Source organism: Streptomyces adustus, assembly GCF_009377175.1.
In the GTDB taxonomy this organism is placed as follows: domain Bacteria; phylum Actinomycetota; class Actinomycetes; order Streptomycetales; family Streptomycetaceae; genus Streptomyces; species Streptomyces adustus.
On sequence record NZ_VJZD01000048.1, the window covers coordinates 1 to 46,451 of the forward strand.

Here is a 46,451-nt window from a genome sequence, read left to right on the forward strand (position 1 = left end):
GGCGGCGACGGGCGCGGCGGGGTCCGGGACGGGCGCGACGACGGGCGCGTCCTCGGGGTCGGCCGACTGCGGGGCCTGCGGTGTCTCGGGCACGGCGGAGTCGGCGGCCGGTGCGCCCTGCGGCGCGGCCACGGCCTCGGTGCCGGGCTCGATCCCGGCGGTCTCCGGCGCCATGGCGTCGGCGGGCGCGGTCGGCTGCGCGGCGACCTGCTCCGGCACGACCTGCTGCGGTACGGACTCTTCCTGTACGGCCTGCTGCGGTACGGACTCTTCCGGTGCGGCCTGCTGCGGTACGACAGGCGCAGGTTCGGGAGTCTGCGGGGTCTCCTGCTGCGCGGTCGTCGCCTCGGCGGTCACCGCTTCCGCGACCTGCTCGGCGACGGGCGCGTCGGACTGCGCGGCGACCTGGCTCGCGTCCTCCGCGGTGGCGGCCGCTACGGGTCCCTCGGGCTCCGCCGACGCGGCGGCACCGGCGTCGGCCTGGCCGGGGTCCACGACGGACTCGGGGTCGGGGACCGGACCCTGCTCCGACACCTCGGCCGCGTCGGGGACCCGGCCCGCGTCCTCGACCGCCTCCATGCCCGGAACCTGACCCTCGTCACCGGCGGACCCGGCCTGCGGACCGTGCGTCGGCGAGGGCACCACTCCCGTGCCCGAACCGTGCTCCTCGGCCACGGGCTCCGCCGGCGTCGGCTCCGGGCCGGTCGCGGGCAGCGCTTCGGGCCCGGCGGCCGGGCCCGGCTGCGCGGCCACGGTGCCGGGGACCTCGGCCTGTGCCGTGACGACGCCCGCCTCGGTGGCGATCCGGGCCATCACGGCCTCGGCCGCGCCGACCGGCTCGGACTGCTGTGCCACGACCGGCTGTGCCACGACCGGCTGTTGCGCAGGGGCCGCCACCGGCTGCCCCACCTGTGCCACGACCGGGGGTTCGACGAGGGCGGCGACCGGGTGCTCCACGACCGGGGCAGCCGTCGCGGCGGGGGTCGCGACCATGCCCACCGGAGGCTGGACCGTGCCCTGGGCGATCCAGGGGCCACTGCCCGGCACCGGCATCTCGCGCACCGGCGGCACGTCGAGGTACTCGGGGCCGATCGTCGCGGGGCCCGGGTGCCGTACGGGCGCGCCCGCCGGGCCACGGTCGGCGAGGGAGCGGACCGGGCTGGCGGAGGCGTCCGGGATGGGCGGGCCGAGGTGCAGCGGCCTGCGGGGCTGGACCTGGACGGGCGGCGTCGGGTTGGGCAGACGGACACCGCCGAGGTCGACCGAACCGGTGTCCCGGCCGGACAGTTCGTGCGGACCCGGCTCGTGGAGGGTCTCGACGACCGGCTCCGGCGCCGGCGGAGCCACTTCGTTGCCCCAGGCGCTCTGGGCGCCCGGCAGCAGCAGGTCTTCGTCCTCGGCGGTGGTCTCGGAGAGGTAGGCGTACCCGCCCGGCGCGGAGACGCCAGGCTGCTCCACCATGCCTGAGTTCTCCGGCAGCCCCTCGCCCGGGATCTGGCCGGTGTCGGTCATGCGTACCCCTCGCCCATCGGTTAGTGCCTCTACGACCAGCTCACCGGGAACGGCGCACCGACCGCCCCCGTAGTGAAGAACGAGCGTGCGTGCCCAGCGGCACGAACGAGCCGACCGCAAAAAGCGACAAAGCCATTAGGTGGCATTGTCCCGGCCGTTCCGCCATCGCGACAGGTTGATCCGCGACAGCCCGCTGTGGACTGCGCCACGTTGCGCGTCCTCCGGTTTTTGCCGTACCACACCCACCCCAAAACGGATGGGTTTTTCCGGACATTGACGAACGAATGTACGGGTCCCCCGGTGCGGTACAACGATCGGCCAGCCTACCGCGCGCGGTACGACAACAGGATCACGGGTCACGATCGGGCAGGTCCGCCCACGACCCGCATCCGGCACGATCGCGTCGCGCGCTCACCGCGTCCGCGGCGCGGTCACCGGCTCTCAGCGGGGCGCTTCGCGCTGCGGCAGTTCGCCGGTGAGCAGGAACGCCACGCTCCGCTCCCGCTCCGTCCAGACCCGGGTGTCGAGGTCGACCGACTGGAGGAGGGCGCACTCGACCCGGTAGCCGTGTTCGGTCAGGTCCCGGCCGATGACCTCGGCGGCGTCGCGGTTCGCCGCGTGCGTGACGATCCGCTGCGGGCGGCGGTCGGCGACCGCGGTGACGACGGCGACTCCCCCGAACCCGACGCGGACCACGTCGGGTTCGGGCAGGCGCTCCAGGACGTGCGGCGCAGTGCCGTGGACGATCTGGAGCTGCACCCCGTGGCGGCGGGCGGCGGCGTCGGTGCGGGCGCAGGCCCGCAGGTCGTGGTCGACGGCGAGGACGGCGGCCCCGGCCCGCGCGGCCTCGACGGCGAAGGCGCCGCTGCCGCAGCCGATGTCCCACACGAGGTCGCCGACCCGGGGGCCGAGCCGGGCGAGCTGGGCGGCCCGCAGCAGCTGGGTCTCGCCCTCGCCGAGCGGTCCGTCGTAGGCCTCGGCGGGCAGGGTCCAGCCGCGCGGTCCGGCGGCCGGGTCACGGCCGGCGATCCAGCCGCCGCCGTCGCCGCCCCGGCCGACGGGTCCGCCGATGACGATGACGACGTTCGGGTCGCGCCAGGTGTGGTCGGCGGCCTTGTCGGAGGTGACGACGACGACCCGCTCGCGCTCGGTGCCGAGCTCCTCGCAGATCACGAAGGTGCGGTGGACGCCCTCCAGCAGCAGCCCGAGTTCCGCGGGACCGGCGCCTGGCGAGGTGAGGACCGCGACCTTGGCGTGCGCCCGGCACACGTTCACCGCGCGGCGCAGGGTGCGGCGGTGGGCGACGACCACCTGGGCGTCGTCCCAGGGCATCCCGGCCCGGGCGAACGCGGCGGCCACGGAGGAGACGGCGGGGACGACCTCGACCTCCAGCCCGAATTCGGGTGCGCGCAGATTCCGTACGACGCCGAAGAAACCGGGGTCGCCGTCGGCGAGCACCACCGCCGTGCCGCGATGGCCGGCGATCCGGCGGGCGGCGAGGTCGACGCTGCCCAGCCGGATGCGTTCGGCGCCGGGCGGGATCTCGGGCAGTGCCAGGTGGTGCGCGGCGCCGGCGACCAGCGTGGCGGCGCCGAGGGCCGCGCGTGCCGCGGCGGTCGGCGGCGAGCCGTCCCAGCCGATCACCGTGACCCGGTCGGCCATCGTCGTCAGTCTCCAGGGGTCTCGCGCAGGTGGTCGGGGGCGGCCCGAAGGGCCTTTCGTGAGACTACCCGGTGGCGGGGCGCCGGTTCAGTTCCAGTCGGTGTAGGCGCTGTACGACGTGAAGCTGCCGCTGTCGGACAGTTGCTCGCCCGCGCCCTCCAGGTCCTCCGGCAGCAGGCTCCAGACGATGAAGTCGGTGCGCGTGTCGGCCCAGGTGCCGTCCTCGGCCCGGATGCGCGCTATGCAGGCGTTGCGCAGGACGCCCTCGCTGATACAGCCGATCTTCTGGGCGACCTGCTGCGAGGCCGTGTTGTCGGCGGCCGTGCGCAGTTCGATGCGCTCGAACTTCTGGTCCGTGAACAGCCACTGGGCGGTGCCGAGCGCCGCCTCGGAGGCGTAGCCCTCGCCGCGCGCCCACGAGGCGACGATGTACGACAGTTCGGTGGAGCGGACGCGCCAGTTGGTCTTGCCGAGCTGGATGACGCCGACCAGCCGCTGGGTGAGGAACTCGGTGACGGCGAGGTCCAGTCCGCGTCCCGCGGTGCGTTCGGCGGGGGCGTGACCGGTGATCCACCTGCGGGCGTCGTCCTGGGTGAACGGCTGGGGCACGCTCGTCCAGGCCGCGACCTGTTCGTCGTTCATCATCTCGGCCATGGCGGCGATGTCGTCCTCGTCGAGGGGACGCAGCACCAACCGCTCCGTGCTGATGGAGATGTTGGGGAAGGTGCTCGTCATGCGCCGCTCCATAACCTTCGAGTCGTCAGGTGCTGCTGAACTGCCCAGCATGCAGCATGAAAGCAGTGAACCGCACCACCGGGTCGACTCCCTTGCGGGAGCCGGTCCGGTGGTGCGGCGAGCCGCTCGCGCGGCGGGCTGATCGGCGGGCCGTCAGAACCTAGAAGGAGGCGATGACCGAGCCGTTGTACTTGTCCTCGATGAACTTCTTGACCTCGGCGGAGTTCAGGAGCTTGGCGAGCTTCTGGACGCGCGGGTCCTTCTCGTCGCCCTTCTTGACGGCGAGGACGTTGACGTACTGGTTGCCCTTCGCGGACTCCAGGACGAGGGCTTCCTTGGCGGGCTTGAGACCGGCCGAGAGCGCGTAGTTGCCGTTGACGACCGCGGCGTCGACGTCGTCCAGGGAGCGCGCCGTCTGGGCGGCCTCGACCTCCTTGAACGTCAGGCCCTTGGGGTTCTTGTCGATGCTCTGCGGGGTCTCCTGGCCCTTGCCGCCGTCCTTGAAGGTGATCAGCCCGTTGGCGGCGAGGAGCTTGAGGGCGCGGGACTCGTTGTCGGCGTCGTTCGGGACGGCGACGGTCGCGCCGTTCTTGAGGGCGTCGACGCTCTTCACCTTGTGGGAGTAGAGGCCGAGCGGCTCCAGGTGGACGTCGGCGACGGACACGAGGTGGGTGCCGCGCTTGGCGTTGAAGTCGGCGAGGTAGGGCTTGCTCTGGAAGTAGTTGGCGTCCACCGAGCCGTCCTCGGTCGCCGTGTTCGGCGTGACGTAGTCGGTGACCTCCTTGACCTGGAGGTCGAGGCCGGCCTTCTTCGCCAGGTTGTCCTTGATGTAGTCGAGGATCTCGGCGTGCGGGGTGGGGGTCGCGGCGACGACCAGCGGCCCGCTGTAGTCGGAGGCGCCGGAGTCCTTGCCGGAGCCGCAGGCGCTGAGCCCGAGGGTGAGGGCTCCGGTGGCGAGGACGGCGGAGGTGATCTTGGTGGCGTTACGCACGAAAAGTGCCTTTCCTTAAGGGTGGAGCAACCCCGCGGTGGGTGCTGCGGGGAGATCTGGGGGAAGTCGATGGGGACCTGGGACGGGTTCCGGTCGGGTCAGCCCGTCTCGCCCGGCGCGGCGGCGGGCTTGAGCAGCCGCAGCCTCGGGGCGGGGCCGGAGCGGCCGCCGCGGCTGTGCAGCGAGCGGGCCGCGTAGTCGCCGGCGAACTGGATGGCCGAGATGACCACCGCGAGGATGGCGACGATGATCCACATCATCTCGGACTCGAAGCGCAGGTAGCCGTAGCGGATGGCGAGGTCGCCCAGTCCGCCGGCGCCGACGGTGCCGGCCATCGCGGAGTAGCCGATGAGGGCCACGACCGTGGTGGTCGCCGAGGAGATCAGCGAGGGCAGCGACTCGGGTACGAGCACCTTGCGCACGATCGTCCAGGTGTTGCCGCCCATCGACTGCACGGCCTCGACGAGCCCGCCGTCCACCTCGCGGACGGCCGTCTCGACCAGGCGGGCGAAGAACGGGATGGCGCCGATGGCGAGCGGCACGATGGCGGCCTCGCGCCCGAGGGTGGTGCCGGTGATCCAGCGGGTGAAGCTCATCAGCGCGACCATCAGGATGATGAACGGCATCGAGCGGACGACGTTCACGACCTGCCCGATGACCTTGTTCGCGACGACGTTCTGGAGCAGGCCCTCGCGGTCCGTCAGCACCAGCAGGAGCCCGAGCGGCAGGCCGCCGACGATCGCGATGAGGGTGGACCAGCCGACCATGTAGAGCGTGTTCCAACACTCCTGGGACAGCAGGGGCTGCATCTCGGACCAGGTCACTTGGCATCTTCCTTCAGCAGCGCGGGCGCCTGGGCCCGGTTGTCGACCACGTCGATCTGGAGGCCCTGTTCGCGCAGGAAGCCGATGGGCACGACGTTGTCCTCGAAGCGGCCGGGCAGTTCGATGCGCATCCGGCCGACCTGGAGGCCGCCGACGGTGTCGATCGCGGCACCGAGGATGGACACGTCGACGTTGTAGGTGCGCGCGAGCTGGGAGATGACCGGCTGGGTGGCGCTCTCGCCGTGGAAGGTGACGTCGACGACCGTGCGGTCGGCGCCGGCGGCCTCGCCCGTGACCGGGAAGAGGGCCGTGGCCAGTTCGGAGCCCGGCGTGGCGAGCAGGTCGGTGACCGTGCCCGACTCGACGATCCGGCCGTTCTCCATGAGGGCGGCCGAGTCGCAGACCGACTTCACGACGTCCATCTCGTGGGTGATGAGCAGGACCGTGAGCCCCAGCTGCCGGTTGAGGTCGCGCAGCAGCTGGAGGATCGAGCGGGTGGTCTCCGGGTCGAGGGCGCTGGTGGCCTCGTCGGAGAGCAGCACCTTCGGGTCGCCGGCCAGGGCGCGGGCGATGCCGACGCGCTGCTTCTGGCCGCCGGAGAGCTGCGCCGGGTAGGCCCCCGCCTTGTCGGCGAGACCGACGAGGTCGAGCAGCTCCAGCGCCTTGCGGGAACGTTCCTTCCCGGACTTCCCGAGGATTTCGAGCGGCAGCTCGACGTTGTCCTGGACGGTCCGCGAGGACAGCAGGTTGAAGTGCTGGAAGACCATGCCGATCCGGCTGCGCGCCCGGCGCAGTTCCTTGCTCGCGCGCGGTCCGCGTCCGGCGAGGGCCGTGAGGTCCTGCCCGGCGACGGTGACCGTGCCGGCGGTGGGGCGTTCCAGCAGGTTGACGCAGCGGATGAGCGAGGACTTGCCGGCGCCGGACTGGCCGATGACGCCGTACACCTCGCCTTCGCGGACGTGCAGATCGACGCCGTCGAGGGCGGTGACCTCACGGCCGCGGGAGCGGTAGACCTTGGTCAGGCCCGAGGTGGTGATCACTGGGGTTTCCGTCACTGTCGAGTGCGCGGGCATGGAAATGCCCGGGGCACGGGTGCGTTCGTTCAGGGACGCGGCAGGTTCTCGCGGTGGCAGCGGTGGAACCGGGGAGAACATGTGCGCGGGGGCGGCGTCGGTCACCGGCGACAGAAGTCGCGCGGATACGCCACGGCGTCTCGCTTCGGGGCGCGAGGCTCAGGTGGTGCGGGGGCCCTCTAGAAGGCGCACATTCGACACATACAACGAGCACCGGGCGTCATGGTCGCCTCGGTCGCAAGGATGCGGCTGCTCGTCGTGGTCATGCGGTCAGTTAACCAGACATACGGTCCTGACAGGACAGAGGTGTCCGACATGCGGACACCTCTGTCCAGCGACGGGCTCGCGTCAGCGGCGGACGGAGATCTCCACGCCGCCCTCGGTGACCAGTGCCGACAAGGCCGAGAGGTCCTTCACGACGAGGTCCGCGTCGAGTTCGTGGGCCTGGTGGGTTGTGGCCAAGGCCACGGTGGTCATCCCGGCGGCGCGGCCGGAGGCCAGCCCCGCGGGGGCGTCCTCGAAGACGACGCAGTCGGCCGGGTCGACGCCCAGGCGGCGGGCCGCGAGCAGATACGGCTCGGGGTCGGGCTTGCCGCGCGTGACGTCGTCCGCGGCGACGAGCGTCTTGGGTCGGATGCCGACGGCGTCGAGCCGGGCCTCGGCCAGGCGCAGCGTGGCGGAGGTCACGACGGCCCACCGGTCGGCGGGCAGCGAGTCGAGGAAGTCACGGGTGCCGGGCAGCAGTTCCACGCCCCCGTTCGGTACGTCCTCGACCTCCAGGAGTTCGATCCGCGCGACGGCCTCCGGCACGACGGCGGCGGGCAGCAGGTCGGCGGCTATCTCCACGGCGGTCCGCCCGTGCAGGGCGATCGACGCGAAGGCCTCGGCGTCGATCCCGTACTCCTCGACCCACCTGGTCCAGCAGCGCCGTACGGAGGCGAGGGTGGAGACGAGGGTGCCGTCGTTGTCGAACAGGAGGGCTTTGGCGTGGATCGTCATGCCCCAGACCCTACGATGCCCCCGAAACCCGCCCGACCCGGCCGAACCCGACAGGACCCGGGCGGACCAGGTCACGGCCGGGCCCGCGCGCGGCGGTCCATTTGCGCCGTAATAGGGTCTCCGCATGCTTGATGCCCTGACGCTGGCGACCGGTGTCGCCGCGCTGCTGCTCGCCGCCTGGTGCGGCTGGGCGGCCTACCGTGACCAGCCGACCAAGGACTGGCACTTCATCGGGATGGCCGTGGTCTCGCTGCTGGCGCTGGTCCAGCTGGTGGTGGGCATCGTGCAGCTGGCTCGGGGCGAGAAGGCCGAGCAGGGTACGACGATCTTCGTGGCGTATCTGCTGGGCGCGTTCGCCTGCATCCCGGCCGCGGGGTTCATGTCGCTGGCCGAGCGCACCCGGTGGGGTTCGGTGACGGTCGCGGCCGGCGGTGTCGTCCTCGCCGTCCTGGAGGTGCGGCTCTATGACATCTGGGGAGGCTGAGATGACCGCGGTGAACGACAAGCCCGCGCGGCTCATCGGCGGGCCGGGCATTCTGCTGGTCTGGCTGTACGGCGTGATGGTCGTCGGCGCGGTGTCGCGGTCCGTCTACCAGATCGCCACCGAGTTCGACCGGGCGCCGCTGGCGTACTCGCTGTCGGCGGTGGCGGGCGTGGTGTACGGATTCATCACGTACTCGCTGGTGCGCGGCGGGGAGAAGGCCCGCAGGGCCGCGCTGGCCTGCTGCGCCGCCGAGCTCGCGGGTGTCCTGATCGTCGGGACCTGGACCCTGGTCGACCCCTCCGCGTTCCCGGACGCGACGGTGTGGTCGAAGTACGGCATGGGGTACGTCTTCATCCCCGTGCTGCTGCCGCTGTCGGCCCTGTACTGGCTCCGCAAGGCGCAGCAGCGGAACTGAGCGCCCGTCCGGGGTCCGGTGCGCCGCACCGGACCCGGCGAGCGCCGGACGAGGATCGCGGCCGAGCGGCTAGGCCGTCGTCGCGTACGTCCCGGCCGGCTTCTCCAGGATGATCATCGGTACGCCGTCGTCGCCGCCCTTGGACGTGCCCACCGTCTCGTAGCCGACCCGGCGGTACAGGCGCAGATTGCTCTCGCTGCGGTGGCCGGTGAACAGGCGGAACGTCTTGGCGCCGCGCTCCTCGGCGAGGGCCGACTCGGCCGCGCGCAGCAGCCGGGCGCCGATGCCGTGGCCCTGGAGGCGGGGGTGGACACAGAGCTTGCCGATGGCGGCCGCGCCGTCCTCGGCGATCCGGCCGCGCACCGAACCGACGACCTCGTCGCCCAGCCGTGCCACGTAGACGCAGTCGGAGGCGACCTCGGCGCGGACCGAGTCGAGGGTCTGGACGAGCGGGTCGATGCGGTAGTTGCCGTACAGCGCCGCCTCGCTCTGGAAGCACAGGTACTGCAACCTGAAGATCTGCTCCACGTCCTGCTCGGTCGCCACCGAGATGGTCACGCTCATGCCCATGTGCGCACGCCTCCCGCTCACCTGATCACCGGTTGTTCCTCACTCCTATCCCCGCACTCCGCGAGCCGCAACCTCCGGCGCAAGCAAACGCCGAAGACAACCAAGACATTTGGCACGTTCCGGCCCCAGACTCCCCTGTGAGATACCCAACTCCCCCGCGATCTCCCGGTAGGTCGGGTCCTGCGGCGAGAGCAGTGCCTCCAGCAGGCGGGGGCAGCGGCCGGGCAGTCGGCGTACCGCGTCGCGCAGGGCGCGGCGGCGGGCGGCGCCGAGGGCGAGCTGTTCGGGGCCGCGGCCGGGATCGGCGACGGGCTCGGTGTCGTACGGCCGTTCACGGCGGGTCCGGCGGCGCGAGCGGCGCGCCTCGGCGCGGACGGTCCTGCGCAGCCAGGCGGGCGGGTCGTGCGGCGGTGCGCCGGCCGCGAGGCGTTCCAGGAGGCGCAGCCAGACCTCCTGTTCCAGGTCCCCGGCCTCGCTCCCCGAGCCCTGCGCCTCGGCCAGGGCCTCGGCGGCGAGCAACGGGCGCAGGGCGGTGAGCATCTCGTGCGTCATGTACGGCACGACGCGGCCGCCCGGACGCGGGTTCGCCGGGCGGCCGTGTGTCACTCCAAAGGGGAATCAGCCGTTGACGAAGTCCGCGCGGGCCAGCACCGCGGTGTCGGCGTTGTCGGTGAAGACGCCGTCGATACCGGTCGCGAAGTACGCCTTGAAGGCGCCGAAGGCGTCCCCGTAGGCGTCGGCGTCGGTGCCCTTGCGGAAGCTCGTGGGCAGGAAGGGGTTCTCGTTGCGCATGGTGTAGGGGTGCAGCACCAGGCCCACCGCGTGGGCGTCCTTGACCAGGGTGGTCGGGGTGGTGAGGTTGCCGCTCGCGTCCTTCGGGACGACCAGGTCGAGGGTGGGGCCGATGCCCTGGGCGTAGCCGGCGATCTCCCTGAGGCCCGCGGGCGTGACGAGGTCGGCGACCGTGCGCGGGTCGCCCGTCTCGACGAAGTCCCAGGGGCGGCTCGCGGCCGAGGAGAGCAGCACGACGAGGGGGTTGTCCACGAGCGTGTTCAGTCGCTGGATGCTGGTCGGCTCGAAGGACTGGAGGATGACCGGCGAGTTCCACTTGTCCTTGCCGTGCTTGCGCAGCAGCTTGGCGACCCGCTCCTCCAGGCCCAGGCCCAGCTTGCGGAAGTAGGTGGGGTGCTTGGTCTCCGGGTAGATCCAGACCTGCTTGCCCCGCTTGCGGGTCTGCTCGTCCTGCCAGCGCAGCACCTCCTCGAACGTGGGGATCTCCCAGCGGCCGTCGTAGAGGGTGTTGTGCGGGCGGTTGGCCGGGATCCGCTCGATCGCGCGCAGGGTCTTCAGCTCGGCGAGCGTGAAGTCCTCGGTGAACCAGCCGGTGGTGGAGACGCCGTCGAGGACCTTGGTGGTCCTGCGGGCGGCGAACTCCGGGTGGTCGGCGACGTCCGTGGTGCCGCCGATCTCCGGCTCGTGGCGGCAGACGAGGTGGCCGTCCCGGGTGACCACCAGGTCACCGGCCTCGACGACGTCGGCGCCGAGGTCGAGGGCCAGCTGGTACGAGCCGAAGGTGTGCTCGGGCCGGTAGCCGCTGGCCCCCCGGTGGCCGATGACCGTGGGCTTCGGCAGGCTCTTCAGGCCTCCCGAGTGCCGGGCGTCGGCTCCTCCCGTGTGCCGGGCGTCGGCTCTCGCCGACCCGGCGAGGCCGAGGACCGCCCCGCTCGCGCCGAGGACCGCGGCGCCGAGCAGCGCCCGGCGTCCGGTGCCTGCCGGTTCCTCGTTCGACCCCCGCGACTGCTGTGACCCGTGCGTGCTCATGAGCACCCTCCTGCCGTCGGCTCGTACGTGCGGGCCGATGGTAGGGGCGTGGACATGGCGGAAGAGAGGCCTCGGAGGGAACGCACGGATGACTCCGGATGGCGCCTCGACGGCGGGTGGTGACGGTTCGTCGGCATGGCCGCGGGCGGCCGGGGTACCCGGACGGCACCCGCTCGGAGCAGTCGGCCGGCGGGCGGCGTGTGTCGTCCGTCACTCGGTCCCATGTCGTGACATCCGCGTTGCGCGCAGGTCCCGAAGCTGCACCGCAGGTAAACATGCGTCAACAATGCGTAAGACTCCGGTGAACCCGATGTGCGCCACCCGGGGACCCGCGAGTATCGTCCTCACCTGCACAGACACATCGCACACAGACTCGTCGCACTTCGCTCGGCCGTCTTTCGACTCCGGAGGGTCCGTTGTCCCGCTTCACGCTCATCAAGGCAGTGCTCGGACCGGTCATGCGCCTGATGTTCCGCCCCCAGGTGGAGGGCGTGGAGCATATTCCGGGCGACGGCCCGGTCATCCTCGCCGGCAACCACGTCACGTTCATCGACTCGATGATCCTGCCGCTCGTCTGCGACCGTCAGGTCTGCTTCATCGGCAAGGACGAGTACGTCACCGGCAAGGGCGTCAAGGGACGGCTGATGGCGTGGTTCTTCACCGGCGTCGGCATGATCCCGGTCGACCGGGACGGCGGCAAGGGCGGGGTCGCGGCGCTGATGACGGGCCGCCGGATCCTGGAGGAGGGCCGGGTCTTCGGCATCTACCCCGAGGGCACCCGCTCCCCCGACGGCCGGCTGTACCGCGGCCGTACCGGTATCGCGCGGCTGACGCTGATGACCGGGGCGCCCGTGGTCCCGTTCGCCATGATCGGCACGGACAAGATCCAGCCGGGCGGCTCCGGGATGCCGCGGCCGAGCAAGGTCACGGTCCGCTTCGGTGAGGCGATGGAGTTCTCCCGGTACGAGGGCATGGACCGGGACCGCTATGTACTGCGGGCCGTCACCGACTCGGTGATGACCGAGGTCATGCGCCTGTCCGGTCAGGAGTACGTGGACATGTACGCAACCAAGGCGAAGGCCGCGTAGGCCTCCGGCGGTCGGAGCTCCGAGCCTCCCGCGGCCGTCCACCGTCGGCGCAAGCCTTCGGCGGACGGCCGCGGTTCGTGTGAGCCCTCGGCGGACGGCCGCGGTTGGTGTGCGGGCGCGGGTGCGCCGTGATGGCGCCGGCCGGCCCGGTCGGCGCTACAGCCGCTGGTCGCGCAGCAGGAACCAGGCCGCGACCGCCGTCGCGAGCAGGACCACGGCGCCCGCCCCCGCCGCCAGGCCGAGGCCGTCCACGAACGCCTCGCGGGCCGAGGCCAGCAGTTGCCGTGCGGTGTCCGGGGGCAGGTGTCCCGCCGCCTCGACCGCGCCGCCGAGCGACTCGTGCGCGGCGGCCGGGGTGCCCGCCGGGGCGCTGAAGCCGCGGTAGACGCCGGTCATGATGGAGCCGAGCACGGCGATGCCGAGGGCCGCGCCCAGTTCGTACGCCGTCTCGGAGACCGCCGACGCGGCACCCGCCTGCTCCTTGGGCACGCTGGAGAGGATCACGTCGGCGGTGACGGTGAAGGAGAACCCGGCGCCGACCCCGACGACCAGCAGGGCGGTGCCGAGGAAGAGGTAGTCCGTCGACCGGTCCAGCACGGTGAGCGCGGCGAGGGCGAGGCCCACGGCGGCGAGGCCGCTGGAGACCACGGCCCGTACCGAGAACCGCCGGGCCGCGTGGCCCGCCACCAGTCCGGCCGCCACCGCACCGACCGCGGCGGGCAGCTCGGCCAGGCCCGCCTCGAACGGGCCCCGGCCCTGCACGAGTTGCAGGTACTGGGAGAGGAAGAACACCAGGCCGGACAGGCCCAGCACGGTCAGCAGGTCGGCGAGGACGGCGCCGCTGAACCCGCGGCTGCGGAACAGCCGCATGTCCAGCAGCGGGGTCGGCAGGGTGAGCTGACGCCGGACGAACCAGTACAGGGCGGCCGCGCCCAGCACGCCCGCGGCCGCCGTCTCCCAGGTGAGTCCGTGGGTGGCGGCCTCCTTCACCGCGTAGACGACACCGATCATGCCGACCAGCGACAGCACCACGCTGACCAGGTCCCAGGGGCCGGGGCTGGGGTTGCGGGACTCCGGCAGCAGTCTGCTGCCGACGAGGACGAGGACGGCCATCACGGGCAGGTTGATCAGGAAGACCGAGCCCCACCAGAAGTGTTCGAGCAGGAAGCCGCCGACGATCGGGCCGACGGCCGTGCCCGCCGAGGCGACGGCGCCCCAGATGCCGATGGCGAGGCTGCGTTCGCGCGGGTCGTGGAAGAGGTTGCGGATCAGGGCGAGCGTGGCCGGCATCAGGGTGGCACCGGCGACCCCGAGCAGGGCCCGGGCCAGGATCATCGTCTCGGGCGTGGTCGCGTAGGCGTTGAGGACGGAGATCGCGCCGAACGCGGTGGCTCCGCAGAGCAGGATCCGCTTGCGGCCGATGCGGTCGCCGAGGCTGCCCATGGAGACGAGCAGACCGGCGATGACGAAGGAGTAGACGTCGCCGATCCACAGCAGCTGGGTGCCGGTGGGCTCCAGGTCCTCGCTGATGTAGGGGGTCGCGAGGCCGAGGACGGTCGCGTCGACGGCCACCAGCAGTACGGCGAGCACGAGGACGGACAGTGCGAGCCAGCGGCCCGGGCGGCGCGCCGCCTCCGTCGTCGCGACCTGCCGCAGGGTGCTGCTCATGATTCCTCTCTCCGTGGTTCGTCATGTCGTGGTTCGTCGCGTCGCGGTTCGTCGCGTCGCAGGGCGCCGCCGAGGAGCAGCTCGACGGTCATGCGGGTGAAGTCCTTGGCCGCGACCCTGCCTTCCGAGACCGCCCAGGCGGCGGAGGCCAGCAGCCCGTAGAGCGCCTCGGTCAGCCAGGCCGGGGTGAGGTCGATGCGGAACTCGCCGCTCTCCTGGCCGCGCCGGAACAGGGCCGCGATGCGGTCGTCGATCCGGGTCCAGCCGGTGTTCTGGCCGTCGCCCTCGAACAGCTGGTTCTCGGTGTAGAGGAAGGCGAGCAGACCTGCGGCGGGTTCGATCTCGCGCACCAGCCGGTGCACGGCGTCACGCGCCGGCCCCTCGTCCAGGCGGGCCGCGTCCAGCGCCGCCTCGCACTCGGCGATGCCGAGCGACTCCAGCGCCCGTACGAGCGCGTCGCGCCCGGCGAACTGGCGGTGCAGCGTGGCCCGGCTGATCCCGGCGGCCCTGGCGACCTCGTCCATGGTCGCGGTGGCTCTGCGGGTCAGCAGAGCGGCTGCGCTGCGCAGCACGTGGTCACGATCGACAGCCATGAGACAAGAGTAGACCATGTGAGACATCTTTGTCTCATCAAAGGCATGCGTGACTCACGCGTTGCGGTCCTGGACCGCAACGGTCCGGGTCACTCAGTGCCAGCGCAGCTGCCCGCGCCGCTCCCAGTACGCGTGCGGCTCCTCCACCAGCGTGGCCAGCCGGGCCAGGCGGTCCTCGTCGAGGTCCACGACGGCCGCGTGCAGGTTGGAGGAGAGCTGGCCGACGGTCGCGGCACCGGACAGGACGACCCCGGCCCAGGGCCTGCGCAGCACCAGGGCGAGCGCGACCGCGTCGCAGCCGAGGGAGACCTCGGCCGCGACCTCCTTCAACACCCGCGGCGCATACGGCTCCGCGAGCCGTCCGTTGGCCATGCCCTCCTTGACGATCACCGTGAGTCCGGCGTCGTGCGCCTCGGCGAGGGCCGGGGCGGCCGAGGTCTCCAGGGCGTTGTACGTCGCCTGGACGGTACGGAAGAGGGGTTCGCCCTCGACCGTCACGGCCAGCGCGGCACGGATGGCCTCGGCCTGGTCCGGGCCGCTGGTGGAGAAGCCGACGGTGACACCGCGGGCGGCCGACTCCGCGAGCTTCGCGTGCAGTTCCTTGTCGGTGAGGGCCGGGCTGTCCGGGGTCACCGAGTGGATCTGGTAGAGATCGAACCGGTCGCCGAGCAGCGCGTCGGTCTCGGCGCGCTGCCGCTCGTACGTCGCGAGACTGTGGTCCTTGACCTCGTGCCGCTCGGCCTCGACGGACCAGTCGGCGGTGTACGTGTAGCCCCACTTGCTGCCGACGACGACGTCGTCGGCCTCGGGGTGCGCGGTCAGCCACTCGGCGAGGAACTCCTCCGCGCGGCCGTAGGAGCGGGCGGCGTCGAAGTAGCGCACGCCCTGGGCGTAGGCGGCGTCCAGCAGTTCGTGGGTGCGCTCGCGCAGGGCGTCGACACTGCGCACGGACGGCAGGTCCTGGTCCCGGCCGAGGTTGAGGTAGCCGGGTCGGCCGACGGCGGCGAGGCCGAGGCCGAGGTGGCAGGTGGGCGTCGTGGCGGTGGCGAGGCGGGCGAACGGCATCGCTGGCTCCGGTTCGGTCGGCTCCTTACGGCTGGAACCAAACCTAACCGCCTTCGTGACGGTGAAACGTGAGCAAGCCGGGCGGGTCCACCGGCGCGGTGTCGACACGTGAACCCCCGCCCCTGGCCGAGGCCACGGGGACAGGGGTCCACGCGTCGGACCGTTACCGCTTCCCGGCGTCCGCCCAGGCGTGCTGGGCCGCCACGTCCGCCTGCACCTCGGCGAGCTGGACGGCGACCGCCTCCGGCGCCGTACCGCCGCGGCCGTTGCGGGAGGCCAGGGCACCGGGGACGTTGAGGACCGACCGCACCTCGGGGGTGAGGTGGACGGAGATCTTCGCGAACTGCTCGTCCGTCAGACCGTCGAGCTCCTTGCCCTCGGCCTCGGCGACCTTCACGCACTCGCCGGCCACCTCGTGCGCCACCCGGAACGGCACACCCTGCTTGACCAGCCACTCGGCGATGTCGGTCGCGAGGGAGAAGCCGGCCGGGGCCAGCTCCTCCATCCGCTCGCGGTGGACGGTGAGGGTGGCGATCATGCCGGTGAAGGCCGGCAGCAGGACCTCCAACTGGTCGCAGGAGTCGAAGACCGGCTCCTTGTCCTCCTGGAGGTCGCGGTTGTACGCGAGCGGGAGGGCCTTGAGCGTGGCCATGAGGCCGGTCAGGTTGCCGATCAGACGGCCCGACTTGCCGCGCGCCAGCTCGGCGATGTCGGGGTTCTTCTTCTGCGGCATGATCGACGAACCGGTGGAGAACGCGTCGTGCAGGGTCACGAAGGAGAACTCCTTCGTGTTCCAGATGATGATCTCCTCGGCGATCCGGGAGAGGTTGACCCCGATCATCGCGGTGATGAAGGCGAACTCGGCGGCGAAGTCGCGCGAGGCCGTGCCGTCGATGGAGTTGCCGACGCTGCCGCGCTCGAAGCCGAGGTCCGCGGCGACCGCCTCCGGGTCCAGGCCGAGGCTGCTGCCGGCGAGCGCGCCCGCGCCGTACGGCGACACGGCGGTCCGCTCGTCCCACTGGCGCAGCCGTTCGGCGTCCCGCGACAACGACTGGACGTGGGCGAGCACATGGTGGGCGAAGAGCACCGGCTGGGCGTGCTGGAGGTGGGTGCGGCCGGGCATCGCGACGTCCGGGTGGGCCTCGGCCAGACCGATCAGCGCGTCCTGGAGGTCGGCGATCAGACCGCCGACGATCCGGGCGTGGTCGCGCAGGTACATCCGGAAGAGGGTGGCCACCTGGTCGTTGCGGGACCGGCCCGCGCGCAGCTTGCCGCCGAGGTCGGGGCCGAGTCGCTCCAGCAGACCGCGCTCCAGGGCGGTGTGCACGTCCTCGTCGGCGACCGTGCCGACGAAGGAGCCGTCCGCGACGTCCGCCTCCAGGCGGTCCAGGCCCGCCAGCATCCGGGTCAGTTCGTCGTCCGAGAGGAGCCCGGCCTTGTGCAGCACGCGCGCGTGGGCACGCGAACCCGCGATGTCGTACGGCGCGAGCCGCCAGTCGAAGTGGACGGACGCGGACAGCTTCGCCAGGGCCTCGGCGGGACCGTCGGCGAAACGGCCGCCCCAGAGCCGTACGTCACCGCTGTTGCTGCTCACTCGCGTTGCTCCTCGTAAGTGGTGATGTGCGACCGGCTCCCCGTGCGCCACCTTGCCTGCATGATTATGCGGACCTCTGCATGATTCGTCAATCTCAGGGGGCGGCGGGGGATTCGTGGCGGACTTTTCCCCGACCTTTTCCCCGACCGGTTGAACGCGGGAAAACGCTTTCACGTATCTCTGCCCGAACGCAGGCGCCGCGTTGCCAGACGAAGACACCCCCGAACCGAGTGAGGCCATCGCATGTCCAGGGCACTTCCGAAGTACAACAAGCGCCGTGTCGCGATCATCGGCGGCGCCGCGGCCGTGGCGCTGTCCGGCGCGGTCATCGCCGGTTCCGCCTTGGCCGGCCCGTCGTCCGGCAACGGCGCGACGAACGCCCGGACGCTGGCGGCTCCGGGCACCATCACCTGCCCGGACGTCGCCTCGAAGCTGCCCGCGATCCCGGCCACGGCCAAGGCCGAGGTCGACCGCAACCTCGCCCTGCTCCAGACCCAGATCAACGAGGCCAACACCCGCCTCGTCAACACCGTCGGCCAGGGCGGACCCAACTTCGTCCAGAACGCCATCCTCGGCCCCCTCAAGGACAAGCGCGTCTCCACCATCGACCGCATCGCCATCTCCATCGGCCGCACCGCCGCCAAGCCCCAGGGCCTCGACGCCCTCGCCGCCTGCACCCTCAACGCGGGCGGTGCGGCGGCGGGTACCGGGGCGAACAGCGGTGCCACCGCCGCGGCGACCGCGACCGCCGCCGCGACGGCCGGGGCGAACAACTCCGGCGCGGGCGCGAGCGGCGTCGGCACCATCACCTGCCCGGACGTCGCCTCGAAGCTGCCCGCGATCCCGGCCACGGCCAAGGCCGAGGTCGACCGCAACCTCGCCCTGCTCCAGACCCAAATCAACGAGGCCAACACCCGCCTCGTCAACACCGTCGGCCAGGGCGGACCCAACTTCGTCCAGAACGCCATCCTCGGCCCCCTCAAGGACAAGCGCGTCTCCACCATCGACCGCATCGCCATCTCCATCGGCCGCACCGCCGCCAAGCCCCAGGGCCTCGACGCCCTCGCCGCCTGCACCCTCAACAAGTGAGGTGACGGATGCGCCGTGGCCGCCCCGGGAGAACACCGACCGGGGCGGCCACGGCGTGTCGGGCCCCGGACGGACCACCCCGGCTGCCGCCGCCGGTGCCCCCGTCTAGCTTCTGATCATGCGCCCTGGTGCCGTCGCCGCCTCGCTGGTCTCCCTGTCCTTCCTGCTGCTGGGCGCCGCCGCCCCCGCCGAGGACCCGCCGCTGCCCGCCCGATTGGCCGACACCGGCGGCGGCCGCCAGCTGATCACCGCTCAGGCCCCCGCGGCCGACGCCACGTCGGGCACGCTCACCTGGTGGGACCTGCGCGACGGCCGGTGGGTGCGGGCCGGTTCCGCACCGGCCCGGTTCGGGGCCGGGGGACTGGTGGAGGGCGCCTCGCGCGCCCAGGGCACGAACACGACCCCGACCGGGCTGTACGACCTGCCGTTCGGGTTCGGGATCGAGCCGGCCCCGGCCGGGACCAAGGTCGCCTACCGACCGGTCCGGCAGGACTCCTGGTGGTGCCAGGACAACGACTCCCGGTCCTACAACCGCTTCACCGAGCCCCGCCCGGCCGACTGCCGGGCCGCCGAGTCCGAGCATCTGATCACGTACACGACGCAGTACGCGTACGCGCTCGTCGTCGGCTTCAACTACGCCGCGCCGGTACGCGGGCGCGGCGCCGGGATCTTCCTGCACGTCGACGGGGCCGGGGCGACCGCGGGGTGCGTGTCGGTCCCGGCGGAGGCGATGCGCGCGCTGCTGCGCTGGGCCGACCCGGCGCTGCGCCCGCACATCGCGATCGGTACGCGCGGCGGGGCGACGGCGATCACGCGGTACTGACGTCCGGCGGACGCTGCCGGGGCAGCCGGACCGTGAAGGTCGTCGACCCCGGGCTGCTGGCCAGGTCCACGCTCCCGGCGTGCGCGTCCACCACGGCGGCCACGATCGACAGGCCGAGTCCGGCGCCGCCGCCGGAGGCCTCCGTGCGGCGGCGGTCGGCGCGGGTGAAGCGTTCGAAGACGCCCGGCCGGAGGTCGTCGGGGACGCCGGGGCCGTTGTCGTGGACCGCGAGGACGGCCGCCTCGTCGTCGGCCTCCAGGGTCACCGTGGCCTCGGTGCCCGCGGGGGTGTGCAGCCGCGCGTTGGTCAGCAGGTTGGCCAGCACCTGGTGCAGCCGGTGGGCGTCGCCGGTCACCGTGACCGGGTCCTCCGGGAGCTCCAGGGTCCAGCGGTGGCCGGGGCCGGCCACCCGGGCGTCCGTCACCGCGTCCAGGACCAGGCGGGTGAGGTCGACCGGCAGGCGTTCCAGGGGGCGTCCGGCGTCCAGCCGGGCCAGCAGGAGCAGATCGTCGACCATCTCGCCCATCCGGGACGACTCGGCGGCGATGCGTTCCAGGGCATGGGTGATCTGGGCCGGCACGCGCCCCGGGTGCAGCAGGGCGAGTTCGGCGTGCCCGCGTACCGAGGCCACCGGGGTGCGCAGTTCGTGGCTGGCATCGGCCGCGAAGCTGCGCAGCCGTTCCTCGCTGGCGTGGCGTTTGGTCAGCGCGTCCTCGACATGGCCGAGCATACGGTTGAAGGCGGCGGCGAGCCGGCCCACCTCGCCGCGCGGGTCGGACTCGGGGGCCCGCGGCGGCAGCGCGACCTCGCCGCTGGCCAGCGACAGTTCGGCGACCCGGGTCGCGGTGGCCGCGACCCTGCTCAGCGGGCGCAGCGACCAGCGCACCCAGACGGCGCCGACGACTCCGGTGGCGGCCAGGGCGAGGGCGAAGACGATCCCGGCGACCAGTTCCAGGCGGTGGACGGTGGCCTGGACCGGCTCCAGCGGCAGCCCGGTGATCAGTACGTCGCCGTCGAGGCCCCGGGACGCCATGAGCCGGTAGTCGTCGAGGGCGGAGAGCGCGACCGTGTGGCCCCTGCCGTCGGCCGGGACCGCGGCGAGCCCCTTGCGGTCCTCGGTGGTCAGGGGCACGTCCAGGATGGTGGTGGCCTCACCGGCCGGGACGACGGCCGCGTTGGTGACCGTGCCGCCGACCAGGCGGGCGCCGAAGGTGCCCGTGGCCTGCCGACGGGTGTCGCCGTACTCGTCGCCGTCGTGGTCGTCGCGCAGTCGGCCCGGGTGCTCCAGGCTCGCCGGGAACCGGGTCCCGACGCCGCCGAGCTGCTCGTCGAGGCGGCTGGTGAGGAAGCCGTTCAACCCGACGACGGCGGCCACGCCGACCGCGGCGCAGCTGATCGCCAGCAGCACCACCAGGCCGAGGGTGAGCCGGGCTCGCAGCGTGCGCGGCCTGGGCAGCCGGCACAGCAGCGGGCGCGCGGCCGGGCCCGAGCGCGGACGCGGGCGCAGGCGTCGACGCAGGCTCGGGCGCGGGCGGGATCCGGGGCGCAGTCGCGGTGTCATCGGCTCACCGGGCCACCGGCTTGAGCACGTAACCCGCCCCGCGCACCGTGTGGATCATCGGCTCGCGGCCCGCGTCCACCTTCTTGCGCAGGTAGGAGATGTACAGCTCGACGACATGGGCGCGGCCGCCGAAGTCGTACGACCAGACGCGGTCGAGGATCTGCGCCTTGCTGAGGACGCGCCGCGGGTTGCGCATCAGCAGGCGCAGCAGCTCGAACTCGGTCGGCGACAGCTCGATCAGCTCGCCCGCGCGAGTGACCTCGCGGGCCTCCTCGTCCATCACCAGGTCGCCGACGGTCAGCCGGGGACCGTCCTCCTGCCGACGGGCGATCCCGGCGCGGCGCAGCAGGCCCCGGACCCGGGCGACGACCTCCTCCAGGCTGAAGGGCTTGGTGACGTAGTCGTCGCCGCCCGCGGTGATGCCCGCGATGCGGTCCTCGACGGCGTCCCGGGCTGTGAGGAAGAGCACACAGACGTCGGGCGTCACCTCGTGCAGGGAGCGCAGCACGGCGAAGCCGTCGGTGTCCGGGAGCATCACGTCGAGGACGACGGCGTCGGGCATCAGTTCGCGGGCCTCGGCGAGCGCGGACGCGCCGTCGCCCGCGGTGCGAACCCGCCAGCCCTCGTAGCGCAGCGCGCCCGACAGCACCTCGGCGAGGTCGGGGTCGTCGTCGACGACGAGGACGCGCAGCGGTGTGCCGTCGGGGCGGGTGACGGCCGGGTGGCCGGAGCGGGTGGTGTTCATGGCTCTCACCAGCATCACCCCTCGGGACGGCGTCCCGCGCCCGTGGCCACTGTGAGTTTCCTCTGAGTCCGCCGTGCGAGGCGCCCGCTCAGAGCGATCTCAGAGGTTCGGCCCGCACAGTGGCGGGCGGAACGGACAGCAGGACGGAAGGACGCACATATGACCACCGTGGACGCGCATCGGGCGGCGACCGCCCTGCCACCGGCCGCCCGGCGCTCCCCCGCGGGTCCGGTGCTCGCGCTGCTGTGGGCGGGGGCGTTCGCCGTGCTCGCGCTGTGGTGGTCGGACACCGGCTCCGTGATCGGCGCGGCGGGCTGGCTGACCGGCGCCGGACGGATCGCCGGGCTGCTGTGCGGGTACACGTGCGCGGTGCTGGTGGGCCTGATGGCGCGCGTACCGCTGCTGGAGCGGCGGATCGGCTCGGACCGGGTGGCCCGCTGGCACGCCATGGCGGGCCGGTACACGGTCTGCCTGCTGGTCGCGCACGTCGTGCTGATCCTCGCCGGGTACGCCGCTCAGGACCGCCAGTCGGTCCTGCACGAGACGGTGACCGTGGTCCTGGACTACCCCGACATGCTGAAGGCCACCGCGGCCACCGTGATCCTGTTCGCGGTCGGCATCACCTCGGCCCGCGCCGCGCGCCGCCGGACCAGCTACGAGTTCTGGTACTACGTCCACCTGCTCACCTACGCCGCGGTGTTCCTCGCCTTCGGCCACCAGCTGGCGCTCGGCGACGACTTCAACGGCAACGCGGTCGCCACGGCCGCCTGGTACGTGCTGTACCTCGGCGTCGCGGCCCTGGTCCTCTGGTTCCGGATCCTGGTACCGGTGCGGTTCAACCGGCGCCACCGCATGCGGGTCGAGTCCGTGCAGCGGGAGGCGCCGGGGGTGTACTCGGTCGTGGTGCGCGGCCGGCGGCTGGACGAGACGGGCGCCCGGGCGGGCCAGTTCTTCCGGTGGCGGTTCCTCGGGGAGGGCATGGGCTGGACGTCGACGCCGTACTCCCTGTCCGCGCCGCCCCGCCCGGACCTGATGCGCATCACGGTCAAGGCGCTCGGCGGGCACAGCGCGGCGGTGTCCCTGCTGCGGCCGGGCACCCGGGTGTGGGCGGAGGGACCGTACGGGGCGATGACCGCCGACCGGCGCACCGCCGCCCGGTCGCTGCTGATCGCGGGCGGGGTCGGGATCACCCCGCTGCGGGCGCTGTTCGAGACGCTGCCGGGCGAGGTGACCCTGCTGTACCGGGCGCGCACCGCCGAGGACCTCGCGCTGGGCCAGGAGCTGGAGGCACTGGCGCGCTGGCGGGACGCGAAGGTGCTCTACGCGCTCAACGGCCCCCGCGGGGAGCGCCCCGACCTCTCCGCCGGTGCGCTGCGCTCGGCCGTCACCGATCTGGCCGGGCACGACGTGTACCTGTGCGGTCCGCACTCCTTCGCCCAGGACGTGTACCGGGAGCTGCGCGCCGCCGGTGTGCCGGACCGTCGTATCCACCACGAGTCGTTCGAACTGTGAGGCCGTCGTGCACCCGTTGAAGAAGAACCGTCCCCTGCGCCGGATCGTGCTGTCCGGAGCCGCCACCGTCTGCGGAACGGTCCTGCTGCTGTCGTTGAAGCCGCACACGAGCACGGCCGTGGCGGTGGCCCCGCCCGCCGCCTCCGCCGGATCGGGCTCCTCCGGTTCCTCCGGTTCGTCCGGTTCCTCCGGCTCCGGTTCCTCCGGGTCGACCGGTTCCTCCGGCACGCGGACCGTCACCGGGGAGACCGTCCAGACCCGTTGGGGTCCCGTCCAGGTGCGGATCACCCTCGAGGACGGCAGGCTGACCGAGGTCACCGCGGTCACCTACCCGCAGGAGAACCCGCGGGACCAGGAGATCAACAGTTACGCCGTCCCCCAGCTGCGACGGGAGGCGCTGGCGGCACAGAGCGCGGACATCGACACCGTCTCGGGAGCGACGTACACCAGCGACGGCTACCGCCAGTCACTCCAGTCCGCACTCGACTCAGCGAAAAGCTGAACACTCGGGAGACTCGGCGCGTATGTGTGGGCCAAGGGTCAAGTCCCCACGGAGGAACCGTGACCACCACGCTCGCGGGCGGCCGTGCCGCCCGACGCCAGACGATGCGCCGCATCCGTCCGCGCCGCTCCCCTGCCGTCCCCCTGCTGCTCGCCGTATGGGCGGGCGCGATGGGGGTGCTGTGGCTGTGGTGGCACAACACACCGTCGATCGCCGACAACAACAGCAAGATCCTCAACGCGGGCCGGATCACCGGTCTGCTGGCCGGATACCTGATGGCGCTCGTCGTCCTTCAGATGGCCCGGGTCCCCGCGCTGGAGCGGCGGGTGGGCTCCGACCGGGTGGCCCGCTGGCACGCGATGAGCGGCCGCTACACGCTCTCCCTGGTCATCGCGCACGTCTTCCTCACGATGTGGGGTTACGCGCTCCAGGGCGGCAGGACGCTGGGTGACATCGTCCAGCAGACGATCGACTCCATCAACCAGCTCCCGGACATGGGCAAGGCCGCCATCGGCACGGGCCTGCTGGTCGTCATCGGGCTGGTGTCGGTCGGCGGCATCCGCAAGCTGATGCCGTACGACACCTGGTACCACATCCACCTGATGACGTACGCGGCCGTGTTCCTGACGTTCTGGCACCAGATCACCACCGGCAACGACTTCGCCGTGGAGCCGGTCGCCAAGACCGTCTGGTACGTGCTGTACGGCTCGGTCACCGCGCTGGTGCTCTGGTACCGCATCCTCACCCCGATCCGGCTGAACCTGCGGCACCGGATGCGGGTCGAGGCGGTCATCGAGGAGACGCCCGGCATCGTGTCGGTGCTGATCGGCGGCAAGAAGCTGCACCGGATGGGCGCGGAGGCGGGACACTTCTTCCGCTGGCGGTTCCTGGCCCCGGGCATGCGCTTCAGCTCGCATCCGTACTCGCTGTCGGCGGCCCCGCGCCCGGACATGCTGCGGATCACCGTCAAGGCGATCGGCGACCACAGCGCCGCGCTGCGCAAGCTTCAGCCCGGCACCCGGGTGTGGGCCGAGGGCCCGTACGGGGCGATGACCGCCTCCCGGCGCAGCCAGGGCAAGGTGCTGCTGGTCGCGGGCGGGGTCGGTATCACCCCGATGCGGGCGCTGTTCGAGACGCTGCCCGGCGCGGCCGGCGACATCACCCTGCTCTACCGCGCCAACACCACCCAGGACCTGGCGCTGTGGGACGAGCTGTCCAAGATCGCCGCCGAGCGTGGCGCACGGCTGATGTACGCGGTCAACAGCCCCGAGGGCGAGCGCCCCGACATCTCCGCCGAGACCCTGCGCCGCAAGATCGGGGACATCGAGCGCCACGACGTCTTCATGTGCGGGCCGCCCGGCTTCGCCCAGCAGGTGTACGAGGCACTGCGCGGCGCGGGGGTCCCCGCCCGGCGCATCCATCACGAGTCGTTCGAGATGTGAGCGACGGGAGCCAGGAGCGATGAAGAAGAGCCACCCCCTGCGGCGTATCGTGCTCGCGACCGCCGCCACCGTGTCCGGAATCGTGCTGCTGCTGTCGCTGAAGCCGACGACCGACCCGAACGCCGCGCAGGCCGCCGGCGCGATCCCGCAGCAGACGGCCGGGGCACAGGAGTCGGCCCAGGGCGGCGCCGCGGCGGCCGGGTCCGGCACGGTCACCGGACGCGTGGCCCAGACCCAGTACGGTCCCGTCCAGGTGCGCCTGACCATGAGCGGCGGCAAGGTCACCAAGGCGGAGGCGGTACAGGCGCCCAGCGGCGGCACCAGCACCCAGAAGACCGAGCTGGCCGTGCCGAAGCTCAACCAGGAGGCGGTCGCCGCGCAGAGCGCGGACATCGACGCCGTCTCCGGCGCCACGTACACCAGCGCCGGCTACAAGCAGTCCCTCCAGTCCGCGCTGGACCAGGCGAAGGCCGCGGGCGGCTCCGCCACGGGGAGCAGCACCGGCGGCGGGAGCGGCAACGGCGGCGGCAAGGCCTCGGCCCCGGCCGCGCAGGCCCGTACCGTCTCCGGCAGTGTGGCGCAGACCCAGTACGGCCCGGTCCAGGTCCGGATCACGGTCAGCGGCGGCAAGATCACCAAGGCGGAGGCGGTGCAGGCGCCCAGCGGCGGCACCAGCAGCCAGAAGACCGCCCTGGCCGTGCCGAAGCTCAACCAGGAGGCGGTGGCGGCCGGCAGCGCCGACATCGACGCGGTGTCGGGGGCGACCTACACCAGCACCGGCTACAAGCAGTCCCTCCAGTCCGCCCTCGACCAGGTCGGCGGCTGAGCCGGTGGCCGATTCGGAGACCGGTTCCGCGCAGGATCCCGCCCCGGTACGACACGCGGAGGAGGTCATGGGAACCGTCTTCTCGTTCGACGTACGGGGCGGGGAGCCCGGCGCCGTGCGGGCCGCGCTGGACGCGGCCGTCGCCGAACTGCACCGGGCCGACGACGTGTTCAGCACGTACCGCGAGAACAGCGAGCTGTCCCGGCTGGCCCGGGGCGAGCTGTCCGTCGAGGAGTGCGCTCCCGAGGTGGCCGAGGTGCTGGAGCTGGGCGCGCGGGCGGAACGGCTGAGCGAGGGCTGGTTCAGCACCACGTACCAGGGGCGTCTGGACCCGACCGGGATCGTCAAGGGCTGGGCGGCCGAGCGGGCCGCCCAGCGGCTGGCGGCCACCCCCGGGGTGACCGGGGTGAGTGTGAACGGTGGCGGTGACGTCCAGCTGTCGGGCGCCCCGGGACCGCAACGGCCGTGGCGCGTGGGGGTGTCCGACCCGCTTCGGCCGGGCGGCCTCGCGGCGGTGATCTCGGCTGCCGGGACGGACCGGCTGGCGGTGGCCACCTCCGGTACGGCCGAGCGGGGCGCGCACATCGTGGATCCGCGCACCGGGCGTTCGGCGGTGACCGACCTGGTGGCCGTGACCGTGGTCGGCCCCTCGCTGACCTGGGCCGACTGCTGGGCCACGGCCGCCTTCGCGATGGGCTCGCGGCAGGCGTTGGCCTGGCTGGAGGAGCTGCCGGAGGTGGAGGCGCTGCTGATCACGGCCGGCGACGAGGTGCGGTGCACCGGGGGGCTCGGGGCCCGGCTGGGCTGAACACCGCCCAGGTCCCGCTCCCGCTCCCGGTCCCGCCCGACGGCTGTTTCCGGGCTTTTGCCCTGAAACGCCATCTCCTGCCGGTTCTGGAACGTATCTCCTGTGCAGCGAGTTCCAGGAGGAACGTCATGTCCATCTTCCGCAATCTCATCCCCGCCGTGCGCCGTGACGACGGCGACCACGGCTCGTACGGTGACGAGGGCTTCAGGCACGAACACGGCCACGACCACGGCGACTTCGACGACCACGGTCACCACCACGGCCACGGCTTCGACCACGACCACGAACACGGTCATGGCCACGGTCACGGCCACGGCGGCTACTGACCGCGGGCCGCGTACGAGGACCGGACGGACCGGGACCCCAGGGCCCCGGTCCGCCGGGTGACTCCCCCGCGGGACTCTCGCCGGGCCCGAGCAGGACCCCCGTCATGGCGCATGTCTCACGACTTCGACGGCTCGTGTCGGTGGCCGAGCCCTCCGACGTGGTGGCGGCCGCGCCCCCGGTGCCGCCGCTCGCGGTGTTCCGGCGGTTCTGGCCCTACACCCGCGGCGGACGGCGCTGGTTCGTTCCCGTCGCGCTCTTCACCCTGATCGGCCCCGGCCTCGACGCCGCCGAGCTCTGGCTTTTCAAGATCCTGGTGGACGACGTGCTCGTCCCCCGTGACATCGGACCGCTGCGGTGGATCGCGCCGACGTACCTGGGACTCGTCGTCGGCTCCGGCGTGCTCGGGTTCGCCGACGACATGACGTCCACCTGGGTCGGCGAACACTTCCTGCTGACCCTGCGCTCCGATGTGTTCCGGCACGTCCAGGGACTGTCGCTCGGCTTCTTCGAACGCCGTCGGCTCGGGGACGTGCTGTCGCGCCTGACCGGCGACGTCGACGCGGTGGAGACCTTCCTGCTGTCGGGGGTGACGGACGCCCTCTCCTACGTGGTGCGCCTGGGCGTCTTCCTCGGCCTGCTGCTCGCCCTCCAGTGGGAGCTGACCCTGCTCGCCCTCGTCCTCGTCCCGCTGTTCTGGGCCGCGGCCCGGCACTTCTCCGGGCTCGTCAAGGACGCGTCCCGGGAGCGCAGGCTGCGCAGCGGCTCGATCGGCGCGGTCGCCGAGGAGGCGCTGGGCAATGTCGCCCTGGTGCAGGCGTACAACCGGCAGGACCGGGAGCAGCGCCGGTTCGAGCGGGAGAACACCGGCCGGCTCCGGGCCGCGATGGCCTCGGCGCGGATCCACGCCGTCTACGCGCCCGTCGTCGAGCTCATCGAGGTGTGCGGCGTCCTCGCGGTCCTGGCACTGGGCACCTGGAAGCTGTCCCAGGGGCAGCTCACGCTGGGCGGTCTGCTGGTCTTCCTGGCGCTGATCGGCAAGCTCTACGGCCCGGTCCGCGGTCTGTCCCGGCTCGGCACCGCCTTCTACGCGGCGTCCGCCTCGGCGGAACGGATCATCGAACTGCTCGACCAGCGGCCGCAGGTGGTCGAGCCGGCGGCCGCCCGGCGGCTCGGCCGCGCGCGGGGCGAGGTGGAGTTCGACGGCGTCTCCTTCCGCTATCCCGGCACGTCGTCCTGGGCGCTGTCGGAGGTGTCGTTCCACGTGGCGCCCGGCGAGACGCTGGCGCTGGTCGGGGCCAGCGGGGCCGGGAAGTCGACGGCCGCCGGGCTCCTGCTGCGCTTCTACGACCCCGACCGGGGCAGCGTCCGCCTCGACGGGACGGATCTGCGCGAGCTGTGCCTGGCCGACGTGCGGGACAGCGTCGCGGTGGTCCTCCAGGAGACGCTCGTCCTGCACGGCACCGTACGGGAGAACATCGCCTACGGGCGGCCGGAGGCGACCGAGGCGGAGATCGTCGCGGCGGCCCGCGCCGCCGACGCGCACGAGTTCGTCGAGGCGCTGCCGCAGGGCTACGACACCCCGGTCGGCCGGCACGGCCGCGCGCTCTCGGGCGGGCAGTGCCAACGTCTCGCCGTCGCCCGCGCGATGATCAGGGACGCGCCGGTGCTGCTCCTCGACGAGCCGACCACGGGCCTCGACATGAGCTCGGGCCTACGGATCATGGACCCGTTGCGTCGGCTCATGGCGGGACGGACGACCGTCGTGATCTCCCACAATCTGCTGACCGTCCGGGACGCCACCCGCATCGTGGTGCTCGACCACGGCCGGGTCGTGGAGAGCGGCACCCATGCCGGTCTGCTCGCCCGCGACGGCCCGTACGCCCGGCTGCACCGGCTCAACGCCCTGACCGGTTCCGCGCCGCCGGGGGCGGTGCTGTCGTGACCGTCCCGCCCCCGGCCGACGGCGGCAGCGCGGTCCCGGCGGAGGCGGGTGGCCCAGGGGCCTGCGGCGCGTACGGCGCGTACTGCGGGTACTGCGGGTACTGCGCGTACGACACCTGCCCTGTCCCGGAGGTCAGGTCTTCGGGCCGCCGGTGAAGTGGCCGGTGGCAAGGACCGTGCCGTCGGGTGCGGTCAGCCGGGCCCCGGTCAGTGTCGTGGCGTCGACGGGGGCGGCCGTACCCCATTCGCCGTATCCGTTCCGCAGGGCGAAGGTGCCCACCCGGACCGTGCTGCCGTCCGAGCGTTCCAGGGTGCAGCGGACCTGCCCGGAGTAGGGGGTGCCGGCGTCGGCGAGATCGACGGACATGTAGATCCAGCCGGGCTCGCCGGGGTGGGCGTAGAGGTCGCCGGCCGGGCGGGCGGGGGCCGAGGCCGAGGTCAGGGAGCCGGTCAGCAGGCGCGACCCGGCCGTCACGGACGAGGACGCGGGCGGGGAGGCCGTGACGTTCTCGACGGCGGTGCCGACCGCCCACCCCAGGACCCCGAACGCGACGGCGAACGCGGCCACGGCGGACGCGGTCCGCAGCCGGGCGGCCCGCAGTCGGCCCCGGACCGGACCGCGGGCGGGGCCGACGGTCCGCGGGTGCGGGTCGCCCTCGTGCGCCGTCGCGTCCTTCTCCAGCGCACGCATCACCCGGGTCTCGAAGCCGGGCGGCGGCTCGTGTCCCGGCAGCAGGCCGATCAGGCCGTCGCCGACCAGGGTCATGTGCCCGACGTACTCCCGGCAGGCGGCGCACCGGTCCAGATGCGCGACGGCCTCCGCCCGTTCCCGGCCGGGCAGTACGCCCAGGGCCAGCTCGGCGCCTATCTCCCGCAGCCTCTCGCAGGTCACGTCATTGGACATGGTCCCCTCGATTCGGCGCCGCGAGGGTGCCGCGCAGCTTGCCCATCGCGGTCCTGATCCGGGTCTTGGCGGTGCCCAGCGGAATCTGCTCCCGGTCGGCGACCTGCCGGGCCGTCATGCCGTAGACACCGGCCATCACCAGGGCACGGCCCTGTTCCCGGGGCAGCCGGGCCACGGCGGCCCGCAGCCGGGACGAGGCCTCGTCGGCCAGCGCCCACTGCTCGGGGGTCTCGGTCACGGCGTCGAGGAGCGCGTCCAGGTCCTCGGGCGCCACCGGTTCGGCGCGCCGGGCGCGGACGGCGTCGATGGCGAGGTTGTGCGCGATCGTCGTCAGCCAGGTGGTGACCGAGCCCCGGCGGGAGTCGTAGATCTGCGCGTGCCGCCACGCACGCTCGAAGGTCTGCTGGGCGATGTCCTCGGCCAGCTGGGGGTCCCCGGTGACGGCGATCGCGACACCGAAGACCGTGCGCTGGAACCTCCGTACGAAGGTCACGGCCAGTTCCGGGTCACCGGTGGCCAGCCCGGCGAGCAGAGCCTCGTCCGGGAGACGGCCCACGGGGAACCGGAAACTCGGCACACCCTTGTATACGGTCCGCCTCCGGCAGGAGATTGCCCGGCCGTCGCGGAAGATCACCCTTCCATTCTGCTCCGGTCCTCCCGGCGCCACGATCCGTCGGCGGCCGGCCGCGGCTCGGCGGAGACCGGCCGGCCGCCCGGCCGAATCAGTGGCCGTTCTGCGCCAGCCGCAGCAGATGGTCGGCCAGCGCCTGCCCGCCGGTCGGGTTCCGGCTGATCAGCATCAAGGTGTCGTCGCCGGCGATGGTGCCCAGGATGTCGTGCAGTTCCGCCTGGTCGATCGCCGAGGCCAGGAACTGCGCCGCCCCCGGCGGGGTGCGCAGGACCACGAGGTTGGCGGAGGCCTCCGCGGAGATCAGCAGCTCCTGGGAGAGGCGCCGCATGCGCTCCTCCTTAGCCGACTCCCCCAGCGGGGCGCGCGGGGTGCGGAAGCCGCCCTCGCTGGGAACCGCGTAGATCAGGTCGCCGTCGTTGTTGCGGATCTTCACCGCGTTCAGCTCGTCCAGGTCCCGGGAGAGCGTCGCCTGCGTGACGGTCAGCCCGTCGTCGGCGAGGAGCTTCGCCAACTGGCTCTGGGAGCGCACCGGTTGCCGGTTGAGGATGTCCACGATCCGGCGATGGCGTGCGGTGCGGGTCTGCGGTACGGCCGGCCCCCCGGTCTGGTCGTGGTCCTGCGCCTGGCTCATCGTCGTCTCATTCCCCGGATCATCCGTCCCCCTTGGCCACATCCAGGATGCCGGGCATCGCCCTGAGCAGCGCGTCCACGTCGTCGTCGCCGAGGTTCAGCGCCGGCATCAGCCGTACGACATCGGGTGCGGGCGCGTTCACGAGGAGACCGGCGTCCTGGGCCGCCTGCTGCACCTGCTGCGCGAGCGGCTCGGTGAGCACGATACCCAGCAGGAGTCCGGCGCCCCTGACGTGGTCGATCAACGGGTGGCCGAGCGACTCGATCCCGGCCCGCAGCCGCTCGCTCTGGTTCTTGACGTTCTGGAGGAGACCGTCCGCGGCGATGGTGTCGAGGACGGCGAGTCCGGCCGCGCAGGCGACGGGGTTGCCGCCGAAGGTCGTGCCGTGCTGGCCGGGGTGCAGCAGTTCGGCGGCGCGTCCGAAGGCGACGGTCGCGCCGAGCGGCAGGCCGCCGCCGAGGCCCTTGGCGAGGGTGACGACGTCGGGCAGCACACCTTCGTGGGCCTGGTACTCGAACCAGTGCCCGGTGCGGCCGATGCCGGTCTGCACCTCGTCGAGGACGAGCAGCGCGCCGGTGGCGGCGGTGATCGCCCGGGCGGCCTTCAGATAGCCCGCAGGCGGGACGACGACACCGTTCTCGCCCTGGATGGGCTCGATGATCACCAGCGCGGTCTCCTCGGTCACCGCGGCGGCCAGCGCCTGTGCGTCGCCGTAGGGCACGTGGGTGACGTCGCCGGGCAGCGGCAGGAACGGCTCCTGCTTGCCGGGCTGGCCGGTGAGGGCGAGCGCGCCCATCGTGCGGCCGTGGAAGCCGCCCCGGGTGGCGACCATGTGGGTGCGCCCGGTCAGCCGGCCGATCTTGAAGGCGCCCTCGTTGGCCTCGGCGCCGGAGTTGCAGAAGAAGACGCGGCCGTCCCGGCCGAAGTGCTGGAGCAGCCGCTCGGCCAGGGCGACGGGCGGTTCGGCGACGAAGAGGTTGGAGACATGGCCGAGGGAGGCGATCTGCCTGCTGACGGCCTCGACGACCGCGGGGTGGGCGTGGCCGAGCGCGTTGACCGCGATACCGCCGACGAAGTCGACGTACTCCTTGCCGTCGGCGTCCCAGACCCGGGTGCCCGCGCCGCGTACGAGGGGCAGCCGCGGGGTGCCGTAGTTGTTCATGAGCGCGCCCTGCCACCGCTGCGTGAGGTCCTCGTTGGCGGTCATGCGTTCTCCCCCTCCTCGTCCGGCACGACCATCGTGCCGATGCCTTCGTCCGTGAAGATCTCCAGCAGGATCGAGTGCTGGACCCGGCCGTCGATGACGCGGGCGGTGTTCACGCCGTTGCGTACGGCGTGCAGGCAGCCCTCCATCTTCGGCACCATGCCGGACGACAGCTCCGGCAGCAGCTTCTCCAGCTGGGCGGCGGTGAGGCGGCTGATCACCTCGTCGCTGTTGGGCCAGTCCTCGTACAGTCCCTCGACGTCGGTGAGGACCATGAGGGTCTCGGCCCCCAGTGCAGCAGCGAGTGCCGCAGCCGCCGTATCAGCATTGACGTTGTAGACATGTCCGTCGTCCTGGCTCCGGGCGATCGAGGAGACGACCGGGATGCGGCCGTCGGCGAGGAGTGCCTCGATGGCGCCCGTGTCGATCGCGGTGATCTCGCCCACCCGCCCGATGTCGACCGACTCGCCGTCGATCTCGGGCCGGTGCTTGGTGGCGGTGATGGTGTGCGCGTCCTCGCCGGTGAGGCCGACGGCGAGCGGGCCGTGCTGGTTGAGCAGCCCGACCAGCTCGCGCTGGACCTGCCCGGCCAGCACCATGCGTACGACGTCCATGGCGTCCTCGGTGGTGACCCGCAGGCCCGCCTTGAACTCGCTGACGATGCCGTGCCGGTCGAGGGCCGCGCTGATCTGCGGGCCGCCGCCGTGCACGACGACCGGCTTGAGGCCGGCGTGGTGCAGGAACACGATGTCCTGCGCGAACGCGGCCTTCAGCTGCTCGTCGATCATGGCGTTGCCGCCGAACTTGACGACGACGGTCTTGCCGTTGTGCCGGGTCAGCCAGGGCAGCGCCTCGATGAGGATCTCGGCCTTGGGCAGGGCGGTGTGCTTGCGTGTGGTGCTCATGAGCTGTACGCGCTGTTCTCGTGGACGTAGTCCGCGGTGAGGTCGTTGGTCCAGATGGTGGCGGTCTCGGAGCCGGCCGCGAGGTCGGCGACGATGTGCACCTCGCGGTAGCGCATGTCGACCTTGGCGCGGTCCTCGCCGACGCCGCCGTCCTTGCACACCCACACGCCGTTGATGGCGACGTTCAGCCGGTCGGGCTCGAAGGCGGCGGAGGTGGTGCCGATGGCGGACAGCACGCGTCCCCAGTTGGGGTCCTCGCCGTGGATGGCGCACTTGAGGAGGTTGTTGCGGGCGATGGAGCGACCCACCTCGACGGCGTCCTCCTCGGTCGCGGCGTTGACCACCTCGACCTTGATGTCCTTGCTGGCGCCCTCGGCGTCCCGGATGAGCTGCTGGCCGAGGTCGTCGCAGACGGCCCGTACCGCCTCGGCGAACTCCGCGTACTCGGGGGTGACGCCGGAGGCGCCGGAGGCGAGCAGCAGCACGGTGTCGTTGGTGGACATGCAGCCGTCGGAGTCGACCCGGTCGAAGGTCGTACGGGTCGCGGCGCGCAGGGCCCGGTCCAGTACGTCGCTGTCGAGGTCGGCGTCGGTGGTCAGGACGACGAGCATGGTGGCCAGGCCGGGGGCGAGCATGCCCGCGCCCTTCGCCATGCCGCCGACGGTCCAGCCGTCCCGGGTGGCCACCGAAGTCTTGTGGACGGTGTCGGTGGTCTTGATGGCGATGGCGGCCTTCTCGCCGCCGTGCTCGCCGAGGGCGGCGGCCGCGGTCTCGATCCCCGGCAGCAGCTTGTCCATGGGCAGCAGGACGCCGATGAGTCCGGTCGAGGCTACGGCGACCTCGGCGGCGTTGTGGCCGAGGACGTCCGCGACCTTCTCGGCGGTGGCGTGGGTGTCCTGGAAGCCCTTCGGCCCGGTGCAGGCGTTGGCGCCGCCGGAGTTGAGGACGACCGCGGTGACCGAGCCGCCCTTGAGGACCTGCTCGGACCACAGCACCGGCGCGGCCTTCACGCGGTTGGAGGTGAAGACACCGGCGGCGGCGCGGCGGGGCCCCTCGTTGACCACGAGGGCCAGGTCGGGGTTGCCGTTCTCCTTGATCCCGGCGGCGATGCCCGCCGCCGTGAATCCCTTGGCTGCCGTGACACTCACGGTGCGACTCCGATCGTGGAAAGCCCGGTGGTCTCGTCGAGTCCCAGGGCGATGTTCATGCTCTGGAGGGCACCGCCCGCGGTGCCCTTGGTCAGGTTGTCGATGGCGCTGATCGCGATGATGCGGCCCGCTGCCTCGTCGTACGCGACCTGCACCTGAACGGCGTTGGAACCGTAGACGGACGCCGTGGCGGGCCAGCGGCCCTCGGGGAGCAGGTGGACGAAGGGCTCGTCGGCGAAGGCCTTCGTGTAGGCGGCGCGCACCGCCTCGGCGGTGACGCCGGGCCGGGCCTTGGCGCTGCACGTGGCGAGGATGCCGCGGGGCATCGGCGCGAGGGTCGGGGTGAAGGAGACGGTGACCGGCTCGCCCGCCGCCGCGGCCAGGTTCTGCATCATCTCGGGGGTGTGCCGGTGGCCGCCGCCGACGCCGTAGGGCGCCATCGAGCCCATCACCTCGCTGCCCAGCAGGTGCGCCTTGGGCGCCTTGCCCGCGCCGGAGGTGCCGGAGGCGGCGACGACCACGGCCTCGGGCTCGGCCAGTGCGGCGGCGTACGCGGGGAACAGCGCGAGGGTGACGGCGGTCGGGTAGCAACCGGGCACCGCGATGCGCTTGGACCCCTCCAGCGCGGCGCGGGCACCCGGAAGTTCGGGGAGGCCGTAGGGCCAGGTCCCGGCGTGTGCGGAGCCGTAGAACCGCTCCCAGTCGGCCGCGTCCTTGAGCCGGAAGTCGGCGCCCATGTCGACCACGAGGACGTCCGGGCCGAGCTGTTCGGCGACGGCGGCGGACTGTCCGTGCGGCAGGGCGAGGAAGACGACGTCGTGTCCGGCGAGCGTCTCGGGCGTGGTCGGGGCCAGGACCCGGTCGGCCAGCGGCAGCAGGTGCGGCTGGAGCGCGCCGAGCCGCTCGCCCGCGTTGGTGTTGCCGGTCAGGGCGCCGATCTCGATCCCGGGGTGCGCGAGGAGGAGGCGCAGGACCTCTCCGCCCGCATATCCGCTCGCTCCGGCCACCGCTGCTCGTACCGCCATGTCACCCTCCTCCTGGATGGCATGACTATACGTATCGCTGCACGTTTATGCAATCTCCTGGACGGCCTCCCTGCCGGTGTCCCGGACGGCACCCGCCGCGGGATCCGTGACGGCAGGCCCCTCGGGATCCCGGTCGGCATCCTTCCCGGACTCCCGGGCGGCAGGCCGCGCGGGCGACATGACCCAGCGGGAGACCACGAACGTCACCGGGACCGCCGCCAGGGACGCGGCGAGCGGGGCGAAACGGCTCCCCTGGTGCAGGACGTCGACGATCACGTACACGCCCGTCGTGGTGATCAGGAAATTGGCCGCATTCGTCAGCGGGAACAGCAGGAATTTCCGCCAGGTCGGCCGGGTCCGATAGGTGAAGCGCGCATTCAGAAAGAAAGAACCAGTCATGCTCAGTAAAAATGCAAACACATGAGCGGCCAGATAGGGCAAGAAGATGAGAAACAGAAGGTAAAAACCGTAGTACGTGGCCGTGTTGATCACACCGATCACGGCGAAGGTGACGAGCTGCCGGCGCACGGGGCGCGGTCTCTTGCCGGGCATCACGGAATCAGGTCCTCCACTCGTCGCACGTTGGTCGCCTTCACCAGGAAGTGCGGGCGCCGCTTCGCCTCGTAGTAGATCCGGCCCGTGTACTCCCCGATGACCCCCAGCATGGTCATCTGGACCCCGGAGAGCGCCGTGACGGCGGTGATGACCGTGACATAGCCGGGCGTCTGCACGCCGTTGACCAGCGCGGCACCCACGATCCACGCCGTGTACAGGCCCGCGCACAGCAGCAGCGCCATGCCGAGGTAGAGCGCGGCCCGCAGCGGACGGTTGTTGAACGACAGCAGTCCGTCGATCCCGTAGTTGAGCAGGCCCCGCAGGCTCCACGAGCTGCGGCCGTGCTCGCGCACCGCGTTCTCGTACTCGAAGGTGGTGGCGGCGAAGCCCACCCAGGCGAACAGGCCCTTGGAGAAGCGGTTGTACTCGCTGAGCGACAGGACCGCGTCCACCACCCGGCGGGACAGCAGCCGGAAGTCACCGGCCCCGTCCACGAGCTCGACGTCGACGAGCCGGTTGACGAACCGGTAGTACAGCCGGGCGGTGACGGTGCGCAGCACCTTGTCGCCGCTCCTGGTGCGCTTGGCGATGACCTGGTCGAAGCCCTGTTCGCGCAGGTCCACCATGCGGGTGATCAGTTCGGGCGGATGCTGGAGATCCGAGTCCATGACGACCACGCAGTCCCCCGAGGCGTGGTGCAGACCGGCCAGCAGCGCCGCCTCCTTGCCGAAGTTCCGGCTGAAGGAGACGTACCGCACGCGGGAGTCCTGGGCCGCCAGGCGCATCAGGACCGCCAGCGTACGGTCGCGGCTGCCGTCGTCGACGTACACGAACTCCATGTCGTGCCCGCGTGGCAGGAGCTCCTCCGCGACCCGCTGGACGTGGTCGTGGAAGCGCTCGATGACGTCTTCCTCGTTGTAGCAGGGTGCGACGATCGAGATGAGCATGGTTCTCCCCCTGTGGCGCGGCGTCAGAGCGCCACTCGTGCGTCGGCGCGGTCGGGTGGTCGGGTGGTCGTCGAAGGTGTCCTCGCCCGCCGTCCGCGGACGGCGGTGAGCGCGCCGAGCAGGGCCAGTGCCAGCAGCGACACTCCCCCGACCGCGGCACCCAGGCGCAGCCCGGGCGGATGGAACGTGCAGGTGAGGCTGGTCGAGGTGCCGTCGAGCGGGACGCCGATCAGCCCGTGGTAGCTCTCGGCGGGTACGGCGTCGGCGGCCCCCGTGGCGCAGCGCCAGCCGGCGATCCGCGGGACCGCCAGGACCGCGGTCCCGCGGCTGCCCGCGGGGAGCACGGCCCGCACGGTGCCGTCGGAGACGGTCACCTCGGTGGCACCGGTCGACGTCAGCCGTTCGACCGCGGTGCGCAGCCGGGCGGTGTCCAGGCAGCCGACCGCGCCGTCCGGGACGGTGCTCGTCGCGTCCGGGGACAGCTCGATCGTGAGGTGTCCGGAGGCGGGCACCCGGCCGAGCCGCTGCATGGCGGCGATCGCGGTGGCGAGGCGGTCGGAGCGGAAGCGTCCGGTCGGGGCCGTCTCCGGGGCACCGGCGAGGCGGGCGGTGCCCGAGAGGTGCGGTGCCCACAGGTAGACCTCGCTGCCGGGGCGGCAGCGGGCGGTGATCGTCGGCCGCGGCCCCTTGGTCCCGGCGGCGACCGGGCCGAGGCGCACGCCGAAGCGCGCCGGCCTTCCGGCGGCGGTGCGCACGGTCAGCCGGGGCACGGTGTAGACGCGGGCGCCGAGCAGCAGCTCCTGGTTGCGGTACGGGGACGGGCCGAAGCCGGGCCGGTCCGCGCCGGTGCCGGACGGCCGCACCGTGACCAGCGGCGGCACCGGCTGCCGGGACACGGTGGTGCGGCTGCCGTCCTGGGGGAACCGCTTCTGGTCCGGGTCCGGCGGGGAGTGCACCCGGGCGCCGATGGAGAAGATCGCGTCCGTGACGGCGTTGTCCAGGCTCTGGAGGCTGCGGCCCCGCGAGGTCCAGCCGTCCCCGAGGGCGGTGAGGGTGCGGCTGAGGACGTCGGAGGTGAGGCTGCTGTAGTACTGGGCGCCCTGGCCGCCCACCTCCATCGGGTCGTTGGCGACGGTCTGCTCCCGGCCCGGATCGGTGCGGTAGCGGGGCCAGCCGTCGGCCGCGGCGATCAGCTCCGCCTGGGTCTGCCTGCGGGCGCCCCAGGGGCTGTGGTCGTCCATGCGGGTGGCCCGCGACCTCGTGGCCACCGCGGAGGTGGCGGCGGCCTCGCCGAACTGCCCGCCGAGCAGCAGCACCGCGGCCAGCCCGGCCAGGACGGCGCGGCGGCGGCCGCCCGGGCGGGGAGCGCCACTCGGAAGGGGAGGGCCGTCCGTGCCGTCCGTGTCGCCCGTGCCCCCCGTGCCGCCTGTGCCGCCTGTGCCGCCCGGGGCCTCCGCGCGGCCCAGCAGGGCCAGGCCGGTTAGCGCCGCCAGGGCGGCGAGCACGGCGATCGGCAGGGTGAAGGAGTGGCGCGCGGGCATGCTGCCCGCCGCCCCGGCCATGACCAGGGCGAGCAGCCCGCCCGCCGCGAACAGCGCGCGCGGACCGGGCGGACCGTAGGACAGCGAGGTCCACGCGGCGATCACCAGCAGCCCGCACAGCACGAAGGCCTGCCGGTACGCGCTGCCCTGCGGGGTGGCGAAGGCGTGCCAGACCAGGTGGGTCGGCTCCCAGCGCATCGACAGGGTCATCGCCACCACCAGCAGCGTCCACCCGCCGCGCACCCGCCGGGGAACCGCCCGGTGGAAGGGCAGGGCGAGGGCGAGCAGCAGGGCCGCGGTGCCCACGTAGACGGCCGGGTTGCTGAAGCTGTACGACGTCGGCAGCAGGTGGGCCAGCAGGTACTCGAAGGCCAGCGGCCGGAACTCGGTGACCCGGCCCGGATAGGCGTGCCTGGTCCCGAAGTAGACGACGACCACCAGGGGTGCGGCCAGACCGATGCCGAGCACGGTGCCGCGTACCGCCCGGCCCACCGCCGCGAGCAGCCGCCGTGGCGGGAGGCCGGACAGCGACAGCCGCAGCAGCAGCACCAGACCGGCGCCGAGGGTGGCCATGTACGCCGTGTAGAAGTTGGCGATCCAGGCCAGGGCCACGACCAGCGCCCCGAGCACCGGCCGCCTGCCGTGCAGCGCCCATTCGCCGACCAGGCACAGCAGCGGCAGGGCGATGAGTCCGTCGAGCCACATCGGGTTGACCGCGGCCATCAGCACGCTCCAGCCGCACAGGGCGTAGGAGGCACCGAGCAGTCCCGCGGCCCACCAGCGGCCGGGCCGCAGGGCGAGCAGCAGCCAGGCCATGGCCGCGCCGGCGCAGGCCGTCTTCAGCACGGTGATCACGTAGACCGCGAGGTCGATCTCGTCCCGCGGGAAGACCGCCACCAGCAGGGCGAACGGGCTGCTCAGATAGGTGCCGAGGTCGGGCAGGAAGCTGGAGCCGAACCCGGACTGCCAGTTCATCAGCAGGCCGCCGTCGGCCCGGCCGTGCAGCAGGTCCCACAGGTGCGCGTGGAACGGGACGTACTGGTTGCCCAGGTCGCTGACGTTGCGGGCGCGCGGCCCGAAGGGGTAGCTGCGCGCCACGACGTCGCCGGTGCAGGACACGAGGACCGCGACGGCCGCCGCGAGCAGGGCGGCGGCCTGTTCCGGCCGGACGGCCGGGCGGGGCGGCCGAAGCCGGAACCCGAACCGGAATCGGGGCGGCCGGCCGGACCGCGGTGGGCCGGACGGTGCAAGTGCGGTCGGCGGCTCCGGAGAGACGGTCGGTTTCACACCTTGCTCCGGTACGGACGGCGCCGCGCGTTCCTGTGAGGAATGCCACAGGGAGAGGCGGTGAGCAAAGTCGGTCGTTCCATTGTTCGCAGGCCCCCCGGGGAAGTGGCACACATGGCGTCTCGTCCAGGGGCGTCACTTCCCCCGCATTATTGATTCGCCGCCTTAGACGGGCCTGGATTCCGAATGGTTGTGCCGTGTAGGGGAATTGATGAAGGTTCTTTCGGAAACGGCCACGGCCCACACGAACAGCTCGGTTAACACCGAGAGAACACGCGGATAATGGAATTCGTCCTGCGTGCAATTGCGGAGGTGAAGGGCCCTGATTGCGGGGGCGGAGGACCGTGATCGCGGGGGCGGACGGCCGTGGTGCGCGGCTCGGCTTGACCTGGAGCGCGCTCCAACTCCTACGGTCTGCGCCATGAACCCGAACAGCACCCGTGAAGAGCGTTTCGCCCATGGCCTTGAGGTCCTGAGGAGGGTCGACGGCGAGGCCGGGCAGCGGGTCGTCGACGCGCTCGACGACGTCAGCCCCGAGCTCGGCCACCAGGTCGTCTCCTGGGCCTTCGGCGAGATCTACGACCGGCCCGGACTCGTCCCGCGGGACCGCCAGTTGGTGACCCTGGGCGTCCTGACCGCGCTCGGCGGCTGCGAGGCGCAGCTCGACGTGCATGTGAACGCGGCACTGAACGTGGGCCTCACGCCCGAGCAGATCACCGAGGCGCTGCTGCACGCGGCCGTCTACTGCGGTATGCCCCGGGCGCTGAACGCGACCTTCGCCGCGAAGAAGGTGTTCGCCGAGCGTGGGCTGCTGCCGCTGGGGCAGCAGCCCACCGGTGCGCCGGCTACCTCCGCCTGATCCGCAGGAAGGTGACGGAGTCCGCGGGGAAGGTGTACGTGAACCGGTCGGCGACGCCGGTGAAGGTCGACGTCACCGGCGCGACCTCGGTCCGCGTCTCGGTGTTCACCGCCTCCGGGGCGGCGGCCAGCGTGGTCACCCGGGCCTTGTCCGCGACCCGGGCGCCGCCGAGGTCGATCGCCGTACGGGCCGCCGAGGAGCGGGCGTTGACGACCTTGACGATCAGGTCACCGGTCTTCCGGTCCGAGGTGACGACCTGGCGGAACGGCTCGGCCGGCTTGTCGTCGGTGAAGCTGCCCCACTCCTCGCCGTCGAGGTAGAGGGTCACCTGGCGGCCCCGCACCTTGATGTCGATGTCGTAGGTGCGGCCCGTCTCGATGGTCCCGGGCTTGGCGATCAGCGTCGACTTGCCGCCGTCCACGGCCTGTTCGACGGCGCTGGTGGTGTTGTTCCAGCCGCCGAGGTTCCACCAGTAGTAGTTGCCGGTGTCCTGGACGCCGAAGGCGACGAGGAAGCCCTCCTTGCCGGCCCTCTTGGTGGCCTTCACGCTCAGGTCGTAGTCGTGCCAGGCGGTGTCGCCCGCCGAGACCATGGTGTTCTCCGCGCTCACGTCGCTCTGGACGTACTGGCCGTCCTGGACGCTCCAGCTGCCGCCGCCGGTGTGGGTCCACCTGGACGCGTCCTGGCCGAAGTCGTCGTCGAACAAGGTCGTGCCGTCCGCGCCGGTCACCTTCACCTCGTCGTAGGCGGCCGTCGTCGCCCAGGTCGACAGGCCGACGGCGCCGGTGATCGGGCCGCTGACGGAGGGTGTGGTGGTGGCCGTGCTGGGCACCACGCGGTCGCCGACGTTGGTCATGAACAGCTTCTGGACCTCGTAGTTGGCCGAACCCCAGGACGCGTGGTTGTTGAACCAGACCAGGTCGGGGCGCCACTGGACGTAGTCCTCGTTGGCGAACAGCGGCGCGTAGGAGGCGAGTCGCACGACGTCCGCGTTGCGTTCCAGTCCGGTCATGTAGGCGGCTTCGGCGAGTCCGTTCTTGAAGGCGTTGCCCCCGGAGGCGTACTCGCCGAGGAACACCTTCGGACCGCCCCGGTCGTAGGTGTCGTAGCGGTCGTTGTTCTGGAGGAACCACTGCGGGCTGTTGTAGTAGTGCTCGTCGACCAGGGCGACACCGGCCTCGCGGTTGAGCCGCCAGGCCGTGTCGAAGGTCGTACCGGCGTCGTCCGGGCCGGAGTTGGAGACGAGGGTGATGTCCGGATGGACGGCCGCGACGGCGGCGCGGAACTCCTTGAACCGGGCGAAGAACTCGGCCGGGAGGTTCTCCTCGTTGCCGACCTCGATGTGGGTGAGGTGGAAGGGCCGGGGGTGACCCATCCGGGCACGCAGTCCGCCCCAGGTCGAGGTCACCGGCCCGTTGGCGAACTCGATGAGGTCGAGGGTGTCCTGGATGTGCCGCCGGAGCAGGGCGTCGTCGTCGACGGCCCGGTTCTGGCCGCACCCGGTCACCAGGGCGGGCACTACGGGCAGTGGCATCGCGCCGACGTCCTCGGCGAGCCTGAAGTACTCGTAGTAGCCGAGCCCGTAACTCTGGTTGTAGCCCCAGAAGTTGGCGTTGGTGGCGCGCTGCTCGACCGGGCCGACGGTGTCCTTCCACTGGTAGGAACGGGCCCGCTGCCAGCCGGACGCCTCGCTGTAGTCCTGCATCGAGCCGGTGTTGACCAGGCAGCCGCCGGGGAAGCGCACGAAGCCCGGGTGCAGGGCGGCGATCTTCTCGGCGAGGTCCTTGCGCAGGCCGTTGGGCTCGTGTCTGTAGGTGTCGCGCGGGAACAGCGACACCATGTCGAGGGCGGCGGCGCCGGTGGAGGCCACGGTGAGCCGGCCGGTGGCGCTGGTGCGGCTCGCGGTGAACGTGGCGGTGTACTTGGCCCAGCCGCCCCGGGCGGTCACCCGGCGGGCGGGCGCCAGCGTGCCGTCGGCGTCCTGGAGGGTGACGGTGAGCATGCTGCCGTCGGCGCTGCGGGCCCAGACCGAGAAGTCGTACCTGCGGCCCTCCCGCACGCTGACGCCGGTGTTGTAGCCCGCGTTCGTGACCGCCGAACCGGCGCTCATCGAGAGGTAGTTGCGGTTGCGCTCGGCCAGGCGGCCGGCGTCGTCAACGACCTGGGCGCCGCCGGTGACCGTCCAGGAGGTGAGCGGTGCGTAGGACCGGTTGTCGGTGCTGGAGTACTCGAACGAGCGGTTCTGCACGAGTTCGGCGTACAGCCCGCCGTCGGCGGCGCGGTTGATGTCCTCGAAGAAGACGCCGTACATCGTGTCGGCGATCTCGGCGCCCCGGGCGGCCGGGTCGACGGTGATCGTGTAGTCGGTGACGTCCTCGGCGTGCGCGGGCGCGGGAAGCCCGGCCGAGGCCAGCAGTAAGGCGACGGCGGCGAGGACGGGCCGCCGCCAGGTACGGATGGTGCGTGACATGGGCACTCCGCGACTCTGTAGGAGTTGTGAGCTGGGGGAGTTGCGAGTTGTTCGGTATTGCGAACATTGGTCAGCACTTCGAACGGCACCCTAGGGAGGAGGCATGAGCGCGTCAATGGGACGTGCGGCGGCTCCCGGGGCGTGGCTGCCGGACACCGGCGGCCAGGACATAGGGTCGAGGCCATGCATGTGCTGCTCCCCTACCTGGCCACGGCCGGCTGCCTGGCGGTCGTCCTGGGGCTGTTCACCTGGCTGGCGCGGCGGATCCGCCGACGCGGCACCGCCGGTGCCGGTCTGGTGGCGGCGCTGGCCTCGTACGAGGAGGCGTTCCGCGCCACGAGCCACGACTCGTACCACGAGATCCAGGCCCAGGCCCGGCGCAGGTCCCCTGCCGACTCGCCGGACGGATGGCGCCGCCGCCGGCCGACGGGACGGGGCTGACATGGACGGTTTCCGGCCCGTGCCCGATGCGCCGGACGGTTTCCGGCCCGTGCCCGATGTGCTGGCCCATCTGGCCGGGCACTGGCGCGTGGAGCGCACCGTGCGGGATCTCGCCGGGGGCGAGGAGGGCCGCTTCGAGGGGGTCACCGGCTTCGGCCCGCTGGACGGCGGCGGACTGCTGCACCGGGAGACGGGCCGGTTCGTCTGGCGGGGAGTCGCCCGGCCCGCCGAGCGGACCCTGCGGTTCCTGCCGGGCGCGGTGCCCGGCACGGCGGACGTGCGGTTCGCGGACGGGCGGCCCTTCCATCACCTGGACCTGACGTCCGGACGGTACGTGGCCGACCACCCCTGCGCCGCCGACTTCTACCGGGGCGAGTTCACCGTCCGGGACGAGGACCACTGGCGGACGGTCTGGCGGGTCGGCGGCCCCGCGAAGGACCTCGTGCTGACGACCGACTACGTGCGCCTGCCGAGCGACTACCTCATCCGCGAGGGCTGAGCGGCCGTGGAGTCGAAGCGCAGGTGCCAGCGGCCCGCGCGGCCGCTCACGGTGACCGCCGACAGGGACCGGACGTCGATGTTCCAGTACGTCGAGGGCGGCGCCTGAAGCGCGTACACCAGGGCCGCGCGGATCACGGAGGGCTCGGCCACGGCGACGATGCGGCCGCCGTCCTCGACCGGGCGGGTGTCCAGCCAGCCGCCGACCCGGGAGATGAAGGCGAGCAGTGGCTCACCGCCGTGCGGGGCGGAACGCGGGTCGGCGAGCCAGGCGTCCACCGACTGCGGCTCCCGGGCCATCGCCTCGCCGAGCGTCAGCCCGCGCCAGCGGCCCATGTCGCAGTCCCGCAGGGCGAGCTGGACGAGCGGCGCGTAACCGAGGGCGTCCCCGGTGGCACGGCTGCGCGGGTTCGGCGAGCAGTAGCGCAGTTCGGCGGCGGCGAGCGGCAGCAGTTCGGCGGCCACGTGCTGCACCTCCTGCCAGCCCGCCTGGTCCAGCGGCCGGTCGTCGTCGAAGCGCTCGGCGAGCAACGGGGAGCTGCGCGCGGCTGCGACGAAAGTGACCCGAAGTGCCATGCGGCGATCGTGAGCCGCCCGGGCCCACCGGTCAAGGGTTCCCGCCTGTGCGTTACCGGCGGTGCGTCATCTTTTACCCGAGCGTCGGGACCTGCCGGGCAAGTCGCACCAAAAGGTCACTCGAAGGTAAGCACCATCCACTGGTCGGGGACGTCCAGCGCCCGGAATCCCACCTTCTCGTAGACCCCGTGGGCGTCGTGGGTGGCCAGCAGCAGGCGGCGCAGCCCGTACGGCCGCAGCTGTTCACGCACGGCAGCCACCAGGGCCGTGCCGATCCCCTTGCCCCGCACCGACGCGTGCACGTACACGTCGCACAGCCAGGCGAAGGTCGCCCGGTCGGTGACGACTCGGGCATAGGCCACCTGTTCACCGGAAACCGTGTCGTACACGCCGAAGTTGAGCGAGCCGGCGATCGCCCGCTCGTGCTTCTCCCGCGACCGTCCGATCGCCCAGTACGCGTCGGTGGACAGCCAGTGGTGCACGCGCTCGACGTCAACGCGGTCCGGGTCGGTGGAGAGCTCGTACCCCTCGACGAGAGCCCGGGTGTCGGGCGAGGCGGACGGGGCGGAGGTGTCGTTGAGGTCGGTCATGGCGGGATCCTCACAGCTCAGGCGCGGCGTGTCGAAGGGTTTCCGGCGGCCGGAGCACCTCGTCGCAGGCGGCGCGCAGCCGCCGTACCCCTTCGGTGATCTCCCCGGTGCCCGCGACGGCGGCGAAGCTCAACCGCAGGTGTCCGGCCGGGGGTTCGGCGCTGAAGTACGGGCGGCCGGGGGTCAGCGCGACGCCCGCGCGCAGGGCCGCGGCGGCCAGGGCCGTCTCGTCGGTGCCGTCGGGCAGGCGCAGCCACAGGTGGTAGCCGCCGGACGGGACGTGCGGCAGGGCGAGTTCGGGCAGGGTCAGGCGCAGGGCGGTGGTCATCGCCTCCCGGCGGGCCCTCAACTCCGCGGAGATGGAACGCAGATGGCGCGGCCAGGCAGGCGATCCGACGAGTTCCAGGGCGGCTTCCTGGAGCGGCCTGGGGACGAAGAAGCTGTCGACGACCTGGATGGCGCGCAGGCGTTCCAGGACCGGGCCGCGCGCGGCCAGCGCGCTGACCCGGAAGCTGGGCGAGGTGGCCTTGGTGAGCGAGCCGACGTGCACCACGACGCCGTCCGGGTCGTCCGCGGCGAGCGGCCGCGGCAGCTCGCCGGCGTCCTCGTGCACGAGCCGGCGTACGAAGTCGTCCTCGACGACGAACGCGCCGGCCCTGCGGGCGATGCCCAGCACCTCGCCGCGGCGGGCGGGGGCCAGCACGGCGCCGGTCGGGTTCTGGAACAGCGGCTGGCAGACGAGGACGCGGGCGCCGGTGGCCCGGAAGGCGTCGGCGAGCAGGTCCGGCCGAACCCCGTCCGCGTCCACCGGTACGGGCACCGGGCGCAGGCCCGCCGCGCGGGCGATGGCCAGCATGCCGGGGTAGGTGGGCGACTCCACGAGCACCGGGGCGCCTGGGGGTGCCAGCGCGCGCAGCGCGGTGGTCAGCGCCGCCTGGCCGCCCGCGGCGACCAGCACCTCGGCGGCCGTGACCGACCCGCCGATGCCCCGGGCGAACCACTCGCGCAGCTCCGGCAGCCCTTCCATGGGCGGCCGCCCCCACGCCCCGGGTCGGCGACCGGCGCGCGACAGGGCCGCGGCCATGGCCCGCTCGGGCTGGAGCGACGGATGCAGATAGCCGCCGTTGAACTCGATCACCCCGGGCGGCGGCGCGGCGAGCGAGACGGTGACCCCGGCGGCGTCCACCGTGCGCGGTACGAGGTCGGCGGCGCCGTCCGCGCTGAGGGCGACCTCCTGCCAGGAGGTGTCACCGGCGGGCGCCGTACCGGTGCGCGGGCGCGCGCGGAACGCGCCCGCGCCGGGCCGGGTGACGACCAGCCCCTCGGCAGCGAGCTGGGCGAGGGCGCGCGAGACGGTCACCGGGCTCACCCGGAACCGCTCCACGAGGGCCCGGCTCGACGGCAGCTTTCCACCGGGAGAGTAGCGGTCGAGCTCTCTTCGTAGCTGTTCCGCCAGTTCTCCTACGCTGCTACGCTCATACATGAGAGCACAGAGTAGCGCTACTGCCTCGACCCGGATAGCGGTCGACACCCCCGCCCCGGGCGGCACCTCCGCCGACACCCCTTCCC

General features: G+C 72.4%; 44 protein-coding genes and 1 pseudogene. 15 read left to right on the forward strand and 30 right to left on the reverse strand.

Features of this window, described 5'->3' with window-relative positions; all coding sequences use genetic code 11:
• The 7 genes and pseudogenes from FNH09_RS14590 to FNH09_RS14620 all read right to left on the reverse strand — a co-directional run.
• Positions 1-1,512 (reverse strand): annotated as a pseudogene (locus FNH09_RS14590) (nicotinate-nucleotide--dimethylbenzimidazole phosphoribosyltransferase); the annotation flags it as partial.
• 441 nt (positions 1,513-1,953) lie between these two features.
• Positions 1,954-3,174, reverse strand: a complete 1,221-nt coding sequence (gene cbiE / locus FNH09_RS14595; RefSeq protein ID WP_152887902.1) for a precorrin-6y C5,15-methyltransferase (decarboxylating) subunit CbiE — start codon at positions 3,172-3,174, stop codon at positions 1,954-1,956.
• Positions 3,175-3,261: 87 nt separating this feature from the next.
• On the reverse strand, positions 3,262-3,909 hold the full coding sequence (locus FNH09_RS14600) for a GNAT family N-acetyltransferase (RefSeq protein ID WP_152887904.1): 648 nt from the start codon (positions 3,907-3,909) through the stop codon (positions 3,262-3,264).
• Positions 3,910-4,069: 160 nt separating this feature from the next.
• Positions 4,070-4,900, reverse strand: coding sequence for a MetQ/NlpA family ABC transporter substrate-binding protein (locus FNH09_RS14605; RefSeq protein WP_162468587.1), 831 nt, complete (start codon positions 4,898-4,900; stop codon positions 4,070-4,072).
• A gap of 98 nt (positions 4,901-4,998) precedes the next feature.
• On the reverse strand, positions 4,999-5,724 hold the full coding sequence (locus FNH09_RS14610) for a methionine ABC transporter permease MetI (RefSeq protein WP_162468588.1): 726 nt from the start codon (positions 5,722-5,724) through the stop codon (positions 4,999-5,001).
• Entirely contained in the window at positions 5,721-6,764 is a 1,044-nt protein-coding gene (locus FNH09_RS14615) for an ATP-binding cassette domain-containing protein (protein ID WP_162468589.1), read from the reverse strand. The genes FNH09_RS14610 and FNH09_RS14615 overlap by 4 nt, the downstream gene beginning before the upstream one ends.
• 381 nt (positions 6,765-7,145) lie before the next feature.
• Positions 7,146-7,796: an HAD family hydrolase gene (locus FNH09_RS14620; RefSeq protein ID WP_152887909.1), complete on the reverse strand. Its 651-nt coding sequence runs from the start codon at positions 7,794-7,796 to the stop codon at positions 7,146-7,148.
• A 124-nt stretch (positions 7,797-7,920) separates the two neighbouring features.
• On the opposite strand from FNH09_RS14620, the gene FNH09_RS14625 reads away from it, so the two are divergent.
• Positions 7,921-8,280: a hypothetical protein gene (locus FNH09_RS14625; RefSeq protein WP_152887910.1), complete on the forward strand. Its 360-nt coding sequence runs from the start codon at positions 7,921-7,923 to the stop codon at positions 8,278-8,280.
• A gap of 1 nt (position 8,281) precedes the next feature.
• Positions 8,282-8,695, forward strand: coding sequence for a hypothetical protein (locus FNH09_RS14630; protein ID WP_152887911.1), 414 nt, complete (start codon positions 8,282-8,284; stop codon positions 8,693-8,695).
• A gap of 69 nt (positions 8,696-8,764) precedes the next feature.
• On the opposite strand, the gene FNH09_RS14635 is transcribed toward FNH09_RS14630, so the two are convergent.
• From FNH09_RS14635 to FNH09_RS14645, 3 genes are all read right to left on the reverse strand, one after another.
• Positions 8,765-9,265: a GNAT family N-acetyltransferase gene (locus tag FNH09_RS14635; protein WP_152887969.1), complete on the reverse strand. Its 501-nt coding sequence runs from the start codon at positions 9,263-9,265 to the stop codon at positions 8,765-8,767.
• Positions 9,266-9,310: 45 nt separating this feature from the next.
• The gene (locus FNH09_RS14640; RefSeq protein WP_152887912.1) at positions 9,311-9,817 is read right to left on the reverse strand and encodes an RNA polymerase sigma factor; all 507 of its coding nucleotides are present in this window, start codon (positions 9,815-9,817) and stop codon (positions 9,311-9,313) included.
• Between the two features lie 66 nt (positions 9,818-9,883).
• A complete protein-coding gene (locus tag FNH09_RS14645) occupies positions 9,884-11,086 on the reverse strand; it encodes a glycerophosphodiester phosphodiesterase (RefSeq protein ID WP_152887914.1) in 1,203 nt (400 codons plus the stop codon).
• A 416-nt stretch (positions 11,087-11,502) separates the two neighbouring features.
• On the opposite strand from FNH09_RS14645, the gene FNH09_RS14650 reads away from it, so the two are divergent.
• Positions 11,503-12,174, forward strand: coding sequence for a lysophospholipid acyltransferase family protein (locus FNH09_RS14650; RefSeq protein ID WP_152887916.1), 672 nt, complete (start codon positions 11,503-11,505; stop codon positions 12,172-12,174).
• Between the two features lie 156 nt (positions 12,175-12,330).
• Here the strand turns inward: FNH09_RS14650 and FNH09_RS14655 are convergent, their stop codons facing one another.
• The 4 genes from FNH09_RS14655 to argH form a co-directional block, all read right to left on the reverse strand.
• Positions 12,331-13,842 carry an MFS transporter gene (locus FNH09_RS14655; protein WP_152887918.1) on the reverse strand — a complete coding sequence of 504 codons (1,512 nt, stop codon included), beginning with the start codon at positions 13,840-13,842 and terminating at the stop codon, positions 12,331-12,333.
• Positions 13,839-14,435, reverse strand: a complete 597-nt coding sequence (locus FNH09_RS14660) for a TetR/AcrR family transcriptional regulator (protein WP_238426678.1) — start codon at positions 14,433-14,435, stop codon at positions 13,839-13,841. Before FNH09_RS14660 ends, FNH09_RS14655 begins: the two co-directional genes overlap by 4 nt.
• A 93-nt stretch (positions 14,436-14,528) precedes the next feature.
• On the reverse strand, positions 14,529-15,500 hold the full coding sequence (locus tag FNH09_RS14665; protein ID WP_152887922.1) for an aldo/keto reductase: 972 nt from the start codon (positions 15,498-15,500) through the stop codon (positions 14,529-14,531).
• Positions 15,501-15,663: 163 nt separating this feature from the next.
• Entirely contained in the window at positions 15,664-17,094 is a 1,431-nt protein-coding gene (gene argH, locus FNH09_RS14670; RefSeq protein ID WP_162468591.1) for an argininosuccinate lyase, read from the reverse strand.
• Between the two features lie 243 nt (positions 17,095-17,337).
• On the opposite strand from argH, the gene FNH09_RS14675 reads away from it, so the two are divergent.
• The gene (locus tag FNH09_RS14675; RefSeq protein WP_152887924.1) at positions 17,338-18,183 is read left to right on the forward strand and encodes a hypothetical protein; all 846 of its coding nucleotides are present in this window, start codon (positions 17,338-17,340) and stop codon (positions 18,181-18,183) included.
• Between the two features lie 118 nt (positions 18,184-18,301).
• Entirely contained in the window at positions 18,302-19,006 is a 705-nt protein-coding gene (locus FNH09_RS14680) for a L,D-transpeptidase family protein (protein ID WP_152887926.1), read from the forward strand.
• On the opposite strand, the gene FNH09_RS14685 is transcribed toward FNH09_RS14680, so the two are convergent.
• Both FNH09_RS14685 and FNH09_RS14690 read right to left on the reverse strand, forming a co-directional pair.
• Positions 18,993-20,567: a sensor histidine kinase gene (locus FNH09_RS14685; protein ID WP_152887928.1), complete on the reverse strand. Its 1,575-nt coding sequence runs from the start codon at positions 20,565-20,567 to the stop codon at positions 18,993-18,995. The genes FNH09_RS14680 and FNH09_RS14685 overlap by 14 nt on opposite strands.
• Positions 20,568-20,571: 4 nt before the next feature.
• Positions 20,572-21,312: a response regulator transcription factor gene (locus tag FNH09_RS14690; protein WP_152887930.1), complete on the reverse strand. Its 741-nt coding sequence runs from the start codon at positions 21,310-21,312 to the stop codon at positions 20,572-20,574.
• A 159-nt stretch (positions 21,313-21,471) separates the two neighbouring features.
• On the opposite strand from FNH09_RS14690, the gene FNH09_RS14695 reads away from it, so the two are divergent.
• The 7 genes from FNH09_RS14695 to FNH09_RS14725 all read left to right on the forward strand — a co-directional run bounded on the left by FNH09_RS14695 (position 21,472) and on the right by FNH09_RS14725 (position 28,671).
• The gene (locus tag FNH09_RS14695; RefSeq protein ID WP_152887932.1) at positions 21,472-22,824 is read left to right on the forward strand and encodes a ferredoxin reductase family protein; all 1,353 of its coding nucleotides are present in this window, start codon (positions 21,472-21,474) and stop codon (positions 22,822-22,824) included.
• Positions 22,825-22,831: 7 nt separating this feature from the next.
• Positions 22,832-23,326 carry an FMN-binding protein gene (locus FNH09_RS14700; RefSeq protein ID WP_162468592.1) on the forward strand — a complete coding sequence of 165 codons (495 nt, stop codon included), beginning with the start codon at positions 22,832-22,834 and terminating at the stop codon, positions 23,324-23,326.
• Positions 23,327-23,385: 59 nt separating this feature from the next.
• Positions 23,386-24,768: a ferric reductase-like transmembrane domain-containing protein gene (locus tag FNH09_RS14705; RefSeq protein WP_162468593.1), complete on the forward strand. Its 1,383-nt coding sequence runs from the start codon at positions 23,386-23,388 to the stop codon at positions 24,766-24,768.
• A 19-nt stretch (positions 24,769-24,787) separates the two neighbouring features.
• Positions 24,788-25,594 carry an FMN-binding protein gene (locus FNH09_RS14710; RefSeq protein WP_202919669.1) on the forward strand — a complete coding sequence of 269 codons (807 nt, stop codon included), beginning with the start codon at positions 24,788-24,790 and terminating at the stop codon, positions 25,592-25,594.
• 67 nt (positions 25,595-25,661) lie between these two features.
• Positions 25,662-26,402 (forward strand): FAD:protein FMN transferase, encoded by a 741-nt coding sequence (locus FNH09_RS14715; RefSeq protein ID WP_152887934.1) that lies wholly within the window; start codon positions 25,662-25,664, stop codon positions 26,400-26,402.
• A gap of 128 nt (positions 26,403-26,530) precedes the next feature.
• The gene (locus FNH09_RS14720; RefSeq protein WP_152887936.1) at positions 26,531-26,728 is read left to right on the forward strand and encodes a hypothetical protein; all 198 of its coding nucleotides are present in this window, start codon (positions 26,531-26,533) and stop codon (positions 26,726-26,728) included.
• Positions 26,729-26,832: 104 nt separating this feature from the next.
• Positions 26,833-28,671, forward strand: coding sequence for an ABC transporter ATP-binding protein (locus FNH09_RS14725; protein ID WP_152887938.1), 1,839 nt, complete (start codon positions 26,833-26,835; stop codon positions 28,669-28,671).
• Between the two features lie 132 nt (positions 28,672-28,803).
• Here the strand turns inward: FNH09_RS14725 and FNH09_RS14730 are convergent, their stop codons facing one another.
• From FNH09_RS14730 to FNH09_RS14775, 10 genes are all read right to left on the reverse strand, one after another.
• A complete protein-coding gene (locus FNH09_RS14730) occupies positions 28,804-29,574 on the reverse strand; it encodes an anti-sigma factor family protein (protein WP_152887940.1) in 771 nt (256 codons plus the stop codon).
• Complete coding sequence (locus FNH09_RS14735; protein ID WP_162468594.1) at positions 29,564-30,151, reverse strand: sigma-70 family RNA polymerase sigma factor; 588 nt, start codon at positions 30,149-30,151, stop codon at positions 29,564-29,566. Before FNH09_RS14735 ends, FNH09_RS14730 begins: the two co-directional genes overlap by 11 nt.
• A gap of 145 nt (positions 30,152-30,296) precedes the next feature.
• Positions 30,297-30,836: an arginine repressor gene (locus tag FNH09_RS14740; protein WP_152887942.1), complete on the reverse strand. Its 540-nt coding sequence runs from the start codon at positions 30,834-30,836 to the stop codon at positions 30,297-30,299.
• A 19-nt stretch (positions 30,837-30,855) separates the two neighbouring features.
• A complete protein-coding gene (locus tag FNH09_RS14745; protein WP_152887944.1) occupies positions 30,856-32,043 on the reverse strand; it encodes an acetylornithine transaminase in 1,188 nt (395 codons plus the stop codon).
• Positions 32,040-32,945, reverse strand: coding sequence for an acetylglutamate kinase (gene argB, locus FNH09_RS14750; RefSeq protein WP_152887946.1), 906 nt, complete (start codon positions 32,943-32,945; stop codon positions 32,040-32,042). The genes FNH09_RS14745 and argB overlap by 4 nt, the downstream gene beginning before the upstream one ends.
• Entirely contained in the window at positions 32,942-34,093 is a 1,152-nt protein-coding gene (gene argJ / locus FNH09_RS14755; protein WP_162468595.1) for a bifunctional glutamate N-acetyltransferase/amino-acid acetyltransferase ArgJ, read from the reverse strand. Before argJ ends, argB begins: the two co-directional genes overlap by 4 nt.
• Positions 34,090-35,118 carry an N-acetyl-gamma-glutamyl-phosphate reductase gene (gene argC, locus FNH09_RS14760; protein WP_152887948.1) on the reverse strand — a complete coding sequence of 343 codons (1,029 nt, stop codon included), beginning with the start codon at positions 35,116-35,118 and terminating at the stop codon, positions 34,090-34,092. Before argC ends, argJ begins: the two co-directional genes overlap by 4 nt.
• Before the next feature lie 45 nt (positions 35,119-35,163).
• Positions 35,164-35,670, reverse strand: a complete 507-nt coding sequence (locus FNH09_RS14765) for a GtrA family protein (protein WP_152887950.1) — start codon at positions 35,668-35,670, stop codon at positions 35,164-35,166.
• A complete protein-coding gene (locus tag FNH09_RS14770) occupies positions 35,670-36,620 on the reverse strand; it encodes a glycosyltransferase family 2 protein (protein ID WP_152887952.1) in 951 nt (316 codons plus the stop codon). Before FNH09_RS14770 ends, FNH09_RS14765 begins: the two co-directional genes overlap by 1 nt.
• Positions 36,621-36,643: 23 nt before the next feature.
• The gene (locus tag FNH09_RS14775) at positions 36,644-39,448 is read right to left on the reverse strand and encodes a YfhO family protein (protein ID WP_162468596.1); all 2,805 of its coding nucleotides are present in this window, start codon (positions 39,446-39,448) and stop codon (positions 36,644-36,646) included.
• 421 nt (positions 39,449-39,869) lie between these two features.
• Between FNH09_RS14775 and FNH09_RS14780 the strand changes: the two genes are divergently transcribed.
• Positions 39,870-40,307: a carboxymuconolactone decarboxylase family protein gene (locus tag FNH09_RS14780; RefSeq protein WP_152887954.1), complete on the forward strand. Its 438-nt coding sequence runs from the start codon at positions 39,870-39,872 to the stop codon at positions 40,305-40,307.
• Here FNH09_RS14780 and FNH09_RS14785 read toward each other — a convergent pair.
• Positions 40,294-42,777: an alpha-L-arabinofuranosidase C-terminal domain-containing protein gene (locus FNH09_RS14785; RefSeq protein ID WP_152887956.1), complete on the reverse strand. Its 2,484-nt coding sequence runs from the start codon at positions 42,775-42,777 to the stop codon at positions 40,294-40,296. The two genes, FNH09_RS14780 and FNH09_RS14785, sit on opposite strands and share 14 nt — an antisense overlap.
• 183 nt (positions 42,778-42,960) lie before the next feature.
• On the opposite strand from FNH09_RS14785, the gene FNH09_RS14790 reads away from it, so the two are divergent.
• Together FNH09_RS14790 and FNH09_RS14795 are read left to right on the forward strand one after the other, a co-directional pair.
• Positions 42,961-43,218: a hypothetical protein gene (locus FNH09_RS14790; protein ID WP_152887958.1), complete on the forward strand. Its 258-nt coding sequence runs from the start codon at positions 42,961-42,963 to the stop codon at positions 43,216-43,218.
• Between the two features lies 1 nt (position 43,219).
• Positions 43,220-43,717, forward strand: coding sequence for a DUF6314 family protein (locus tag FNH09_RS14795; RefSeq protein WP_152887960.1), 498 nt, complete (start codon positions 43,220-43,222; stop codon positions 43,715-43,717).
• Here the strand turns inward: FNH09_RS14795 and FNH09_RS14800 are convergent.
• The 3 genes from FNH09_RS14800 to FNH09_RS14810 all read right to left on the reverse strand — a co-directional run bounded on the left by FNH09_RS14800 (position 43,696) and on the right by FNH09_RS14810 (position 46,365).
• The gene (locus FNH09_RS14800; RefSeq protein WP_152887962.1) at positions 43,696-44,292 is read right to left on the reverse strand and encodes a histidine phosphatase family protein; all 597 of its coding nucleotides are present in this window, start codon (positions 44,290-44,292) and stop codon (positions 43,696-43,698) included. The two genes, FNH09_RS14795 and FNH09_RS14800, sit on opposite strands and share 22 nt — an antisense overlap.
• A gap of 116 nt (positions 44,293-44,408) precedes the next feature.
• The gene (locus FNH09_RS14805) at positions 44,409-44,882 is read right to left on the reverse strand and encodes a GNAT family N-acetyltransferase (protein WP_152887963.1); all 474 of its coding nucleotides are present in this window, start codon (positions 44,880-44,882) and stop codon (positions 44,409-44,411) included.
• A gap of 10 nt (positions 44,883-44,892) precedes the next feature.
• Positions 44,893-46,365 carry an aminotransferase-like domain-containing protein gene (locus FNH09_RS14810; protein ID WP_152887965.1) on the reverse strand — a complete coding sequence of 491 codons (1,473 nt, stop codon included), beginning with the start codon at positions 46,363-46,365 and terminating at the stop codon, positions 44,893-44,895.
• Positions 46,366-46,451: the final 86 nt, after the last annotated feature.

Bases quoted from the DNA above. Each gene is read 5' to 3' on its own strand.
- FNH09_RS14710 (WP_202919669.1), top strand. From the start codon at position 24,788: ATGAAGAAGAGCCACCCCCTGCGGCGTATCGTGCTCGCGACCGCCGCC.
- FNH09_RS14620 (WP_152887909.1), bottom strand. From the start codon at position 7,796: ATGACGATCCACGCCAAAGCCCTCCTGTTCGACAACGACGGCACCCTC.
- FNH09_RS14635 (WP_152887969.1), bottom strand. From the start codon at position 9,265: ATGGGCATGAGCGTGACCATCTCGGTGGCGACCGAGCAGGACGTGGAG.
- FNH09_RS14810 (WP_152887965.1), bottom strand. From the start codon at position 46,365: ATGTATGAGCGTAGCAGCGTAGGAGAACTGGCGGAACAGCTACGAAGA.
- FNH09_RS14780 (WP_152887954.1), top strand. From the start codon at position 39,870: ATGAACCCGAACAGCACCCGTGAAGAGCGTTTCGCCCATGGCCTTGAG.
- FNH09_RS14770 (WP_152887952.1), bottom strand. From the start codon at position 36,620: ATGCTCATCTCGATCGTCGCACCCTGCTACAACGAGGAAGACGTCATC.
- FNH09_RS14785 (WP_152887956.1), bottom strand. From the start codon at position 42,777: ATGTCACGCACCATCCGTACCTGGCGGCGGCCCGTCCTCGCCGCCGTC.
- FNH09_RS14790 (WP_152887958.1), top strand. From the start codon at position 42,961: ATGCATGTGCTGCTCCCCTACCTGGCCACGGCCGGCTGCCTGGCGGTC.
- FNH09_RS14730 (WP_152887940.1), bottom strand. From the start codon at position 29,574: ATGTCCAATGACGTGACCTGCGAGAGGCTGCGGGAGATAGGCGCCGAG.
- argB (WP_152887946.1), bottom strand. From the start codon at position 32,945: ATGAGCACCACACGCAAGCACACCGCCCTGCCCAAGGCCGAGATCCTC.
- FNH09_RS14720 (WP_152887936.1), top strand. From the start codon at position 26,531: ATGTCCATCTTCCGCAATCTCATCCCCGCCGTGCGCCGTGACGACGGC.
- FNH09_RS14800 (WP_152887962.1), bottom strand. From the start codon at position 44,292: ATGGCACTTCGGGTCACTTTCGTCGCAGCCGCGCGCAGCTCCCCGTTG.
- FNH09_RS14685 (WP_152887928.1), bottom strand. From the start codon at position 20,567: ATGACACCGCGACTGCGCCCCGGATCCCGCCCGCGCCCGAGCCTGCGT.
- FNH09_RS14695 (WP_152887932.1), top strand. From the start codon at position 21,472: ATGACCACCGTGGACGCGCATCGGGCGGCGACCGCCCTGCCACCGGCC.
- FNH09_RS14715 (WP_152887934.1), top strand. From the start codon at position 25,662: ATGGGAACCGTCTTCTCGTTCGACGTACGGGGCGGGGAGCCCGGCGCC.
- FNH09_RS14655 (WP_152887918.1), bottom strand. From the start codon at position 13,842: ATGAGCAGCACCCTGCGGCAGGTCGCGACGACGGAGGCGGCGCGCCGC.
- FNH09_RS14630 (WP_152887911.1), top strand. From the start codon at position 8,282: ATGACCGCGGTGAACGACAAGCCCGCGCGGCTCATCGGCGGGCCGGGC.
- cbiE (WP_152887902.1), bottom strand. From the start codon at position 3,174: ATGGCCGACCGGGTCACGGTGATCGGCTGGGACGGCTCGCCGCCGACC.
- FNH09_RS14675 (WP_152887924.1), top strand. From the start codon at position 17,338: ATGTCCAGGGCACTTCCGAAGTACAACAAGCGCCGTGTCGCGATCATC.
- FNH09_RS14745 (WP_152887944.1), bottom strand. From the start codon at position 32,043: ATGACCGCCAACGAGGACCTCACGCAGCGGTGGCAGGGCGCGCTCATG.
- FNH09_RS14625 (WP_152887910.1), top strand. From the start codon at position 7,921: ATGCTTGATGCCCTGACGCTGGCGACCGGTGTCGCCGCGCTGCTGCTC.
- FNH09_RS14795 (WP_152887960.1), top strand. From the start codon at position 43,220: ATGGACGGTTTCCGGCCCGTGCCCGATGCGCCGGACGGTTTCCGGCCC.
- FNH09_RS14665 (WP_152887922.1), bottom strand. From the start codon at position 15,500: ATGCCGTTCGCCCGCCTCGCCACCGCCACGACGCCCACCTGCCACCTC.
- FNH09_RS14725 (WP_152887938.1), top strand. From the start codon at position 26,833: ATGGCGCATGTCTCACGACTTCGACGGCTCGTGTCGGTGGCCGAGCCC.
- FNH09_RS14765 (WP_152887950.1), bottom strand. From the start codon at position 35,670: ATGCCCGGCAAGAGACCGCGCCCCGTGCGCCGGCAGCTCGTCACCTTC.
- argC (WP_152887948.1), bottom strand. From the start codon at position 35,118: ATGGCGGTACGAGCAGCGGTGGCCGGAGCGAGCGGATATGCGGGCGGA.
- FNH09_RS14640 (WP_152887912.1), bottom strand. From the start codon at position 9,817: ATGACGCACGAGATGCTCACCGCCCTGCGCCCGTTGCTCGCCGCCGAG.
- FNH09_RS14645 (WP_152887914.1), bottom strand. From the start codon at position 11,086: ATGAGCACGCACGGGTCACAGCAGTCGCGGGGGTCGAACGAGGAACCG.
- FNH09_RS14690 (WP_152887930.1), bottom strand. From the start codon at position 21,312: ATGAACACCACCCGCTCCGGCCACCCGGCCGTCACCCGCCCCGACGGC.
- FNH09_RS14660 (WP_238426678.1), bottom strand. From the start codon at position 14,435: ATGGCTGTCGATCGTGACCACGTGCTGCGCAGCGCAGCCGCTCTGCTG.
- FNH09_RS14805 (WP_152887963.1), bottom strand. From the start codon at position 44,882: ATGACCGACCTCAACGACACCTCCGCCCCGTCCGCCTCGCCCGACACC.
- FNH09_RS14600 (WP_152887904.1), bottom strand. From the start codon at position 3,909: ATGACGAGCACCTTCCCCAACATCTCCATCAGCACGGAGCGGTTGGTG.
- FNH09_RS14740 (WP_152887942.1), bottom strand. From the start codon at position 30,836: ATGAGCCAGGCGCAGGACCACGACCAGACCGGGGGGCCGGCCGTACCG.
- FNH09_RS14680 (WP_152887926.1), top strand. From the start codon at position 18,302: ATGCGCCCTGGTGCCGTCGCCGCCTCGCTGGTCTCCCTGTCCTTCCTG.